Raw genomic sequence first — 57,671 nt, forward strand, 5'->3', positions numbered from 1 at the left:
ATTTTGTTCGGCTCAATGAATACTGAACATTCCTTTCGCTAATAAATAGCAGAAGTAATGTTTGAATTGACTGTGCTCTTATTGGTTTTTACTTTTGAAAAAGTAAAACAAAACAGCTCAAGGCTGCTTCCCAATTCGAATGGTCACTTCGTTTCATTGAAACCTAATTTGATACCGAAGTATCGAATTGGATTATCATCAACGAGTGCCCACACAGATTGATAGGTCTATATTGTTAAAGAGCTTGCTTTGCGAGAAGTTTTTCTCTCAAAGCGGAGGTGCATTCTAGCGATTTAGTTGTTAGTGTCAAACACTTTTTTAAACTAATTTTTTGTAGAAGCTTTTTACCTCTTCGACCCTGCTAAAGCCTTGTGGCGTCTGCCGTGTCGATGGATGCGCATTATAGGGAGAAGATTTTCTTTGGCAATACTAAAAATGCATTTTTTCTAAAAAAACATGCCAAATGGATACTTTCCATCCAACCCTAAAATTACCCAGAAATAACACTCAGGATTTATACAATTTACCCACAAAAAGCTGTGGATAACTACTCATCACTATCAAAGAAATAAGAAATACGCGAACGCGGATTTAGATACTCTTTTACTTTATCCGGTAATTTTGACGGATGAATCGCGTTAACTATCTTTATATCTTTTGAGGCAAGATCAATGATTGGCGCTTGCGTCCTTGGTACTGATGGATCGTAAACCAAGACATTCGGGAATAATAAATGCGATGCATTCACTGAGATAACCAGGCCGACCATATTATTAGAAAGCTGAACTACGGTACCCGGAGGAAACACGCCCATAAACTTAATTAGGATGTTCAGGTTCTCTTCTTTATATAGGTGTTTACAGTTCTTATATAAATGAGAGAGTGCGGTATAAGGAATCTTTTGATCTGAGACTATCGGTGTATGACACAAGTTATCAAACGCATTGGCTACAGCAATAATTTGAGCAAACTCGTTGATCTCATCTCCTTTCAGGCCTTTAGGATAACCAGACCCATCTCTTAGCTCATGGTGCTGCGCGATCACAATTCTCGCGACTTCGGGAAAAGCCTCGATTTGACTCGCAAGATCGACGCCATATTTAGTGTGCAACTTTAAGTAGTTGGTTTCTGGCTCTGTTAGAGGTAGTTGCTTTCTTAATATTGCAGTCGGGATTTTTATTTTCCCGATATCATGGAATAGTGCGGAGAAGGAAAGCTCTTTCAACTGTGCTGCTGAGTACCCTTTAGCACGGCCAATCATCATCGAGATAACAGCCACGTTCAATGAGTGGAAATAAATATCTTCAAACTCATTTTTTCCGTTCATCAGATGTAACGTAACATTATCATCGCACATTAACTTCTCGACGATATCTTCAATAAGAAGCTTTGCTTCATCAACTGCTGCTGTCGGACGGTTACGGATTTTAGTCATGACTGAACGCATACGTGCCAGAGAGCGCTCAAACTCTTTTTCACACTGAATCACGCGTCGACGGTATGCACTTAACTTTTCTATGCGGTTCTGTTTTTCTTGCCACATTTTTTGAGTTTCATGATCTAACGACGCTTCATTTGTTACTCTGTCAGCTTGTCTTTGATCAACAGGGAGTGGAACGGCATCGCTTTGCTCTGGATTAAAGTAAACGAACTTTACGCCGAGGTGGCGGATCATCTCGACTTGCTCTTGGTCTTTAATCTTAAAGCTATTGAGTAGAAAGGGGTGATCGTTCCACTTTAGCGGAAGACGGATATGTAATCCGGGTTGAATACGATCGACCGTTAGTTTAATGGCTGCCACTTATTCACTACTGATTTATATTTCTTAAGAGAGTTAGAATACTAGTAAATTTTGTGAATAAATTCATCAGTAACTATCAAAACATCAAACCGTTATTTCTAAGCGACTCACTTAATTAGATAGAAGTAAGCTACTTTAAGGAGCGATCTGCTTTGCGTATTTTAAGCTTGGCCTCGAACACTGGCTTGTCTATTACTTCTTGATCTTTGACTAGCCCCATTAACGTTTGTACCGCTACACGGGCCATGTCACTGATAGGAAAGTGCACTGCTGATACTGTAGGGTAAAGACTTTCACAAAGATCAACACTGTCAAAGCTAGTTAATGAGATTTGCTCTGGTACAGAAATACTGTGCTCGTGTAAGTACTGCATTGCGCCAACCGTCATTTCTTCACTGCACGAAAAGACAGCCGTCACATCAGGGTGTCGTTGTAAAATTGCAGCCATTGCATCATAACCACTTTGCCGACCATAATTCCCTTCTTCACACCAGCTTTCATCAATATCTATACCAGCATCCTTCATTGCATCAATATACCCAAGCTTTCTCAATACACTGTTATGACGTTGGGATGGACCGGCAATACAAGCAATCTTTCGATGACCACCAGCTAAAAGGTGCTCAACGGCAATACGGCTTGCATGATGATGGTTAAAGGTAACACAACGCTCTTCTATTCCTTCCACGTAGCGATCCAGAAGAACGAAAGGTGTTGGCTGTTTAGCTAATTCACGTAAGTCATCATCTGACAAATAACGACTATGAAGTACATAGCCGTCACAACGTAAATCATTAAAACGCTGAATTGCCTCTTTTTCACCTTGTGCAGAATGATGGCCTTGAGCTGTAATCAAAAACTTCTTATGAATATCCAGCTCGGTCTGAACCTGCTCCATCATCTCGCCAAAGAAGCCCCCCGTATAGTAAGTCACCAATAACCCAACCATATTACTGGATGAGGTTGCGAGTGAACGAGCAATTGCACTAGGACGATAATTCAATTGCGCCATAGCTTGCTCTACTTTTTTTCGAGTTTCCTCGCGAAATTTCCCCTCTCCATTAATAATTCGAGAAACGGTAGAGCGATTTACACCGGCGAGTTCGGCTACATCTTTAATCCTTGCCATAATGCTATTGGGTCCAACTGCAATTGTTATTAAATATTCGTTTGTGTAGAACGGCTGCCAGCAATTCGTAAGGTGCTATAGGGGGCGAAGCTGGCAGCCTTTAATCATACACCGACCATTTGATTGGTAGAAACAAGCTCAGAGTAATCCGTGACAGTTATGCCATGATGAGCTAACTGTTCTTTTAAAATGGGAGAGGTAAGAACTTGTAACTCTAGCTCTCGCTGAAGCGCATAGCCACTCTTTAAGATAAGCGCCTGATCGGCCTCTGCCGGGTGGCACATCACCTCAACCAAGTCATAGTCAGCTTTTAAGCTCAATAGATGTGCCATTAAGCCATCCAAGCTCACTTTTTGATCATAAAACTCATCAGTAAAGATATACCTGATTGTCATCGATTCTTGACACAAGCCAGTGCCCCGCAGTGGCACTCTGTATTCATTCGCTACTTCTTTAATAACGGGCAAAATTTGAGGGTGAGTATGCGCGTGATGATGGCTATCTAAGTGGCTTAGCTCTAACCCAAGCGATAAAAAATGTTCCACCTGAGCTTTTGCTTCATCATAAATGACCTGAGTTTCGAAGTCCTGCTTACTCCAAAGTTCGTCATAGTTGATAAAGTGCGCTCGGCCGTTGGTCAAGTTAGGATGCTTCGTTATAGGCACACCTGCTGTAAACCTAAGATGAACGCCAATTTTCAAGTCTGGATTATGGCGAGCTAGTTCTAAGGCATGTTGCTCAGCATCCATACCCACCATCATGGTGGTTGAATGAACCACACCTTGCTGATGAGCTTTAACGATGCCGCTATTTACACCTCTCGTTAAACCAAAATCATCAGCATTAAAAATGACTTTCATCGGCGCCCTTCCTTAGTCTTACAACGTCGTTAGTTTAAATTGAGGTAAATACGGAGCGTTCACCGCTAGGATATCATCCAGGATTGACTTGGCGCGGCCAATGTCAGGCACCAATGGGTTATTGGTTAATGCCATAAGCGCCTTGTCATAATTACCTTCGACAGCAGCTTCTATTGTTAGCTGCTCATACGCTTTAACTTGATGGAGTAATCCTTTGATATTGTTTGACAACTCGCCAACCGCAAGAGGTTTCGCCCCCCAGCTACCAATCACGGCACTACATTCAATCACAGCATCGTCAGGTAGGCCGTTGATCGCTCCATTATTTAAAACGTTAACAACATGAATACTATTACGATTGTTATAAATTGAATCAACTAGGTTCAGTGATGCATCAGAATAATAAGCACCACCCCGCTCCTCTAACTCTTTCGGCTTATGATCGAGGGTAGGATCTTGATAGAGCTTAAATAGCGCATTTTCTGTTTCCATTACCTGCTCAGCACGAGTGCCTTTTTCATCGGCACTTTGTTTCTCTTCAGCAAGCATGGCATCAGTTTGATAGAAGTAGCGATGATAAGGACATGGTATCGCCCCCAGTGCTTTTAGAAATGCCGGATCCCACGGTTCTTCCCAGATATTCTTCATACTGAAGTTGGCACCATCACCGACTTTCTCTAATACCGTTTGAGTAATATCTTCCCCATTGAGCCATGCTTTGTGTACCCACACGAGATGGTTTAACCCAGCAAACTCAAGTTGTAGCTCTTTTGGCTCGCACTCCATCATTTCTGCAATCATCATTTCCATTGAAACGGGCACATTGCATAAACCAATACTCTTTACTTTGGTGTACTTACTGACCGCTTCGGAAACTAAACCCGCTGGGTTGGTGAAATTGAGCATCCATGCGTTTGGAGCCAACTCTTCAATGTCTTTACAGATATCAAGAATGACCGGAATGGTTCGCAGTGCTTTAGCAAAACCACCAGGGCCCGTTGTTTCTTGGCCGATGACGTCGTACTTGATTGGGATTCGCTCATCGTTAGCGCGTGCAGCAAGGCCACCAACACGAAACTGCGTCATCACAAAATCTGCATCTTTTATCGCAGCACGGCGATCGAAACCGGCTTTTATCTCAATTTTTGCGCCGGCTTTATCGACCATTCGCTGAGCCAATCCTTTGATGATCTCAAGCTTCTCAGCTCCTGACTCAATGTCCACAAAATGAATCTTCTTAACGGGTAAATATTCTAAGCGCTTAATAACCCCTTCAACCAATTCCGGGGTATAGCTACTACCACCGCCAATAATGGCAAGTTTGATCGCCTCTCTAGACATTTTCATCCCCCTTTATTTGTTCGAGATTTTTTTGTTCAGTGCGACGATTTCTACAGCCATCTCTTGAGCCAAAATCGTAGTCATTAGGTGATCTTGAGCATGCACCATCACTAACGTCATCGGGACTTTCCCTTCTCCCTGATCTTCTTCAATAAGCTGAGTCTGTATTAAGTGGGCTTTATTAATGCACTCTCTTGCTTGAGAGAGCTTCTCATCAGCCGCTTCAAAATCTTGTTCTCGAGATAAACGCAATGCCTCGTAGCTTAAACTTCTGGCTTCACCAGCATTGCAAATGATCTCCATTACAACCAATTCTTGTTCCATCATTTTCTCTCCGAAAATCGGGCCGCGGTAATTGCGGCCCATTAAGCACAGTTAAGCAGTAACGCCTTCGCCTGACGGCTGCGTGTCACCTTTAGCTTCCTTCGTCGTTGGTAGTTCTTGCTCCAACATTTGCTTCTCAAACATTTTGAAGAATGGGAAGTAGATGATTAGATCAAGAATTAATAAACCAATGACGAGCAATACTGGCGCAAAGGTCCAACCGCTACCCCACGAAGCACCTATCAGTGCCGGTGTTGTCCAAGGTGTTGTAGCGACACCCATACCCACAAAGCCGACATGCACAGCAAAATACGCAATCGTAGCGTTGATGACTGGAGCGAAGACGAACGGGATAAACAAGGTCGGGTTCATCACAACTGGGCTACCGAAGATCACTGGTTCGTTGATTTGGAAAAAGCCAGGCACCGCACTCATTCGACCAATGCTCTTAAGGTGAACAGAACGGCTAAACGACATCAGCATAACAAGAGCAAGTGTTGCACCAGAGCCGCCAATAAAGATGTAAAAATCCCAGAACGGTTGAGTAAATACATTTGGAATCGGTTCACCTGCAACAAAGGCTTCAATGTTGGCACCAATGTTGGTCAAAAAGATTGGAGAAAGCAGTCCAACAACAATTGCAGCACCATGAATACCCGCAAACCAAAGCAGCTGGCAAAGCAATAAAGCGCCAATAATGGCAGGCAATGAGTTAGACGCACTAATTAGCGGTTTAAAGATAGCCATAACAGCATCTGGAATCAGCATGTCGTACTGGGTTTGTACGAAAAGGCTAAGTGGATATAAGGTAATGAATATCGCTAAGACTGGTAGCAATACTTCAAATGATCGCGCAATCGCCGGTGGCACCTGCTCTGGCATGCGAATCGTAATATTGTGCTTTTTCATAAAACGGTAGAGCTCCACCGAGAAAAATGCACACATCACTGCGGTGAAGATCCCGGTTCCGCCCATGTGAGACATAGACAACGCGCCATCTTTAGCTGGGGCCGCAATGAGTAAAAAAGACATTAGTGACAATACAGCACTCGTGATCCCATCCATCTTGTAAGCCTTCGCTAAACTATAAGCAACGCCCAGCGAAACAAAAATGGTCATGATCCCCATCGACATGTTGTAGGGCATCATTATGGTATCAAAATGTGTAGTGGCGAAATCGAGCCAAATTCGACCAAAAGTAAAGGTTGTATCTTCGGCAAATGGGGGGAATGCAAAAATCAAAATGAAACTACCGACAATAATAAACGGCATTGCGACAATAAAACCGTCTCTCATTGCGCGAACATGGGGCTGATTCCCCACTTTAGCTGCTATAGGGGCTATATGCTTTTCGACTGCGCCTATAATTGCGTCATAAAGCTTCATAGAATCCATCCTTATTTTAGGCAAAAGAATCCCGCATCAAATATTTATATTTGATGTACAGTTATCTTTTTAATTTAAAACTATAGTTTAGTTAATTAATTCTAATGCTTGCTCTAGTACTTCTTCTCCCTTCATCATTCCATAATGCTGAGGAGAAATAGCATCAATGTTTTTACCATGCTCTTGCGCCGTTTTTCTTAGCTCTTCTAGCTGAAAACGTACTTGAGGCCCGAGAAGACAAACATCGTACTCTTTAATTACATCTTCAAACGCATTCACTGACATTGCATCAATCTTGCACTCAATTCCTTTATTTTCAGCAGCTTGCTCCATTTTCTTAACAAGCATACTGGTTGACATCCCTGCGCTACAGCATAAAAGGATCTTTTTCATAGCCTTACTCCCGTTGTGTAAATTTCAACCTGTAAAAACTGTAGCAAAAACAACCAAGACAAAAAAGCGCAACCGGTTGCATTATTCGTGAACACAATCCCAATTTAGAAAATACCACCTATTTTTTTGTAATTATTTAGGTCTAGGATAAAAGTCATAAAATAATTTAAGACATCACATTAAGTTTCAAATTATCAATATTTTACTACTGACAACGTCGTTATTAATTTCTTAAAAGGAATAGAGAATGAAATTTAATAAATTGGCTATTGCAGCGCTTGTAAGTGCCGCACTATCACAGCACTCATTTGCTCAAACCGACTCTAAAGGCACCATTTATCTAACGTTTGATGATGGACCAATCAATGCATCTATTGACGTTATTCAAGTACTTAACCAGGAAGATATCAAAGCGACGTTTTACTTTAATGCTTGGCATTTAGATGGAATTGGTGATGAGAATGAAGACCGTTCGCTAGAAGCCTTAAAGCTCGCATTAGACACTGGTCATATTGTCGCGAACCATAGTTACGATCATATGGTTCATAATTGCGTTGATGAGTTTGGACCGAACAGTGCTGCGGAGTGTAATGCGACCGGGGACCACCAGCTTAACTCGTATCAAGACCCTGTTTACGATGCCTCAATGTTTACGGAAAACTTATCTGTGTTAGCAAAGTATTTGCCGAACATTACAAGCTACCCGAACTACAAGGCAACAGAGTTTGCTAGACTGCCCTACACCAACGGTTGGCGCGTGACGAGAGACTTCAAAGCAGATGGGTTATGTGCCACGTCTGATGACCTGAAACCTTGGGAACCAGGATATGTATGCGATACATCCAACCCATCCAACAGTGTAAAAGCAGCTATCGAGGTTCAAAATATCCTAGCGAATAACGGCTATCAAACTCACGGTTGGGATGTGGACTGGGCACCTGAAAATTGGGGCATTGAAATGCCAGCAAACAGCCTTACAGAAGCAGAAGCATTTCTTGGATATGTGGATTCCGCGTTAAACACTTGTGCACCAACAACGATTAACCCGATCAACTCCAAAGCTCAAGAGTTCCCATGTGGTACACCTTTACACGCCGATAAAGTTATCGTTTTAACTCACGAGTTCCTATTTGAAGATGGTAAGCGTGGCATGGGGGCAACGCAAAACCTACCTAAGCTCGCTAAGTTTATACAGTTAGCAAAACAAGCGGGTTATGACTTCGACACAATGGATAACTACACACCGAACTGGCAAGTTGGTCATAACTACGACGCTGGCGATTACGTCTTACACCTAGGTACTGTATACCAGGCTGTAACAAACCATACTGCACAACAAGATTGGGCACCGTCTCCAACCTCTAGCCTCTGGACAAATGCAGACCCAGCCACTAACTGGACTCAGAATGTTTCCTATAAACAAGGTGATGTGGTGACTTATCAAGGTTTGCGTTATCTAGTTGATGTACCGCACGTGTCCCAAGCAGACTGGACTCCGAACACTCAAAATACCTTGTTCACAGCTCTATAGGCTGTTCCTACTATCACCATGTAGTAGTTTGCGCGAGGCATACCCCTCGCGCTTTTTTTGTTTTGAAGATCCAGATACAGCAAAGCCCCGACTTTCATCGAGGCTCTGTCTTAAAATATGGTACCTGCGAGTGACTTGACTGGCAGGCACTCCTGACGCCACCGCGAAGGCAACGCTAACTTTCTTTTGATATTTACGAGCACCTAAAACGACGAAAGGCCGCTATAAAAGCGACCTTTCTATGTATGGTACCGGTGGGCGGACTTGAACCGCCACGCCCGAAGGCAACGGATTTTGAATCCGTCGTGTATACCAATTTCACCACACCGGCATCTTTGGGCTATTGCCCTTTGATGGTTGGCATTATACGTAAGCTTTTGACCTGCGCAAGCAGAAATACCTTAAATAACTATCGTTTGCTGATAATTTCGCCACAAAGTGTGACAAAGCTGTACTCATAAGAAACGTACGCTCCATTTTCTACTACTCTTCCAGATGAAAATGAGTATACGAAACTCTTTTTAAGTTCTATTCACTGTAATATCAGAAACATAACCATTCCCAATGCTCGACAACGCATTATGGAGCATCTCTGCGGTATCTTCTGCTTGCATGAAGTGACTCGTGTCCATCGTATTGCCGCTTGTTTTCCAGAATTCCGTATCCATTCCACCAGGATAAACTGCGATAATTTTCATAGGTTTTCCTTTTAGCTCCAAACGAACCGACTCAATTAATCCTTTGACGGCCCATTTCACTGCACAATACGTAGACTCTTGCGCTTTAGGTTGTTGCGCGGCTGTGGACATGATCATGACCACTTTTATTGGATGATCTTTGTAACGCTTTACTAACTCTCTTAACACATGAATCGCAGAATTCAGGTTGTTATCAATCAACTTTTGAATCTCTTCCGGCTCCTGCTCTTCCAGTAAGCCAAAATAACCACTTCCCGCACTATGAATGACCATTTCAGGGGACTGTTTCACCCCATCAAAGAGCTGTTTCACATTTTGGTGCGATGAGAGGTTGCAAGCTTGATAACCAACGTTATGAGAGAGTTGTTTTGCTAGTGCGGATAGTTTTTCTGTATTTCTTCCTATTACATACGTCTCTTTGCCTTCCGCATCATAACGCTTTGCTAGTTCCGCCCCTAAACCGCTACTTGCACCTGTAATTACAATCATGCGCTACCTCTTTTCAACCACATACTTTTAATTCATCTATCAATTAAGGTAACAGAATCGTGGTAATTCACACCTCAAGAGCACCATTCTTTGAAGCAAGCAGCTTTCTTACTTTCGTGATGCATGAAATATCAAGCAGAACGACGGGCATTTAACCTATGCTTAAGCAAGAATAACTTTCTGAATTTTCTATCGACTTTCTAGTGAGAACTGAATAGGAGCAAAGAATGACTGGGTCAAAATGGCAGTGGTTACTGAAACAGATGACGCGAAAACTGTGGGTCCGGACGTCACTCTACGCATTACTTGCTGTTGCTACCGCCTTAATGTCGATTGTTTTAAACCAGTTCATTACTCTGCCCCCTGCCATCAACGTCAGCAAGGATTTGTTGAACAACATATTAAATATCCTCGCAACCTCCATGCTTGCAGTGACTACATTCTCTCTCAATATTATGGTCTCAGCGTACAGTGCCGCTAGTGCAGGGGTAACGCCGCGAGCGACAAAACTGTTGATGGAAGACAGCACAACACAAAATGCCTTAGCAACCTTTCTTGGCTCTTTTCTATTTAGTTTGGTAGGAATTATCGCGCTAGGTATTGGGGCCTATCATCAACAAGCACAAATTTATCTGTTCATCGTAACTATCGCCGTAATCGTGATGATCATACTCACTCTGCTACGTTGGATTCAGCACCTTTCCGTACTAGGAAGGGTCAGTGAAACCACTTCATACGTGGAGCAAGCCTTGTTAGATGCGATAAGAAAACGGGGCAAAGAGCGTTGGCTAGGTGCTCACCCGTGGAGCCACCCAGAACATAAACCCAGAGGAAGTAAACCTATTTTGAGCCAAGAAATTGGCTACTTACAGCATGTTGATATGCATCATCTCGATAGTATTGCTGAAGCAAACCAATGCACCATCTACCTTGAGCGACAACCGGGAAGTTTTGTTTACGTAGGTCAACCATTGGCTTGTGTTTGTGGAGAATTGCCAGACGAAAGCGAAGTAACGGCAGCCTTCACGATTCGAACAGAGCGTTCATATGATCAGGACCCTCGCTTTGGTTTAGTCGTTATGGCGGAAATCGCCTCACGAGCACTATCTCCGGCTGTAAATGATAATGGCACCGCAATTGACGTTCTTGGGCGTTCTGTACGAGCACTTTCATTATGGGGAGACCTACTCAGTGAGCCGCCTACCAAAACTCGATATCCTAGACTATTTGTGCCCGCATTGAGCTGCCAGGATTTGTTTGATGATGTCTTTTTGCCGATAGCACACGATGGTGCAGCGCAACTCCAAATACAGATTCGCCTACAAAAGGCCTTGCTAGCTCTCTCTAGTATGCACCCTAAGTTATTTTTGTCACCAGCAATCAAGCTGTCAGAAAAAGCTTTAGAGCTTTCATTAAGCCAACATTATACCGAAGATGAGAAACACCAACTCTCTCAGCTATCTAATCTGGTCACAGACCAAAGAGCCAATGGTTAAGAGAATCGAATTCAGTTGAAACATATTGCTGCACGGCCTCGTGTATCATGACATGTGCTGATAACGTAGGGCAGAAAAGTCACTTAGTTTATACACAATTAAAGACTCTGTGCGTTAGGTCTCTTTTCTCTTGGTGAGGGAATCTATATTCTGACGCACAATTTTTAAGGTAAGTGATGGAATAATGACAACGTCTACAACTCTTCCACCTGCTGGTCTCTTTCGTCGACTTGCAGCGTTGATTTACGACACATTGATTATTATCGCAATTGAAATGATGGCCGCAGGTATTGTTATGGCCGTTGTGTTTGCACTAAATGCAGCAGGATTGTTGAGCTATGGCGAGTACGCAGATGCCGCAGATATGCTCGGAAAGCACCCTGTATTGAGCCCTCTATTTACACTTTATCTTGCGGGTGTGTGGATATATTTCTTTGTGTTCTTCTGGACGCGAGCAGGACAAACTCTTGGGATGCGCGCTTGGAAGCTTCGAGTTCGCAATGCCAAAGACGGAGCACCAATTACGGTAACTCAAGCTCTGATTCGTATTTCGACATCTGGCTTTGGCTTGGCAAATTTGACTGTACCGATTGATCCGAAGAAACGTGGTTTCCACGACATTTGGGCCAAAACAGAGGTTGTTGTATTACCTAAGGCAAATTAACTTGTCTAGGAACACAAAAAAGGAAGGCGTAATGCCTTCCTTTTACATTTGGTTCGGTAAAACTTGGTTTATTCGATGATGCTTCAGTTATAGCTTTCTTCGTAGCAGTGCAATCGCAATAGCTAAGAACACCAAACTCGGGGCCAAAGCACCAAACACTGGGGATATGCCATACACCAAGCTTAATGGACCAAAGAACTCACTGGATATGTAAAAAGTAAACCCGGCAACCACGCCCGACAATACCCTTGCCCCCATGGTCACGCTTCTGAGTGGACCGAAAACAAAAGATAGCGCCATTAACATCATCACAGCAATTGAAAGCGGCTGAGTCAACTTACGCCAAAACGCCAACTCATAGCGAGATGCATCTTGTTCCGATGCTTTCAGGTAAGTCACATAATCATACAAACCGCTCAGTGACAATTCTTCTGGCTTCACGGTCACCACAGCTAGCTTATCTGGTGCCAAAGAGGTGTGCCACTCCATCTGTTCGATGTCTTGCTTTGAAATTACGTTTTCATTTTCCATGTCCGTAATTTGTACGTAGCGCATCAGCCAGTTGTTATCTTGTTGGTAGTCGACTTCTTCGGCGAAAATAACTTTTTGTAGATTCTTATCATCATCAAAACGCCACATATTTAAAGCATAAAGCTTGTCGTCTTCGACTTTACCGATAAAGATAAAGTCGTTTGCGTCACGAGCCCACACACCTGAGCGCACAGACACAATGCTACCACCTGATATCGCAAACGCACGTAAGTCACGGGCCATCTTCTGGGCCTCAGGAGCGCCCCATTGGCCTAACGCCATAACGACAATCATGAGTGGGACGGCCGTTTTTAGTACCGATAACCCGATATCCAGCTTAGAGAAACCAGCAGCTTGCATCACCACCAGCTCAGAGCTTGAAGCCAACATACCTAAGCCGATCAGGGCACCGAGTAATGCCGCCATTGGAAAGAACATTTCGATATCACGCGGCACACTGAGTAACACAAAGTACAACGCATGAGTGAGGTCGTACACACCTCGCCCTACTTTACGTAGCTGTTCTACATATTTGATGATACCCGATAAGCCAACAAACGTCGCTAAAACCAAGGCAGTGGTAGAGATGATGGTTCTACCGATGTAAAGGTCTAAGATTTTGAACACAGCTTACGCGAGCCTCTTCTTGCGGAATTTGTCTTTTATTCGTCTAGCAGCAACGCTGTCCATCATATTCGCCATGATAGCAACAATCAGCAACATCGCATTGATTGGCCACATACCAATAGCAGCCGGGATGTCACCATCTTCTAATGCAGATTTGGTTGCACTGATCGCCAAGAAATACGCTAGATAGATCAGAATCGCAGGCCCCATTTTGGCAAACCGTCCCTGACGCGGATTCACCGCAGACAAAGGAATAACGAGCATTGTTAAGAGTGGAATACACACAAATAACGAAATTCGCCATTGTAGCTCCGCTTGCGCCTCTGGATCTGGGTGACCTATCAAGTCAACCGTTGGGTATGCTTCCCAGTCTCGCCCTTTCTTTTTGACCTCACGTTGGCCGATAACACCTTCGTATTCATCGAATTTCGTGATCATATATTCAACGCGAGTAGGCACACCTTCATAACGCGTACCTTCTTTCATAGTGATGATCTGACGACCGTCCGAAAGCTCTTTTACTTCACCAGAAGATGAGAACATCACACTCGGTAACACTGAATCTCGAGGGCGCATCTGCGCAACAAAAACGTTGCTCAAGGTATTGTCTTTAATGTCATCGATGAACACAACCGATGAACCGTCTGGTGTACCTTGGAACTGACCTTTTTTAAGTAGGTCAACGCTGTTTTCTGACGCTACCTGCTCATAAAGCTGCTCAACGCGGTCTTGAGACCACGGCGATAGCCACAACGCATTGAAAGCCGCCACCGCTGAAGTAATCAACGCTAGGTATAAGGCCGCTTGAACCAAGAATTTATTACCAATACCTGTCGCGTTCATTACGACAATTTCGCTCTCTGCATACAGACGACCAAATGTGATCAATATGCCGATATACAGACTTAAAGGCAGCATTAACAGACCCATTGCTGGCATGTTCAAACCAACAATCGAGAAAATCAATCCAGCAGGAATATCCCCATCAGAAGCATCAGCAAGAACACTTATGAATTTCTGGCTTACAAACACCAAAAAAAGTACGAAAAAAATCGCAAATTGGCTCTTGAGTGTTTCGCGGATCAAATATCTAACAATAATCACGCTGAAATTACCTATACAAAACTTGTTTTTTTGGTCGAATCACTATAGTTTCCCGTTGAACCATTTATTTTTTTAAAAATTATAAACTAGATGTTAGTCGCTTAATCAGCTCTGCATGTAAGCCTGGAGCTAAAATTCAACAAGTAAGCGATCATTATCTAACATTTAGAGCAATTTGTCTTCAGGATGTAGGAGTACGCATGGAGTTCAGTGTAAAAAGTGGCAGTCCAGAGAAACAACGTAGCGCATGTATCGTTGTTGGTGTGTTTGAACCACGTCGCCTTTCTCCAGTAGCCGAACAACTTGATAAAATCAGTGACGGTTACATCAGTTCACTACTTCGCCGTGGTGATCTAGAGGGTAAACCTGGTCAGATGCTGCTACTGCATCAAGTACCAGGTGTTTTGTCAGAGCGCGTTTTACTTGTCGGTTGCGGCAAAGAGCGTGAACTTGGCGAGCGCCAGTACAAGGAAATCATTCAAAAGACGATCAGCACACTTAACGAGACAGGCTCAATGGAAGCGGTATGTTTCCTAACTGAACTGCATGTTAAGGGTCGTGATACATACTGGAAAGTGCGCCAGGCTGTAGAAGCGACTAAAGATGGTCTATACACATTTAATCAATTCAAGAGCGTGAAACCTGAGACTCGCCGCCCACTGCGCAAGCTTGTTTTCAACGTACCAACGCGTCGTGAATTGAACTTGGGTGAAAAAGCAATCACTCATGGTCTTGCTATCGCATCAGGTGTCAAAGCCTCAAAAGACCTTGGCAACATGCCGCCAAACGTAGCTAATCCAGCTTACCTTGCTTCTCAAGCTCGTCGTCTAGCGGACGATTACGAAACCGTAACCACCAAAATTATTGGTGAGCAAGAGATGGAAAAACTGGGTATGACCTCTTACCTAGCAGTAGGCCGTGGTTCTAAAAACGAATCTATGATGTCTATCATCGAGTACAAAGGTAACCCTGACTCAGATGCAAAACCGATTGTGCTCGTAGGTAAAGGTCTAACCTTCGACTCAGGCGGTATCTCTCTAAAGCCGGGCGAAGGTATGGATGAGATGAAGTACGACATGTGTGGTGCGGCATCGGTATTCGGTACAATGAAAGCGCTAGCGAAGCTAAACCTACCAATCAACGTTATTGGTGTTCTAGCGGGCTGTGAAAACATGCCTGGCAGCAACGCTTACCGTCCAGGTGACATCCTAACGACCATGTCTGGTCAAACTGTAGAAGTTCTGAACACGGATGCTGAAGGCCGTCTTGTTCTTTGTGACGCACTGACTTACGTAGAGCGTTTCGAACCAGACTGCGTGGTTGACGTTGCAACGCTAACTGGTGCTTGTGTTATCGCACTAGGCCACCATATCAGCGGTGTAATCTCTAACCACAACCCTCTTTCTCATGAGCTAGTAAACGCTTCTGAGCAAGCGAGTGACCGTGCATGGCGTCTACCAATGGCAGACGAGTACCACGAACAGTTGAAGAGCCCGTTTGCGGATATGGCAAACATTGGTGGTCGCCCTGGTGGCACAATTACTGCGGGTTGCTTCTTATCTAAGTTCGCGAAGAAGTATAACTGGGCACACGTCGATATCGCAGGTACCGCGTGGAAATCAGGCGCAGCGAAAGGCTCAACGGGCCGTCCTGTCTCAATGCTTGTCCAATTCCTTTTGAACCGCAGCGGCCAAGAGACAGAAGAGTAATTTCTGAACAGAATCTAAAAGGGCCGCAAGGCCCTTTTTTATTATCCTAATTTTCTAAAATGAAAGTGGGACTTAAGATGGTCTTAGGAAGAGACCCAAGGCAAGTGAGAGAATGATGCAAACTGCAACCTTCTACATCATTAACGAAGAGAGCCCGCAAGCAACGGTGGCTGGCTTTGAAGAATACATCGTGTTTTTGGCTCAGCACTTTGCTCGCCAAGGCGCTAAAGTGTATTTAAACTGCCAAGACAAACCACACGCCGAGCAGCTCGCTGAAGCCTTTTGGCAAGTTGATGCAGACAAGTTCATGGCACATAACCTCGTAGGCGAGGGACCGAAATACGCCACCAATATTGAAATCGGCCATGAAGGTGTAAAACCTAATTGGAACCGTCAGCTGGTAATTAATTTGGCGGAAAATGAGACAACCTTTGCGAACAAGTTTGCTCAAGTGGTAGACTTCGTGCCCTGCGAAGAAAAAGCTAAACAACTCGCAAGAGAAAGATATAAAATTTACCGTCAAGCAGGTTACCAGCTGCAAACGATCGAAATTCAATATCCTTAACGGTCAATCCTTATAGTTAAGGCGATCTTGTTAAGATCCCTCACTTATAAAGATTGACTAAGATTCAACCATCAACGTATCCATTAAAAGAGCGCTATGGAAAAGACATACAACCCAACTTCAATCGAACAAGCTCTGTATCAGACTTGGGAAGAGAAAGGCTACTTTAAGCCACACGGTGACACTACTAAAGAATCATACAGCATCATGATCCCGCCACCGAACGTCACTGGTAGCCTACACATGGGCCACGCGTTCCAAGATACGATCATGGATACGCTTATCCGTTGTGAACGTATGAAGGGTAAAAACACCCTTTGGCAAGTAGGTACTGACCACGCTGGTATCGCAACTCAGATGGTTGTTGAGCGTAAGATCGCTGCAGAAGAAGGCAAAACAAAACACGATTACGGTCGTGAAGCTTTCATCGACAAAATCTGGGAATGGAAAGGCGAATCTGGCGGCACTATCACTAAGCAGCTTCGTCGTCTTGGCGCATCTGTAGACTGGGATCGTGAACGCTTTACGATGGACGATGGTCTATCTAACGCCGTTCAAGAAGTCTTCGTACGTCTATACGAAGACGATCTAATCTACCGCGGTAAGCGTCTGGTTAACTGGGATCCAAAGCTACACACAGCGATTTCAGATCTAGAAGTAGAGAACAAAGACACTAAAGGCCACATGTGGCACTTCCGCTACCCACTAGCAGATGGCGCTAGAACAGCCGATGGCAAAGACTACATCGTTGTTGCAACGACTCGTCCAGAGACCGTGCTAGGCGATACGGGTGTTGCAGTTAACCCAGAAGATCCACGTTACAAAGATCTTATCGGTAAAGAAATCATCCTTCCTATCGTTGATCGTCGCATCCCAATCGTGGGCGATGAGCACGCAGATATGGAAAAAGGTACTGGCTGTGTGAAAATCACACCTGCGCACGACTTCAACGACTACGAAGTAGGTAAGCGCCACCAGCTACCAATGATCAACATTCTGACTTTCGACGCAAACATCCGTGATGCTTCTGAAGTATTCAACACCAACGGCGAAGCAAGCGACGCTTACAGCACTGAGCTACCAGCTAAATACCACGGTATGGAGCGTTTTGCCGCTCGTAAAGCTATCGTTGCTGAATTCGACGAGCTAGGCCTACTTGAAGAAGTGAAAGATCACGATCTACAAGTTCCTTACGGCGACCGTGGTGGCGTGGTTATCGAACCAATGCTAACTGACCAATGGTACGTACGTACTGCGCCTCTAGCGAAAACTGCAGTTGAAGCAGTAGAAAACGGCGACATCCAATTTGTTCCTAAGCAGTACGAAAACATGTACTTCTCTTGGATGCGTGACGTTCAAGACTGGTGTATCTCTCGTCAGCTATGGTGGGGTCACCGCATCCCAGCTTGGTACGACAACCAAGGTAATGTTTACGTAGGTCGCACTGAAGAAGAAGTTCGTAAGAACAACAACCTAGAGTCAGTCATTGAACTGCACCAAGACGAAGACGTACTGGATACGTGGTTCTCTTCTGCACTATGGACATTCGGTACTCAAGGTTGGCCAGAGCAAACTGACGACCTGAAAGTATTCCACCCTTCAGACGTTCTAGTAACTGGTTTCGACATCATCTTCTTCTGGGTTGCGCGCATGATCATGATGACCATGCACTTCGTGAAAGACGAAAACGGCAAGCCACAAGTACCATTTAAGACGGTTTACGTTACTGGTCTAATCCGTGACGAAAACGGCGACAAGATGTCTAAGTCGAAAGGTAACGTCCTTGATCCAATCGACATGATCGATGGTATCGACCTAGAGTCTCTCGTAGAGAAGCGTTGTGGCAACATGATGCAGCCTCAACTAGCGAAGAAGATCGAGAAGAACACTCGTAAGACGTTTGAAAACGGTATCGAAGCATACGGTACAGACGCACTGCGTTTCACTCTTGCAGCAATGGCATCAACAGGTCGCGACATCAACTGGGATATGAAGCGTCTTGAGGGTTACCGTAACTTCTGTAACAAACTATGGAACGCAAGCCGTTACGTAATGATGAACACAGAAGAGCAAGATTGTGGCTTCAACGGTGGTGAGATTGAATACTCACTAGCAGACAAGTGGATCGAGTCTCAGTTTGAACTCGCAGCGAAAGCGTTTAACAACCATATCGACAACTTCCGTCTAGATATGGCTGCGAACACGCTTTACGAATTCATCTGGAACCAATTCTGTGACTGGTACCTAGAGCTTACTAAGCCAGTTCTATGGAAAGGTACTGAAGCACAACAGCGTGGTACTCGTCGTACATTAATCACGGTTCTTGAGAAGACTCTACGTCTAGCTCACCCAGTGATTCCTTACATCACTGAAACTATCTGGCAAAGCATCAAGCCATTAGTTGAAGGTGTAGAAGGCGAGACAATCATGCTGCAAGCACTGCCTCAATTCGACGAAGCAAACTTCAACCAAGAAGCGCTAGACGACATTGAATGGGTGAAAGCGTTCATTACCAGCATCCGTAACCTACGTGCTGAATACGACATCAACCCTGGTAAGCCGCTTGACGTTATGCTGAAAGCAGCAAATGCAGAAGATGCCTCTCGTCTAGAAGCAAGCAAGCAAGTACTGATGTCACTAGCGAAGCTAGAAGCAGTACGCGTGCTTGAAGCTGGCGAACAAACTCCAGCGTGTGCAACGGCACTGGTTGGCAAGTCTGAGCTGATGATCCCAATGGCAGGTCTGATCGACAAAGATGCTGAGCTTGCTCGTCTAGATGGCGAAATCAAGAAGACTCACGGCGAAATCAAGCGTATCGAAGGCAAACTAGGTAACGAAGGCTTCGTAGCGAAAGCACCTGAAGCAGTTGTTGCTAAAGAGCGTGAGAAGCTTGAAGGCTACAAAGAAACGCTAGCTAAGCTAGAAGAGCAGAAGACAACGATCGCTGCGCTTTAAGCCTCAGTGAAAGAGAAGAATTAGCACTTCTCACTTTTTGGTTCAAAAGGTTGGTCATCATGGCCAACCTTTTTTGTATACATTTCACCAAAACCATCATCAATAGCTTCCCCCTATCACAACAATACTCATTACCCATTAGCATTAATGAGAATTATTATCGATAATAAGCTCATCGAAACAAACACGATTGAGTAATTATCATGAAAAAGACACTAACTTTCGCAGCACTGCATTTTACTATCGCATTTAGTGTCGCTTACGTACTCACAGGCGACATTCTAATTGGTAGTTTAATTGCCATGATTGAGCCTTCAGTGAACACCGTAGCCTTCTACTTTCATGAAAAGGCATGGGCAAAAGTCCCAGCACTTAAAGCTCGTCAGTGGATGACCAAATTAAAAACCGCAAGCTTTGCGACCGTGCACTTCAGCGTCGCTTTTACCGTGGTTTACTTACTAACAGGTGATGCATTCGTCGGCGGCGTAATGGCGATGCTAGAGCCGAGTTTGAACACGGTGGCTTACTACTTCCACGAGAAAGTATGGATGCGTAAATCATCAGAAAAAGCTCCAGCACCGCAGTTTTGTTTACATCACCACGCTTAAATATGGAGGCTCACTACGTCTCCTAACGAGAAAAATGACATTTACCATTGACAAGGTTGCGCACCGCAATTAATTTAATTGCGGTGCGCAACTTTATTTTTAGAGGTAAGTGATAATGAACGCTCGTCAACTTCGACACTACTCCCGTCAAGCCGTCCGATTGCTTGGTATGCTTGATAAACAATGCGGCGATGTCGCTCTCACTCCAGTGCAAGCGCACGCATTGGGTGAAATCCAATTGCAGCCATTGACCATCAATCAGCTGGCACAGCAGCTTAATGTCGACAAGTCCAACGCGAGCCGAACCGTTACTGGTTTGATTAAATTAGGTTTGGTCGAGAGCATCGAAAACCCAAAAGACAAACGTAGTCAACTCGTAGCGATTACAGAGCAAGGCCAACAGGCGTTATCACAACTGGACCAACAGCAAAACCACTTCTTTGAACAACTGCTTACCCAACTCGATGACAGCGAGCAAGAGCAACTCAAACTTGGTCTAGAGACTTACCTAAAAGGGCTAACAAAAGTGTGTCAGGCTGAGGAATACGTTCTTCGACCTCTTACTAAAGCAGACAACCCGCAAGTCGCAGATGTGATTCGTAAAGTCTCTGCAGAATACGGCTTAACCGCAGACAAAGGTTATGGTGTGGCCGATCCAACGCTTGATGATATGTATTCGGTGTACAATCAAAACAGGGCCGCCTATTGGGTCATTGAACATCGCGGAGAGATCGTTGGTGGCGGTGGCTTTGCCCCTTTAGCTGGCGAGCCAAATGTGTGTGAACTACAAAAGATGTACTTCTTACCTCAAACACGAGGACACGGTTTAGCCAAACGCATCGTCGCATTGAGCTTACAATTGGCGAAACAATTTGGGTATCAGCAGTGCTATTTAGAGACAACTGAATGTCTGAGAGAAGCGGTAAGCTTGTATGAAAAGCTAGGCTTTGAGCATCTCGATGCCCCGCTTGGACAAACAGGGCATGATGCATGTGAAGTCGTAATGCTTAAGATGCTGTAATAGATAATATTATTAGACGTTAAAGCACAACATGGGTAACACAAAGCTCCTGGCTCAAGGCAACAGTGAAGTTTTGGTGCTGCCCATCCAACTCAACAGACAACTGGTAGAGATCACTTGGATCAGGATCAGTAAGATCGGCATACTTTGGCGCTTCGATCTGGAATAAAGCGCTCGCATGCTCCGCTCGGACATCAATAGGAATATGGTAAGTCATGCCATTGAACTTAACCGATGCCGATACTAAACCCGGCGCAAAAGTTTGGTAGTACAAATCCACCTTAAACTCACAACCACCACCGTGGTGCCAAATCTGTTCAGTAGCCACGCGGTCTAAACGCACATTGCGAATGAACTGCAGATACGGTTCTTGCCATACCCCTAAGCGCTCATCACTTTTTTTATATTCATGATCTGCAAGTAAACACAACTCCGGTTTATCCTCATCCAACAGAAGATCTTCTTCTTCCTCAAGGAATAGGATCTCAAAACGGTTGCGCCCCATCTGCATGAACGGGCGAATGTCTTTCTTGTAGACATTTTGAGAACCGTCACAGTCAAACAATGCTACTCCGTTCAAACGCACTTCTGCATGGTAATCCACACCACCCAACACCATTTCTACCACTGGGAATGCCATCATGGATTCGTCCACTTCAATGTCATGCATCAGGTGCCACTCTTGCTGACGAATTGCTTCTTCTGTCAGTTCAGCTGGCAATACCTGACTCAAAGGAGCAGGGAAAGTAATGTCATCCTGTGGGATAGAAAGGTCCGTCAGTGGAGAGACTTGCCATAAACCGGCGAGTGAGAGTTGCATATACACCTTGAGCTAGATCAATTTTCACGCATTATAGGGAGAAATCCCCTATAAACTCAATGTGAATTATTTATCGCCTCCACATTCGTCAGTTTTTCAAGGAATAAAAAAACCAGCGTTAAACGCTGGTTTTTCCAAAAGTAGTGAGCTTTGATTACTCGTCGTCTTCATCTTCTTCAGGGTAAAGCGCATCTTCGCCTTCGTAGTACGTACCCCAACCGTCATAGATGATGTCGTATTTTTCTGCCAAGTGAATCAATTTTTCAACTTGCGCATCAATCGCTTCTGCGTCTAGTGCGGACTCCATCGTCGCATCACAGCAAAGCAACTTGTTACCATCTTCATCTTCAGTTTCTTCTGCTTCAAGAACTTCAAAGCCCATCTTGAATGCTTCAACTACCGCTTTTTCTAGCGTGTCAAAATCTTCGGCAAACAGGTGGTGCTCAATTTCGTATAGCGAATCTGGATCGCTGCCATCTTCTAGCAATGCTGCAATGATATCGCGAGTCTCTTCCTTTTGAATCTCAATTAATTCTTCTACTGATAGATATTCATCTTCGTGAGACATGTTTTGGCTCCAGATTAGTTACTTGATGGAAACACAATACCCGATACTGAGTATGCTGATCCGGTGAAATATGGCATGGATTGCGATGAAAAGCCACAAACAAACATCATACCACTGCGATTCTTATCGGTTATTTGAATCTAAATATTAAACCGACCACACAAAGAAACAAAAAATTAACAAAGAATGGCATTTTTTAATATTCAGAACATCCTAATTGACACTTAATGTGGTTATTTTCTCTTTCTATGCGTGTTTATGATGCTTTTTTGAATACACTCACGTGTAAAACGAAGAAGCATAACGAATAAATTCACTTTAATAATGCATAATTTAGAATAAAAATGCACGTTTTATGCACTGTGCGTGTATTCTTTCTCAACGGGAAAATTAGAATAAAAACGCACGCACTCTAATTTTAGTAAAATAGCATTTATATCTAATAATAAATTTCATAAGAATCAAAATAAAAATAAAAAACTCACAAAACCAGAAACACCAGAATATAAACAAAGCTTGATAACTTGCATCTTTCTAGGAAGCTTGTCATAACTAATGGCTGGAAAATTTGTAAGGATACAAAATGAGCAAGCTGTACGTTGGATCAGAAGTTGGTCAACTTCGACGAGTTCTATTAAATCGCCCTGAACGCGCCCTAACCCACTTAACTCCGTCAAACTGTCATGAGTTGCTATTTGATGACGTTCTTGCTGTAGAAGCGGCAGGTGAAGAGCACGATGCATTCGCACGTACGCTGCGCGAGCAAGACGTTGAAGTGCTTCTCCTCCACGATTTACTGGTCGAAACCCTCGCCGTTCCAGAAGCAAAACAATGGCTGCTGAACACTCAGATTTCTGACTTTCGCTACGGGCCAACATTTGCGCGAGACCTACGCCAATACTTTTCAGAAATGGATGATGAACATCTTGCCTGCATCTTTTTAGGTGGCTTAGCTTACTCAGAGCTACCGATCTCCTCATCTTCTATGCTGCCAAAAATGAAGCGTCCTCTCGACTTTGTTATTGAGCCACTGCCTAATCACCTCTTCACTCGTGATACCTCGTGTTGGGTTTATGGCGGCGTTTCTCTTAACCCGATGATGATGCCTGCACGTCAACGTGAAACAAACCACCTACGTGCGATTTATCGTTGGCACCCAATTTTTGCTGGCCAAGATTTTATCAAATACTTCGGTGACGATGATCTGCATTATGATAATGCGAATGTCGAAGGCGGTGATGTGTTGGTTATTGGTAAAGGTGCAGTTCTTATCGGTATGTCTGAGCGTACGACTGCGCAAGGTGTAGAGAACCTTGCAGCGAGCCTATTTAAAGCAGGCCAAGCTACCGAGGTGATTGCAATTGATCTGCCTAAACACCGCTCATGTATGCATTTAGACACTGTGATGACCCATATGGATGTAGATACTTTCTCTGTCTACCCAGAGATCATGCGCAAAGATCTCGACACATGGCGCTTAACACCAAAAGGCAACGGTGAAATGCATGTTGAAGCCTCACATAACTATCTGCACGCGATTGAGTCCGCTCTTGGCTTAGATCAGCTGAAAATCATCACCACTGGTGGCGACAGCTATGAAGCGGAACGCGAACAATGGAATGATGCCAATAACGTTCTAACTGTAAAACCGGGCGTAGTAATTGGTTACGAACGCAACGTATACACCAACGAAAAATACGATAAAGCTGGCATCAAAGTACTGACAGTACCTGGTAACGAGCTTGGTCGTGGTCGCGGTGGCGCTCGCTGTATGAGCTGTCCAATAGAACGAGACGATATATAACTTACTCGTCCCTTTACATTAGGTGAATCAAAACTAAGGTTGATGTGAATACATCAACCTTTTTTTACTTTATTTAAAAATAATTATTCACAATAAAAGCATTTATATGTTTTAATGAATTCTATTAATCTAATCACATGTACTAAGGGACGAGCTATGGCTTTCAATTTACGTAACCGCAACTTTTTGAAGCTATTGGACTTCTCAACCAAAGAAATCCAGTTTTTGCTCGAACTGTCTGCAGAGCTGAAAAAAGCTAAATATGCAGGAACAGAGCAGAAGACACTTCAAGGTAAAAACATCGCACTAATCTTTGAGAAATCTTCGACTCGTACCCGATGTGCGTTTGAAGTCGCTGCCTTTGACCAAGGTGCTCAAGTCTCTTACATCGGCCCTTCTGGCTCGCAGATCGGTCATAAGGAATCGATGAAAGACACCGCTCGTGTTCTTGGTCGTATGTACGACGGGATTGAATACCGAGGCTTTGGCCAATCCATTGTTGAAGAGCTTGGTACTTATGCTGGTGTTCCAGTGTGGAATGGTTTAACGGATGAGTTCCACCCAACCCAGATCCTTGCTGACTTCCTGACCATGCAAGAGCACGGCCGTGGTAAACAGCTACATGAAATAACCTTCGCTTACCTAGGTGATGCACGCAACAACATGGGTAACTCACTTATGGTGGGCGCAGCGAAAATGGGCATGGATATTCGCCTTGTCGCGCCAAAAGCGTTCTGGCCTGAAGAACAGCTCGTGGCAACTTGTCAAACTATCGCGCAACAAACCGGAGCAAAAATCACGTTAACAGAAAGCGTTGAGGAAGGTGTGAAAGGTTGTGACTTCCTATACACCGACGTTTGGGTGTCTATGGGTGAGTCTGCCGAGGCATGGGATGAACGTGTAGCGTTAATGACACCTTATCAAATCAATATGGACGTGATTAAGCAAACGGGTAATCCACATGTGAAATTCATGCACTGCCTTCCAGCTTTCCACAATGATGAAACCACCGTCGGCAAAGAAGTCGCTGAAAAATACGGTATGAAAGGCCTTGAAGTAACAGAAGAGGTATTTGAATCGGAATACTCCATCGTATTCGACGAAGCAGAAAACCGTATGCATACCATCAAAGCCGTGATGGTTGCGACGCTAGGAAGCTAAACCAGTGCGCAAAAACAGCCGATAAAAACCATGATGTAATCGCTTGCGCTCACGAAAGTTAAGCGTATAATGCTCGGCAATTTGTCTGAGGATTAAGAAATGACCACGCTGATTGCTGACGTAAAAACGCGATTTGCTCTCGCTAAGCGACTACGCTTACGTGGTGTTATTTTCGTTAATTCTATTGAATTTTAAAACCTCCCCATTGGGGAGGTTTTTTTATGTCCAAAATTCCTTTCGGTTATTTGGATGTAGTCATCAATGTTATAGGGAAGAAGATCATGGCGAACTCGCTTTACCAGAAGCACATCATCTCTATTCCAGAGCTTTCACGCGAAGAACTGGAACTTATCGTAGAAACAGCAGGTAGCCTTAAAAAAGCACCTCGACCAGAACTGATTAAAAACAAAGTCGTTGCAAGTTGTTTCTTTGAACCATCAACACGTACACGTTTATCGTTTGAAACAGCGATTCAGCGCATTGGTGGTGACGTGATTGGCTTTGATAATGATGGTAATACCTCTCTGGCGAAAAAAGGCGAAACACTCGCAGATTCAGTACAAGTCATCTCTTCTTACGTCGATGCCTTTGTGATGCGTCATCCACAAGAAGGCGCCGCTCGCTTGGCATCTGAATTTTCAAATGGCGTGCCAGTGATCAACGCGGGCGACGGTGCAAACCAACACCCAACTCAAACGCTACTCGACCTATACACCATCGCGGAAACACAAGGGCGTCTAGACAACCTGAACGTCGCATTCGTAGGTGACCTAAAATATGGCCGCACAGTGCACTCACTGACTCAAGCCTTAGCAAAGTTTAACAACATCCGCTTCTTCTTTGTTGCACCAGATGCGCTGGCAATGCCAGATTACATCTGCGAAGAACTAGACGAAGCTGGCATTCAATATAGCCTACACACAGACATGGAAAGTGTGATTCCTGAACTGGATATTCTGTACATGACTCGCGTACAGAAAGAACGCTTTGACGAATCGGAATACGCACATATTAAGTCGGCTTACATCCTAACGGCGGCACTACTAGAAGGCGCGCGTGAGAACTTGAAAGTACTGCACCCACTACCACGTGTGGATGAAATCACAACTGATGTTGATAAAACGCCTCATGCTTACTTCTTCCAGCAAGCTCAAAATGGCGTGTATGCTCGCCAAGCACTGCTGGCGCTTGTTCTAAACGAAACACTGTAATCGAGGGGAAAAATCATGGCTAAAGAGACTCAATTGCAGGTAGAAGCAATCAAAAATGGTACGGTCATCGACCACATCCCTGCGCAAATCGGCATCAAAGTATTAAGACTGTTCGATATGCACAATTCATCACAACGCGTAACGATTGGACTGAACTTGCCATCATCAGCACTCGGTCATAAAGATCTACTCAAAATCGAAAATGTGTTTATCAATGAAGAGCAAGCGAGCAAGCTAGCGTTGTATGCTCCTCACGCGACCGTGAATCAAATCGAGAATTATGAAGTGGTGAAAAAGCTCGCGTTAGAGCTTCCTGAGCGTATCAATGATGTATTTGAATGCCCGAATTCAAACTGTATTTCTCATAATGAACCAGTAGAAAGCAGCTTTAGCGTGTTCGAGAAGAAACAAGAAATCCGCCTAAAGTGTAAATACTGCGAGAAAGTGTTCTCACGCGAGATCGTAACCGAGCGATAAACACGCCGCACGACTAGGCTGTGATACGTTTAAAATACCCTGCAATGTCAGGGTATTTTGCTCTTTACCTACCGAGGGTTTAGAGGCAAACTGAGAATCTTTATTCCCTACAACTGATGGAAAAAATCAAATGACGAAAGTACTTCACACTGAGTCTGCACCAGCAGCAATCGGTCCTTACGTTCAAGGCGTAGATCTAGGTAACATGGTTCTTACTTCAGGCCAAATCCCAGTAAACCCAGCGACAGGTGAAGTGTCTGCTGATATCGCAGAACAAGCTCGTCAGTCTCTAGAAAACGTAAAGGCTGTAGTTGAATCTTCAGGTCTTAAAGTATCTGATATTGTAAAGCTAACGGTTTTTGTTAAAGACCTAAATGACTTTGGCACAGTGAACGAAGTTTACGGCAAGTTCTTTGATGAGCACAGCGTAGCAAACTACCCTGCACGCTCTTGTGTAGAAGTGGCTCGCCTACCAAAAGATGTTGGCATCGAGATTGAAGCAATCGCTGTTCGCAAATAATTGCACTTGCTGACAAACATAAAAAAACGGGTAGCTCAGGCTACCCGCTTTTTATTGTCTTTTCGTGATGATATCGCAGTAAAACTTAAGCAGCGTTGCGCTGTTTGACTTCTTCATCTAACGATTCAAGCTTCTCTTTCATCTGTTCACGACAGGTATTCGCTAACTCGCGAATGCCCTCTTTACCATAGCCTTCAGTGCTGATTGGAGGTAGCATTTCAACAATCACATGACCATTGTTCCAACGGTTCAGCTTAATTTTATTCGTCGAGCTACATACGATAGGAATGATTGGCACACCTGCACCAATTGCCGCATGAAAAGCACCTGTTTTGAATGGAAGCAAACCACGCCCACGAGAACGCGTGCCTTCTGGGAACATCCACACCGAAACATCACTTTCTTTCATGCTGCTCACGACCTGATCGATAGTACCTTTTGCTTTAGAACGATTCGCTCGGTCAATCAGAATGTTACCCGTAAGCCAGTAAAGCTGACCAAACAGTGGCATCCAAGCCAAGCTCTTTTTACCTACTGTCACAACTTTCGGAGTCACAGCCGCAGAAACAGTAAACATGTCCCAGTTGTTCTGGTGGTTAGCAATGTAAACATGTTGGCCGCGTGAATACGCATCTTCAGGGATACGCAACTCTAACTTAATCCCAAACACACGAGACATCTTGGCAAACAAACGGCCAAAAGTGAAAACGTGCTTAGGGTTTCTAGGGCTTAATAGGCAGTAACCACAACCACCAATAAACATAACAATCGCAAAGATAGCGACAGCAAATACACGTAACAGTGCAATCATTCTTGTTCTCCAGGAACCGGCTTTTGCCAGATACAGCTATTAATATCTCTCTTTCCATAAAGGGAAAATATGGTCATGAGAGTGATATAAAAAAGCCGAAACTCAGGTTTCGGCTCTCTTGATATCCAAGTTACCTGCGGTGCAGTTTAACTTGCCTAGCTCACTCGCTCAATATTTGCGCCAAGTGCAGCCAGTTTATTTTCGATTTTGTCGTAACCACGGTCGATATGGTAAATACGATCAACGACGGTTTCGCCTTTAGCAATGCAACCTGCAATAACCAAACTAGCCGAAGCTCGTAGATCGGTTGCCATCACTTGCGCACCGCTGAGTGACTCAACATCACCACAGATAACCGTATTGCCTTCGATCTCAGCTTTAGCGCCCATACGCATGAGTTCTGGTACGTGCATAAAGCGGTTTTCAAAGATAGTCTCAGTGATTACGCCGCCACCTTTCGCCATCATGTTCAGTAGCGTAAATTGAGCTTGCATATCCGTCGGGAAACCAGGATGTGGCGCAGTACGTACACTTACCGCTTTTAGCTCGCGGTCGGTCATATCAACGGAGATCCAATCTTCACCCGTTTCGACAAGCGCGCCAGCTTCTTCCAGCTTGGCGAGAACCGCTTCAAGCAAATGAGCATTAGTGTTGCGACATACCACTTTACCGCCAGATACTGCTGCTGCGACAAGGAATGTTCCCGTCTCAATACGGTCAGCAACCACGTTGTGTTTACAACCGCCTAAGCGCTCAACACCTTCAATCGTAATGGTATCTGTGCCAGCGCCAGAGATTTTTGCGCCAAGCTTATTTAGGAAATCAGCGGTATCGACGATTTCAGGCTCACGCGCAGCGTTATCTAGTGTTGTTGTGCCTTCCGCCAGCGCTGCGGCACACATGATGGTGATCGTCGCGCCTACGCTGACTTTATCCATCACGATGTGCGCGCCTTTTAGACGACCATCCACTTCTGCTTTCACATAACCATCTTCTAATGTAATGGTTGCGCCAAGCTGCTCTAAACCAGAAATATGCAGATCCACAGGACGGGCACCGATGGCACAACCGCCTGGTAAAGAAACCTGACCTTGACCAAAGCGCGCCACCAAAGGACCTAAAGCCCAAATAGAAGCACGCATGGTTTTCACTAAATCATAAGGCGCGCAGTATTCTGTAATACTGCTTGGATCAACATGAACAGAGCCATTGCGGCTTACTTTCGCGCCTAAACGCTTAAGCAATTCCATGGTTGTGTCGATATCACGAAGGTGTGGTACGTTTGCCACTTCTACTGGCTCTTCCGCCAAGATAGACGCAAATAAAATCGGCAGTGCTGCGTTTTTTGCACCTGAAATGGTCACTTCACCAACTAGTGGTTTATCTGACCCAATAACTCGAAACTTTTCCATCAATAAACCTTAAAGCGACATCAATTTCTTATCACGAGCCCACTCTTCTGGTGTGAACGCTTTGATTGATAATGCGTGAATGTCGTTACGCTGGATGTATTCCATCAGAGGAGCATAAATTAGCTGCTGCTTCTTAACGCGGCTCATTCCATCGAAACAAGCATCAACAGCAACCACTTCATAGTGGCTACCTTCACCTTTCACATGCACTTCTTGAAGGTTTAGTGCTTCTTCTAATAACTGTTGTACTTTTGCGCTATCCACAATTTACCCCTGATAATTCTGTATGTGTTTGGCCACTAAAGATTCAACATTGCTCAGTTGAAACAAAGTGCGCAGTTGCGCCGGCACGAAACTGAGCATTATATGACAGTTTTGCTTTTTTGCATGCTCTAATAAGTGGATTAACATCACCATTCCTGCAGAGTCGACGCGCTCTATCTCTTTTAGCGAGCATTCCAGCTCCGATTGAGCAGGTTGCCATTGCTGTGCATACGCCCACAATGAAGGCACTGTATCTCTATCAAGTGCCCCTGTTAGCTTAAGAATGTTTTGATCCAATTGCCACTGAGCGGGAGTCTGGGCCATTATTTCTTCGCCTCGAAGCGGATCGGTTCTGCGGCCAATTTTTCTAGGTCTTTAGCAACAGATAGAATACCTTCTTGACGAATTTTACTGTTCCATTCGGATTGTTTACTAGAAAGCAAACTAATGCCCTCTGCAATCATATCGAATGCTTCCCACTCACCAGACTGGTTGTCTTTACGCAGTTTAAACTCAAGTTTGATGTTTGGACGCGGAGTATCGATGATATCAACTTTAATGCTTGTAATACGCTTAGAGTCATCAATGCTAGGCTCAGGACCAAACTCAATTTTTTGGTCAGAGTATTGCGTCAACACTTGTGCATAAGACGCAATCAGGTACACACGAAATGCATCGATAAACTCAAGTACATCTTCACGCTTAGCACCTTTTAAGTTTGGACCAAGAAGTTTTAACCCTGCATAGCGGTAGTTGACGTAAGGCATTAGCTCTTCTTCAACGATCACTTTAAGTAAATTTGGATCTTGTTTGATTTTCGGCTGTTCGGCTTTCAATCTTTCGAACGTGACTTCAGCTACCTGCTTCATCATCTTATAAGGTTCAGTTTTATCCACCTCTGCTGCTGTTGCTCCAAAGACGCTAAACACAGCACAAACTGAAAGTAGTAATCTCGCTAACATAGTTATTCCTTACTTGAGTCGTCTGAACCACCTACGCTGTATAGTACTTGACCAATTAAGTCTTCAAGCACAAGCGCCGATTTGGTGTCTTCGATGGTATCACCATCCACCAGCATGACTTCATCATCAAAAACGAAGCCAGGTACTAAACCAATGTATTGCTCACCAATCAGGCCAGATGTCAAAATTTGTACGCTCGACGTTTCTGGGAACTGATTGTATTTACTATTGATAGATAGTGTTACAACTGGCAATAAGTTGTCTGGGTTAAGCGAAATACTACTTACTCGACCAATCACAACGCCCCCCACTTTTACGGGCGAACGAACTTTTAAACTGCCAATATTATCGAACTCGGCTTTGAGGGTATAAGTATCACCAGAGCCAATGCTTTTTACGTCAGCAACTTGAAAAATCATCACAAGAATCGCGCAAATTCCCGCTAATACAAAGCTGCCAACCCATAATTCAGTTTTACGTGTTTGTTGCATGATTAATTCCCAAACATCAATGCGGTCAGTACAAAGTCTAATCCTAGTACTGCTAAAGAAGAATGCACAACAGTGCGCGTAGTTGCTCGGCTGATCCCTTCCGATGTTGGAATAGCATCATAACCGTTAAATAGAGCGACCCAAGTAACCGTAATTGCAAACGCAAAACATTTGATCATACTGTTACCAATGTCTTGTCCTAGCTCAACAGAGGACTGCATCGCTGACCAAAAACTGCCGTGATCAACGCCTTTCCAGTCAACACCAACAAGCTGAGCGCCCCAAATTCCCACAGCCATGAAAATCATAGCCAGTAAAGGCATTGAGATAACCCCAGCCCAAAACCGTGGTGCAATCACTCGTTTCAATGGGTCTACCGCCATCATTTCAAGGCTAGACAGTTGTTCCGTTGCTTTCATTAGACCTATCTCTGCGGTTAACGCAGAACCGGCACGACCAGCAAACAAAAGTGCAGTAACAACAGGTCCTAATTCACGGAGTAACGAAAGCGCTACCATTTGCCCCAAACTGCCTTCTGCGCCGTAATCCACCAACACAACATAGCCTTGTAGACTCAAAACCATTCCAATAAACAGACCAGATACGACGATGATCGCTAGCGACTGAACACCTACAGAATAAAGTTGCTTAACAAGCAGAGGAAAGCTTTTGATCGGTTGTGGCTTAGAAAATAGCGCCCCAATCAACATGAAAGTCGCACGACCAAATGCTCCGCAAATAGAAAGCGTGCGTCGACCCAGCGAGGCGACAAAGTGAATGAAGTTATCGACCATCAAATAAGTCCTTTTCGATACTTTGAGAAGGGAAACGAAACGGTACAGGACCGTCGGCATCACCTTGTAAGAACTGCTGGACACGAGGATCAGAGTTTTGAGTCAGCTCTTCTGGCGTACCATAGGCGATGATTTTTCCATCGGCCATCAGGTATACCCAGTCAGCAATACTCATGACTTCAGGTACGTCGTGAGAAACCACAATAGAGGTCAAACCTAACGCTTGGTTTAGATTGCTAATTAGCTCAACCAAAACGCCCATAGTGATTGGGTCTTGCCCCACAAACGGCTCATCGTACATGATCAGGTCAGGATCAAGTGCGATTGCACGAGCCAAAGCAGCGCGTCTTGCCATACCACCTGAAAGCTCACTCGGCATTAATTGCGCCGCGCCGCGCAGACCGACAGCTTCGAGCTTGAGTAACACCATGGTGCGAATCAAATCTTCCGATAAATCGGTATGCTCTCTCAATGGAAAGGCGACATTATCAAAAACATTCAAATCAGTGAATAAAGCCCCTGACTGGAACAACATGCTCATTTTCTTTCGAGCATGGTAGAGTTTTTTACGCGAGAGAGAGGGAATATTGTCGCCATCAAACCAGATCTCTCCTTGCTCGGGATACAACTGACCACCAATCAAACGCAGCAGTGTTGTTTTACCAATTCCCGATGGTCCCATAATGGCCGTCACTTTGCCCTCAGGAACATGCAGATCAATATCATCAAAGATCATGCGTTCTCCCCGTGAAAAAGTGAGGTTGTTCACGGTGACTAAATCGTTGTTCGACATATCATCTCTTCTACTGTAGGAGCGTTGCAACTCACGGAATCATCAAGCAGATACTCATCGGAGTTGAATTCTACGTTTAATAAAGTAACGTCGGTACATTTATTAGGCTGCAATCATAAGCACATTGGCGTTGAATTTAAAGCACTGTTCAATTAAATAAAGTCGAGTATATCCCTGCAATTTCTCATGGTTTATGACCGAATTAGCACGAAGTGTTTAAATCCTAGACCAGAATTGCTCATTTAAATGAGTGAGATTTACATACATTTTCGTTACTAACCTTTAATTTATTCTTCGTTTATCTTCCATTTTAGGCCGCAAAAGGTCAAAATTAGCGGTTATTCATTTTACTTATTTAATACTTAGGAATTCTCATGCTCGAAGCCGTTGCGTTGCTTATAGTCGGTCTTGTTTTGCTTGTTTGGAGTGCAGATAAACTTGTTTTTGGCTCTGCAGCGATAGCCCGCAACGTCGGTATTTCCCCGCTTGTCATCGGCATGACAATCCTCGCGATGGGCTCATCCGCCCCTGAGATGATGGTATCTGCAACCGCTGCTTGGGATGGCAAAACAGATACAGCGGTGGGTAACGTATTAGGCTCAAACATAGCGAACATTGCGTTAATCCTAGGTATTACAGCGCTGATCAAGCCTTTGTCGATTAGCTCCGCCGTCATCCGCCGAGAACTTCCACTCATGATAGCCGTAACCGTACTCGCTGGTATTCTGCTTTGGAATAGCCATCTCGGTTTTTATGAGGGTGTCTTATTGTTTGTACTCTTTGGGGCATTTTTATTTGCTATGTTGCAAATCAGCCGCAAAGAGCAAAAATCAGGTGATGTTTTTCTTGATGACCAAGAGTCAGAGATCCCAGAAGGCGTCAGTAACCCTAAAGCAATCATGTGGGTGGTTATTGGCTTGATACTGCTTCCTTTGGCAGCCAGCATGCTGGTTGATAACGCGGTAATTATTGCTAAACACTTTGGTATGAGCGACCTTGTTATCGGTCTAACTATTATCGCCATTGGCACTAGCCTGCCAGAACTAGCCGCATCACTTGCGGGAGTTTTAAAGGGTGAAGACGACATGGCTGTCGGTAACATTATCGGTTCGAATGTGTTTAACATTCTGGCGGTAATGGGGATTCCTGGCATCATTAATCCATCGGTGCTCAGTGAGTACGCGATGGGACGTGACTTCTGGGTCATGTTAGGCGTTTCATTGTTACTTGTCGCGATGTGTTTGGGTAAATCACGCAGTATTAACCGTATTGAAGGTGCCATCTTGTTTGTGTGCTTCTTAGGTTACCAAGTGTACTTATTCGCAAACATGACCGCTTAATTACCACGATCAATAAGTAGAGATCTGATATGTCCAATCAATTTGATTTTCGCGCTGCTGCTAAACAAGTTCTTGATATCGAAGTTGCTGCTCTGCAAGAGCTAGATACCTACTTTGATGATCAATTTGAAAAAGCGTGTGAACTTATCCTTTCCAACAACGGCAAAGTTGTCGTTATGGGTATTGGCAAGTCAGGCCATATTGGTAACAAGATTGCCGCCACTCTGGCAAGCACTGGGACTTCGGCGTTTTTCGTTCATCCAGGCGAAGCCGCACATGGTGACTTGGGTATGATTAGCCCTGGTGACATTGTGCTGGCAATTTCTAACTCTGGTGAATCAAACGAAATTCTGTCTCTATTTCCAGTATTAAAGCGCCTGAATATTAAGATCATCAGCATGACAGGTAAGCCAGAATCAAATATGGCCAAGCTGTCTGACTTACACCTGCAAATTACGGTACCTCAAGAAGCTTGTCCGTTAGGCCTGGCGCCAACTAGCAGTACGACTGCCACATTAGTGATGGGAGATGCATTAGCCGTAGCTCTGCTTCAAGCTCGTGGTTTTTCTGCCGAAGATTTTGCCCTATCTCACCCAGGTGGTGCACTGGGGAGAAAACTGCTACTTAAGTTGTCTGATATTATGCACTTTGGAGAAGCGTTACCTAAAGTTTCTCCTGACGCATTAATTCGTGATGCCCTGCTTGAAATTTCAGAAAAGGGGTTAGGCATGACAGCCATCGTCGATGAGCACGATGCTATGCTTGGTATATTCACCGATGGTGATTTACGTCGTACCTTAGACAAGCGTATCGATATTCATACGACGGCAATTGGCGAGGTCATGACGACAAACCCAACCACAGCACACCCTGATATGCTGGCGGTTGAAGGTTTGAACTTGATGCAGAATAAAAACATTAACGCTCTGATTTTATGTAAAGACGAAAAAATTGTGGGTGCACTGAACATGCACGATTTACTAAAAGCTGGCGTGATGTAATATCAGCACAAACATTTAAATCATTTATTAGACGAATAAAGGCAATGGTCAGGGAAGTACTGAGCTAAACGATAGGCCTTCATTATATGAGTTTTACTCGCCTTATTTATTTGCTCTTGATCTTCGTTGTAGCGTGGTGCGGTTATTACCTACTAACCCCTAAAGGCAACGACGCAATTCAAGTAGCACCAGATTCTGAACTGCCCATGTTCAGTGGTTCTGGATTAGAAAACATCACCTACGGTGAAGATGGTGTCCGCAGTTACATCATTCGCTCCACTAACTTAGACCATTATGCTAAGAGTGGAGATACTATTTTTAATAACCCGACTTTGATGGTTTACCGTGAAGGTAGCGTCATTGAATGGAAGGTGACTGCCACAAGAGCAGTGTTAGATGAAGACCAAGTTTTGACTTTATATGACAAAGTCTTAATGCAAAACCTTCTGCCTGGTGCGAGTTTTGATACCATGGCAACAGACAAATTGGTCATTAATCTAACCAATCGTGATTTTAAAGCTGACCAACAAGTGATGTTGGTTGGACCACAATTTGAAACTACTGGAGGCGCAATGCAAGGCAACTTAAAACAGCATACTGCGACTCTGACAGATGAAGTTCAAGGTCGATATGAAACCGTTACACCTTAGCCTACTGGCACTGGTATTGGCGGCGCCTCAAGCGCTGGCACTCAAGTCGGATACTCAACAGCCGGTTTACATAAACTCTGACACCCAACAGGTGGACATGAAGAGTAACCAGGTTGTTTTTGAAGGCGATGTATCTCTTAAGCAAGGGAGCATCAATATCGATGCTGATAGAATCGTGGTAACTCGCGATCCTAAAACCGAAGCAATTAAACAGATTCAAGCATTTGGTAAACCTGCGAAGTTTTCTCAGCTGATGGACGATGGTAAAACACTTAGCGGTCAAGCTACGGAGTTGGATTACCGTATTTCTACAGACGAACTGACCATGAAAGGTCAAGCGCAGCTGGCGCAAGACAACAACACCATTAAAGGTTCTTCGATTCGTTACCAAATTGGTAAACAAAAGCTAGTCGCAGATAGCTCTAAGGAAGAGCGCGTTACGACCATTTTGCAACCCAATCAGATAGAGAACTAATATGGCAGTACTGAGTGCGAAAAACTTGGCGAAAAGCTACAAAAAACGCAAAGTCGTCACTGATGTTAGCTTAGAAGTTGAATCTGGTCAGATTGTTGGGCTGCTCGGTCCAAACGGTGCGGGTAAAACCACCTCGTTTTACATGATTGTCGGCTTAGTACCTCGCGATGAAGGCACCATTACCATTGACGACAATGACATCAGTATTTTGCCAATGCATAGCCGTTCACGACTTGGCATTGGCTATCTTCCGCAAGAAGCGTCGATTTTCCGTAAGCTTTCAGTAGAAGATAACATCATGGCCGTACTTGAAACTCGTCAAGAAATGACGAGGGAAGAGCGCCAAGATAAACTGGAAGATTTGTTGGAAGAATTCCACATCCAGCACATCAGAACCAGTGCTGGTATGGCACTATCAGGGGGTGAGCGACGCAGGGTGGAAATCGCTCGAGCTTTAGCGGCCAACCCTCAGTTCATTTTATTGGATGAACCTTTCGCTGGTGTTGACCCAATTTCGGTTAATGACATCAAGAAAATCATTGAGCATCTGCGCGATCGTGGTCTCGGAGTGTTAATCACTGACCATAATGTACGTGAAACACTGGACGTATGTGAAAAAGCCTATATCGTGAGCCAAGGGCACCTAATTGCATCGGGAACTCCGGCAGAAGTTCTCAATAATGAACAGGTGAAACAAGTTTATCTCGGCGAACAATTCCGTCTATGATTATATTAGGAACGGTAAGATTCTGAGCATTACAAGGTAAGTAACACTGAATGAAACCTTCATTACAACTCAAGCTAGGTCAGCAGTTAGCCATGACGCCACAGTTGCAGCAAGCGATTCGCTTATTGCAATTGTCGACACTCGATCTTCAACAAGAAATCCAAGAAGCGTTGGACTCAAACCCATTATTGGAAGTTGAAGAAGGCCAAGACGAGCCTCTAGCAAACGGTGAAGATAAGTCAGCGGTCGAGGCTGCTGATAGCAACAGTGCTAGCGAACCAACAGAAATTGACGTTCCAGATAGCTCCGATGTGATAGAGAAATCAGAAATTAGCTCTGAACTTGAAATCGACACGACTTGGGATGACGTCTACAGCGCGAATACTGGTAGCACCGGCTTAGCTCTTGATGATGATATGCCCGTCTACCAGGGCGAAACCACTGAATCATTGCATGATTACCTCATGTGGCAGCTTGACCTAACACCATTCAGTGAAACCGACCGCACGATTGCATTAGCGATTATTGACGCTGTTGACGACTACGGCTATTTAACTTTGTCGCCTGAAGAGATTCATGAGAGCTTCGATAATGAAGAGATAGAGTTAGACGAAGTAGAAGCCGTTCGTAAACGCATTCAACAATTCGATCCTCTTGGCGTTGCATCGCGTAACTTACAAGAATGTTTGTTACTGCAACTGACGACCTTCCCAGAAGACACGCCGTGGCTTGCTGAAGCCAAAATGATACTTGCGGATCATATTGATCACCTAGGCAACCGAGACTACAAGCTCGTCATCAAAGAGACTAAGCTGAAAGAAGCCGATCTTCGTGAAGTCTTAAAGCTTATCCAACAGTTAGATCCTCGTCCAGGTAGTCGCATCACTCCTGATGATACCGAGTACGTAATTCCAGACGTATCCGTTTTTAAAGACAATGGCAAATGGACCGTTTCTATAAACCCGGATAGCGTGCCAAAATTAAAAGTAAATCAACAATATGCTCAATTAGGCAAAGGTAATAGCGCGGATAGCCAGTACATCCGCAGCAATTTGCAAGAGGCAAAATGGTTAATTAAGAGCTTAGAGAGTAGAAACGAGACGCTACTCAAAGTTGCAAGATGTATTGTTGAACATCAACAAGATTTCTTCGAGTATGGTGAGGAAGCCATGAAGCCAATGGTACTCAATGATGTCGCTTTGGCTGTGGACATGCATGAATCCACGATTTCTCGTGTAACAACGCAAAAGTTTATGCATACACCACGTGGTATTTTTGAATTGAAGTACTTCTTCTCTAGCCATGTTAGTACTGACAACGGCGGAGAATGTTCGTCAACAGCAATTCGTGCACTCATTAAAAAACTGGTCGCAGCAGAGAATACTGCCAAACCACTGAGTGATAGCAAGATTGCTGCTCTTCTGGCTGACCAAGGGATTCAGGTCGCAAGACGTACGATAGCCAAATATCGCGAATCCTTGGGAATTGCCCCTTCAAGTCAGCGTAAACGCCTATTATAAGGCACTAACTGAAAAGGAAAGTCTATGCAAATCAATATTCAAGGCCATCACGTTGATCTTACCGATTCAATGCAAGACTATGTAAATTCTAAGTTTCAGAAGCTCGAAAGGTTCTTCGACCATATCAATCAAGTGCATGTTGTACTAAAAGTTGAAAAAATCACTCAAATCGCGGAAGCTACGCTTCACATAAATCAAGGCGAAATCCACGCATCAGCCGATGACGAAAATATGTATGCCGCGATCGATTCGCTGGTAGATAAATTGGTTCGCCAACTTAATAAGCACAAAGAAAAACTAAACAGTCATTAATCATGCAACTGAGCGAAATACTGTCATTGGACTGCACCAAAAGTGCGGTCCACTGCACGAGTAAAAAACGCGCCCTTGAAATGATCAGCCGTATCGTGGCTGATCAAACGGGCCAAGATTCTACCGAGCTGTTCGAATGCATGCTCAATAGAGAAAAAATGGGCAGTACCGGTATCGGAAACGGTATTGCGATCCCTCACGCGAGAATGCAATCAAGCGACAAGGCCATTGCTGTCTTACTGCAATGTGATGAAGCAATCGAATTTGATGCGATTGACAATCGACCTGTCGATCTTCTTTTTGCGCTCCTTGTACCAGAAGAACAGTGCAAAGAGCACCTCAAGACTCTATCCTCTATGGCAGAACGTCTGAGCGATAAGCAAGTATTAAAACTACTGCGTAATGCTCAGAGTGATGAAGAACTTTACGACATCATGATTCACCAATAAGCAGGACTAACTCCATGCGACTAATCGTTGTTAGCGGGCACTCAGGTGCCGGTAAAAGTATTGCGCTTCGTGTACTGGAAGACTTAGGTTACTACTGTGTTGATAACCTGCCAGTTAACTTGCTGGACGCATTTGTTCATTCTGTTGCTGACAGCAAACAGAATGTTGCAGTCAGCATTGATATTCGTAATATTCCTAAAAAGCTAAAAGAACTGACGAGTACACTAGAACAGTTAAAAACTGAGCTTGATGTGACCGTGCTTTTCTTGGACGCTAATAAAGAAACGCTACTCAAACGCTACAGCGAAACACGCCGAATTCACCCGTTATCTTTAGGTGGCACCTCCCTCTCGCTCGATCAAGCCATCGAGCGTGAGAAGCAAATTTTGACGCCACTCAAAGCGCATGCAGATCTGGTCCTAAATAGTAGTGGGCAGTCTTTGCATGAATTGAGTGAAACTGTGCGTATGCGCGTTGAAGGCAGAGATCGCAAAGGGCTCGTTATGGTATTTGAGTCTTTTGGTTTTAAATACGGCCTGCCTTCCGATGCCGATTACGTATTTGACGTTCGCTTCTTACCTAACCCACATTGGGAACCAGCACTACGCCCGCTTACAGGTCTGGATGCTCCTATCGCCGCATTTTTAGAGCAACACCAATCGGTGTTAAGTTTGAAATATCAAATTGAAAGCTTTATAGAGAATTGGTTACCTCTGCTTGAGAAAAACAACCGCAGCTACCTGACCGTTGCAATCGGTTGTACTGGTGGTAAGCACCGCTCGGTGTACTTAACTCAGCAAATCGGTGAATACTTCGCCAACAAAGGACACCAAGTACAAATTCGCCATACCTCACTAGAGAAAAACGCTAAGGAGTAGCCGTGGAGTTAAGTCGTAAAGTATTGATTCAAAACCGCCTTGGCTTACATGCTCGTGCAGCAGTCAAACTGGTCGAACTGGCACAGAGCTTTGAAGCGGTCATCACCATCGACAATGAAGAAGACAAAACCGCCACAGCAGACAGCGTAATGGGCCTGTTAATGCTAGAGTCCGCTCAAGGACAATACGTCACGATCCACGCAACGGGTGGGCAAGCGGAAGAAGCACTGGATGCCGTTTGCCACTTGATCGAAGATAAATTTGATGAAGGCGAGTAGTTTACTCGCTTTTTTCTTACCTCCCATTATCTTTCTCTTCCCTGACCTAATAAATAAATTTGCTTAGTATCATAAGTTGTTATTAAAAGGCGCCTAGAATTAAGTTATTATTCAACGCATTGTAAATATCAGGAATTGGGAGGAATGAATGGCAGAGCAAATTGAATTCGACCAAGCTCACCAAGCCCTCCAAGAAGTCACAGAAGCGCTAGAAAATGGTCGCTTCGTCCATGTTCGTCGTCAATTACAGGACATGGAACCTGAGGATATCGCTCACCTTTTAGAAGCCTCCCCACGGAAGAGCCGTGAAGTTCTTTGGCAACTCACCGACCCTGAAGATTATGGTGAAATCCTTGACGAGCTGAACGAAGACGTCAAAGACAGCCTCGTATCCAAAATGGCACCAGAAGCGCTTGCAGAAGCGACAGAAGGCATGGATACCGATGACGTGGCTTACGTACTGCGTAGCTTGCCTGACAACCTGTCACGCGAAGTCCTGTCGCAAATGGACTCCTCTGACCGTCTACGGGTCGAAACCGCCCTATCCTACCCAGAAGACACTGCGGGTGGACTAATGAACACCGACGTCATCACAATTCGTGGTGACGTCGATGTGGACGTAGTTTTGCGTTATCTACGTATGAAAGGCGAGCTTCCAGAAGCTACGGATGCCCTGTATGTGATCGATGAAGAGAGTAAGCTCATCGGTGAACTGCCGATCACGACGCTTATTACCACTCAGCCAGACGTAAAAATCATTGATGTAATGGAAGACGCGGACGAGGCCATCACCGTCGATACTAGCGACTCAGATGTTGCGAGTCTGTTCGAACGCCGTAATTGGGTATCTGCACCTGTTGTTGATGAAAACTTGCATTTGGTCGGTCGTATCACCATCGATGACGTGGTTGACGTTATTCGTGAAGACGCGGAACACTCGATGATGAGTATGGCGGGTATGGACGATGACGAAGATACTTTCGCGCCTGTTGTAAAATCAGCTCGCAAACGCAGTATCTGGCTTGGCGCTAACGTATTAGCCGCCCTTGCTGCTGCTTCCGTTTCTAATATGTTTGAGGCCACATTAGATCAAATGGCGGCCATTGCAGTATTGATGACGATTGTTCCGTCCATGGGTGGTGTCGCTGGTAACCAAACCGTCGCACTAGTGATTCGTGGTCTTGCTCTTGGTCATATCGGTGACTCAAACAAACGCGAACTGTTAATGAAAGAAGCTTCGATCGGCTTACTCAACGGTATCATGTGGGCGCTGATTATTGGTGGTATTGTTGTTGCTTGGAAAGGTAACTGGATGCTCGGAGGAATCATTTCCGCCGCCATGCTGACCAACTTATTGGTCGCAGGTATTGCCGGAGTAACGATTCCAATCCTATTGAAAAAAATGAACATCGATCCCGCTTTAGCTGGTGGTATGGCATTAACAACAGTGACGGATGTGATTGGTTTATCTGTCTTCTTAGGGCTTGCCACAATACTGATTACCTAACAGAAAAAACGAAAAAGCCTGATGAACACATCAGGCTTTTTTGATTCTGAATTGCTAGAAAAGCTTATTCACCCGCCACTTTCATGCTATCCAGTAGGATAGAGCCCGTTTGGATTTGTGAGCGCGTTTCAATATCACTACCAACCGCCACAATCTTGGTGAACATGTCTTTTAGATTACCTGCGATGGTAATTTCTGATACTGGGTATTGGATTTCGCCATTCTCAACCCAGAAGCCTGCGGCACCGCGAGAGTAATCACCCGTTACCACGTTCACACCTTGTCCCATGACTTCTGTCACTAGAAGACCAGTACCGAGCTCTTTAAGCATTTGCTCGAAGTTTTGGCCTGTCGACTTCACGTACCAGTTATGAATCCCACCAGCGTGACCTGTCGGCGTCATCTTCATTTTACGTGCGGCATAACTGGTTAACAGATAAGTTGCTAGCACACCGTCGGTAATGATCTCACGGTCTTGAGTGTACACACCTTCACTATCGAATGGACTTGATGCCAAACCACGCAATACATGCGGACGTTCTGAGATATTGAACCATTCAGGAAGCACTTGTTTGCCTAGATGGTCAAGTAAGAAAGAAGATTTTCGGTACAGGTTACCACCGCTGATCGCCATAACGAGATGGCCAATCAAGCCTGTCGCAACATCAGCCGCAAACATGATTGGGTATTGACCTGTTTTTAGACGCTGCGCATCTAGGCGGTTAACCGTATTCTCTGCCGCCTTACGACCCACCGTTTCTGGGGTCCATAAGTCATCACGATGACGTGCCACGGTGTAGCTGTAATCACGTTCCATCTCGCCGTTTTGACCAACGCCAATTACACAACAGCTAGTACTATGTCGGCTAGACGCATAACTAGCTAATAAGCCATGGCTATTGCCATACACTTTCACGCCGTAATGACTATCATAACTCGCGCCATCACTTTGTTTGATTGCACTATTATAATTTAGCGCCTCTTTTTCTGCTGCAATCGCCACATTGGCAGCATAGTCTGGATCGGGTGCGTCAGGGTGGAAAAGATCAAGCTCAGGGATCTCTTGCACCATGTATTCTTTCGCTGCAGGGCCTGCAAATGGGTCTTCAGATGTGTAATGTGCAATATCTAGCGCCGCTATAACGGTTTGCTCGATTGCAGCTTCACTTAAATCAGACGTGGAAGCACTGCCTTTGCGTTGACCTCGGTAAACGGTAATGCCCAGCGCACCATCGCTGTTGAACTCGACATTTTCTACTTCACCCATACGAGTTGAAACACTTAAACCAGTGCTTTTAGTAATTGCGACTTCGGCGGCGTCAGATTTTGCCGATGCAAGCTTTAAGGCTCTTGCGACGGCTTGCTCTAGCTCGGTACGTTGCTCAGCAACCTGCTGTTTAATATCCATTGTCTTTCACATCTTGTCTTTGATGAACAATAGGATAACAAGAATTTCGCTTTCTCCCCATGATTCTTGTTAAAATAGTCATAATATTAATCAAAACACAGGCAACTGAAATGGCACGTAAGAATCAAAAAGCGCCATGGGAACCAGAAGAAGAGATCATCTGGGTAAGTAAATCCGAGATGAAGCGAGACATGGAAGAACTGCAAAAGCTAGGTGAGGAGCTTGTCGGCCTCAAACCTTCAGTTCTAGAAAAGTTTCCATTGAGCGAAGATTTGCGAGAAGCAATTGCTGACGCGCAACGCTTTAAAAATGAAGCGCGTCGTCGCCAATTGCAACGTATCGGTAAATTGATGCGTTACGAAGATCCAGAGCCAATCCAAGCCGCACTGGATAAAATTCGTAATAAGCACTCTCAATTAACGGCTGTATTCCACAAACTTGAAGCGTTGCGTGATCGCGTAGTGGAAGAAGGTGACAAAGCCATTGATGACGTAATGGAAATGTACCCAGAAGCGGATCGTCAGCGTCTACGCCAACTTGCTCGCCAAGCAGCGAAAGAGAAAAAAGCTGGGAAACCAGCAAAAGCGTACCGCGAAATCTTTCAGATCCTTAAAGGTCTAAACGAAGAAGAGTTTTAATTCGAGGGCTCACGCAATGAGCATTCGATTTAAACGCAAAAAGCAGACGTCAATGTCTGCTTTTTTTATCTTTGGTTTTACAGTCAGCGTTACACTAAGCGATTAACGCGGTCTCCGCGCTCGAAAGCGTTAATGTTCTCAATCAGGATTTCCGCTAAACGTTGGATAGATGAGTCGCTGCCCCATGCAACATGCGGTGTCAGTAACAAATTAGGTAAACTCATATTGGCAATCAGCGGATTGCTCTCATCAGCCGGTTCTTGTGTAAAAACATCAAAACCAGCCGCTGCAATTTCTTGCTGTTTTAAGGCATCCACCAGCGCGCTCTCATCCACCAAACCTCCACGCCCTGTATTAATCAAAATGGCGTTGGACTTCATTTGTTGCAACTCTGCTTGACCAATTAAATTCTGAGTATGATCGTTGAGCGGGCAATGCAAAGTCAGCGCATCGGAGCGTTTTAATACTTCCTCAAACGGCACATAACCTGGTCTACATTCTGCCGCCCCTTTACGCTCAGAAAACAACACGGTCATTCCTAACGCTTGAGCCAGATTCGCCGTCGCTTGCCCTAGAGCCCCACTACCAACAACACCTAACGTGCTACCACCAATATCCCCGATTGGGTGCGTAAAAAAACAAAACTGCTGGTTACGCTGCCACTCACCTGCGGCAATATCTTGGTGGTACCCAAATAAATTCCGTCTTAAAGCGAATAACATTGCCATCACGTGCTCGGGCACCGAACGCGTCGCGTAACCACGTACATTAGCAACCGCAATATCATGATTAGCACAGTAGTTCACATCGACGTTGTTAAAACCAGTTGCGGCAACGGCGATCATCCGTAATTTTGGTAGTTGCTCTAATACATGTTGGTCAAGCAGGACTTTATTGCTAATCACGATATCGGCATCTGCTAACCTTTCTATTACCTGCTCAGGCGCAGTTAGGTCGTACTCACGCCAGTGGTGCGGAAAGCCAGGTCGTGGGACCTCAATATGTTCTGGGATGGTCGCTCGGTCTAAAAATACGATGCTTGGCAAAGACATAACAACTCCTTGTTCACGGCTGAAAGACAGGATACATCAACCACAGTAACGAAATAGCCAAAAATAGCGAACTAGAAAGAACCGCTGTTGAGTGCAATTGGCATTAAGGGTGTGGCAACGTTTTATAATCAGGCAATGTACGCTCTGGCGAAAAATAGTTAAAGATCATCGCCTCGGCTTCAGGATAAAAGTCACAGGGTACAAAAATACTTCTCAACTGATCCGTAGCTGGGTGATAAAAACTTAGCTCCGCAGCGTGCAACTCTAAACGCTCTGAAAACTGATACGCCTGTTCAGTTGCATAAAACTCATCACCAATAATCGCATGACCAATCGCCATCAAATGCACGCGTAACTGATGCGATCGACCAGTAATGGGCAGTAGTCGCACAACGGTCGTATGAGTGCCATCAGGGTGCACTTCACGCTTCACTACTTGGAATAAAGTTTGAGATGGTTTGCCGTCGTCAAAACATACTTTTTGTCGTGGACGATTTGGCCAATCACAAATTAATGGAAGATCAATATTCCCTTCTTGCGGCTCAACATGCCCCCAAACACGTGCGTAATACACCTTGTGAGTGAGGCGATATTGGAACTGCTTTTTTAATGCTCGCTCCGCGGGTTTGTTTTTCGCCAGCAACATCAACCCTGATGTCGACATATCCAAGCGATGCACAACTTGAATTTCTGGATACAACTCTTTGAGGCGGCTCCACATGCTGTCGTAATGCTCTGCAAGGCGACCAGGGACAGACAGCAGCCCTGATGGCTTATTCACTGCCAGAATGTCGTCATCCTCAAAAACGATATCAACCCAAGGGTCGGTGGGAGGGGTATATTCAAGCATTGCCATGGGAGATCTCTACAAAATAAAAACGCCGCGATTATATACCCAAATAGCACCCGATGCAGGATTCTGAAGAAAAGTTCAACCCAATAAAACAAAGTCAATCCTTTAGCATAAAAACTAAAAATAGCACGTTGTAAATTTAGTTTGACAACAAGACGCATAACTGAATAGAGTGCTAGATGCACACAGCATGATATTCGCAAAGAATACTTAAAATAAATACATCAAAACACAGCATTTAAAAGACATTACCGTTGCGCAGTATAGGGCGATCGCTCAGCTTGTCATGTACTGCGGTATGTATCTCTTTAGAAAGATACATAAGATAAAAAGGACAATAAGCAATGGACTCCGCCGTTATAGATAAACCCCAATCCAAACTTTCCTTATTTTTTCGTTCGCTAGGCCCCGGCATATTAATGGCATCTGCTGCGGTCGGTGGCTCTCACCTCGTGGCATCAACCAAGGCTGGTGCGATTTATGGTTGGCAATTGGCTGCACTGATTCTGCTCGTAAACCTGTTTAAATACCCTTTTTTCCGAGCGGGCGTACAGTACACCATGGGGACAGGGCTCACCTTGGTTGAGGGCTACGCGAAATTAGGTCGGCCTTATCTATGGCTATTTCTATTTCTTAGCGTGGTATCGGCCGTCATCAATACCGCCGCTTTGTTGATGTTTAGCGCTAGCTTGCTGGGCTACTTCATTCCGTTTTCACTATCAATGGCATCACTCAGCATCATTGTGATTGTCACCTGCCTGATCATATTATTTGCTGGCCATTACAAAGCGCTCGATACGCTATCTAAGGTGATCATGTCGGTGTTAACCATCGCGACTTTACTCGCTGTTTCTATCGCCTTTGGTAACCCTGTTGAGCAAGTAGCCAACTTCGAGCCGCCGTCACCTTGGTCTATTGCGGCTATTGGTTTTATCGTCGTGACAATGGGGTGGATGCCTGCACCGATAGAGATCTCCTGTTTAACCTCAGCGTGGCTAAAACGCCAATCAAGCCAGCAAGAAGTAACATACCGCTCTGCTCTATTTGACTTTAATGTCGGTTATATTGGCACGGCGTTTCTTGCCATTATCTTTGTATCGCTAGGCTCTTTGATGCTTTATGGTTCTGGCGTTGCGCTTGAAAGCTCTGGCGTTGGCTTCTCCCACCAATTGGTTGGCTTATATGCGGCAACGATTGGCGAATGGTCTCGTTACTTGATCGCGGTAATTGCGTTTTTCTGTATCTTTGGCAGCACGATTACCGTTATTGATGGCTATTCGCGCGTTATTTCGGATTCTCAACGCTTACTGCGCTCGCAACCAGACACTAACCCTAAAACCACTTCAGCGATCATGCTGGTAGTCTCCTTACTTGCATTGGGTATTGTGGTTTTCTGGGCTTCTGCGTTATTGCCTATGCTGAACTTTGCGATGATCCTCGCCTTTATGACCACGCCATTCTTTGCTCTGCTAAATTACACATTAGTGAGCAAAACTGAGTTACCTGAGCCTTTGGCTGTTGGACCTAAACTAAAGTGGTTGTCGATTGCAGGCCTGATTTACTTGTTTGGCTTCTTGGCTGTATTTATCTGGTGGAAGTGGTTGATGTAAATGAGATAGCTATCAGTGATTAATGCATTCCGCTTAAAGAAACTAAACCGTAAATAAAGAAAAAGGTCTTCAACTGAAGACCTTTTTTAATGAGCAATAAATACTTACTTAGTTGTGGCTCACCACAATCAAACGCAGCGAGTCGAGCTGAACCTGAGCTTGGTTGATGTAACCAGTGAGCTCTTTAATTTGTGCGTCGATAGCTTCAATTTCTTCGTCACGAATATTTGGGTTCACCGCTTTCAGTGCTTGCAAACGCTCAAGCTCTGCATTCAAACTGTGCTGCATATCTTGATGAGCTTGTTTGCGTACTTCTTCGACCTTCTCTTCAATAAGAACATCACCGGCTTCAATTAAGCGGTGTACGTCTTTCTGTACCGACGTAACCAACTTGCTACCTAAGTGACGGTTTACAGGGCTGAGCTGGCGGTTAAAGCTTTCAAACTCCACTTGAGCAGACAAATCATTACCACGCGAGTCCATCATTAAACGGATTGGCGTTTTCGGTAAGAAGCGCGCGATACCACTGCGTTTTGGCGCTTGCGCATCTACCGCGTAAATCAACTCAAGAAGAATAGTCCCGACTGGTAACGCTTTGTTTTTCAATAGAGATACCGCAGACGTCCCCACCCCTTCACTCATTAGAAGATCGATACCACCCTGGATCATTGGGTGTTCCCAACTGATAAAGTGCATATCTTCACGAGATAAAGCCGTATCACGATCAAACGTGATCGTCGCTCCTTCGTATGGCAGACCTGGGTAGCTTGGCACCATCATGTGCTCAGATGGGGTCACAATCAGGGCGTTTTCACCTTTATCGTCTTGATTCAAGCCAATCGTGTCAAAAAGAGAAAGTGCGAAGGTGACCAGATTGGTATCGCCGTCAGTTGATTCAATTTTCTCAACGATTTGTTGTGCTTTTTCCCCGCCATTTGAATGCATTTCTAATAGGCGATCACGGCCTTGCTCCAATTGGGATTTCAGCTCTTTATTCATTTTTGCTGACGCTTCAATGATCTCATCTAGCGTGCTGGTATCACCAGAGGCAAGAATTTCAATCAGATCATCGGAGTACTTATCGTAAACAGCACGGCCTGTTGGGCAGGTTTCCGCAAAAGCGTTCAGGCCTTCATCGAACCAACGTGCTAGGATCGCTTGCGATGTGCCTTTCAGGTAAGGAACATGAATGTCGATATCGCGATTTTGACCGATACGGTCCAAACGACCAATACGTTGCTCAAGCAAGTCTGGGTTAAATGGCAAGTCGAACATGACAAGTTGGTTGGCAAACTGGAAGTTACGACCTTCAGAGCCGATTTCGCTACAGATAAGAACTTGTGCTCCACCTTCTTCTTGCGCAAAGTAAGCCGCCGCTTTGTCACGTTCAAGAATCGACATACCTTCGTGGAAAACGGTGGCGCGGATACCTTCACGCTCACGCAGTGCTTGCTCCAATTGCAGTGCGGTACTCGCACGAGAAGCAATCACGAGGATTTTCTCGCTGCGCTTCTCTTTTACTTTTTCAAGCAACCAATTCACACGCGAGTCAAACTGCCACCAGCTCGCGTCATCGCCTTCAAATTCTTGGAAAATTTCTTCCGGGTAAAGGTTCTTCATCGCACGTGCTTCAGAACTCATCTTACCGCCAATCATTCCAGCAACACGCATTGATGTAGTGTATTGCGGTGGAATATCCATTGGCATCAGATGCACGTTACGCGTAGGGAAGCCTTTGATGGCCGCGCGCGTGTTACGGAACAAAACACGCCCTGTACCATGACGATCCATCAAGTTATCGATCAGCTCTTGGCGTGCCGACGCTTTAGCTTCTTCGTCCGCTTCACTTTCAATAATACGGAAAAGTGGTTCTACGTCTTGTTCAGACAACAACTCAGTGATCTGGTTTTTTGCTTCATTAGGTAGCTTTTCACCGGAAAAGAGTGAAGTAATCGCATCTGCTACGGGCGCGTATTGCTCTTCTTCCTCAACGAATGCTTCGTAATCATAGAAGCGGTCTGGATCCAACAAACGCAGACGAGCAAAGTGACTCTCACGACCAAGCTGCTCTGGCGTTGCAGTCAGTAGCAACACACCTGGAGTACGTTCAGCCAAGCCTTCTACCACTTGGTATTCACGGCTCGGTTTATCTTGGCTCCATTCAAGGTGATGCGCTTCATCGACAACCAGTAGGTCCCATTCACCTTCCAGTGCTTGTTCAAAACGCTTGCGGCTCTTGCGTAGGAAATCCAAAGAACACAGCACATATTGCTGAGTATCAAATGGGTTTTCTGCATCCGCAAAAGCTTCGATACAGCGCTCTTCGTCAAAGATAGAGAAATGCAGATTGAAACGACGCATCATCTCAACCAGCCATTGATGCTGCAGTGTTTCAGGCACCACAATCAAAATGCGTTCGGCACGACCAGACAGAACTTGTTGGTGGATGATCATACCCGCTTCAATGGTTTTACCCAAACCTACCTCATCCGCCAACAAGACGCGTGGCGCGTGACGACGGCCAACTTCGTGCGCGATGTAAAGCTGATGAGGGATCAAACCTGCACGCATACCGCATAGGCCACGCATTGGGCTCTTATGCTGCTCAAACTGGTTGGTTAGCGCACGGTAACGCAGAACAAAGTTGTCCATACGGTCGATTTGACCGGCGTACAACTTATCTTGAGGTTTGTTAAAACGAATTTGGTTGCTAAGGAAAATCTCACGCAGAACAACAGCGGTTTCTTGCGTGTCTTCACGAGTACCGAAATAGGTGTAAAGACCTTCATCTTCCAGTACTTCTTCTACTTTTAGAGACCAACCTTCTTGGCAATCGATGACATCCCCAACATTAAAGGTGACTCGGGTAACAGGTGCATCGTTACGTGCGTAAACTCGGTTTTCCTCTGACGCTGCAAACATCAATGTCACAGTACGAGCATCCATTGCTACAACGGTACCTAAACCTAAATCGCTTTCCGTATCGCTAATCCAGCGCTGCCCCAAAGCAAATGTCATGAATTGACTACCTCGTTATTAGTTCTTGATTCGTATTTCTTGTTGGTCTACTCATGCCCGTGGGCATGGATAATAGTTTAGATCTGATTCTGGCTTCTGCTATGCCGATAGCATTCGTCATTTCAGTATGAACTGAGTATTTTTTAAGCCAGCTCAACATGATAAATCGGACGTAGCCTATACGCAGAAAAAGGTCGCTAATCTTACTTGAAGCTGTGATTTAGGTCACGCCGAAACCGCACCAAGCAGAAACTTTTTTTCCCAAACTCTAAATGCAATCAAATTGTAAAATACTCATGCCAATTATTAAGTTGTAGAACGTAAATATTACGTATACTTCTAATGAGGGGCGTTTAAAACCATTGCATATGATTTAAGCGCGTTAGTACACGATTAGGATCAACACGGGTTTGCAGTAAGTTGTCTTGCTACTCGGTTGCACACTAGCCGACATCAGCCCGACAACCTCTATTGCAAGCAATCAGAGTTAGGTCACTTCACACCTATTTGGAAACGACCTAACAACTCGCATGCAGAGCCGTACTACGGCAAGGAGACGCTATGGGCGATACCGATCGGAAACTGTTTGTACTCGATACCAACATTCTTCTTCATGAACCCTTTGCCATCTTCTCTTTCCAAGAACACGATGTCGTTATCCCCATGACCGTGTTGGAAGAACTCGACCGAATCAAAGACAGCAAGCGCGACGTTGCAAGAGATGCGCGCGTGGCTATTCGCACCTTGGAAGATTTGTTTAAAGAAGCAACGCCAGATGAAATCTCTGAAGGCATTCCTGTTTCTAAAGACAACCCCGACCAAGGTACTATTTCCATTTTGGCGGATTTTGAACTGCAGGAAACCGTCAAAGCCTTCGCCGACAAAGCCGGTGACAACCGTATTCTCAACGCGGTGCTTTATCTGCAAAATAAACGTGCACCACGTGAAGTGGTACTGATCACGAAAGACATCAACATGCGTCTGCGAGCCAAAGGGGCTGGTGTACGCTTTGTTGAGGACTATAGAACCGACCAACTGATTGACGACATTCAATACCTAACCAAAGGCTTTCAATTGCGTGAAGGTGATTTCTGGAGCGGTATTGAGGAAGTAGAAAGCTATGCACTGGGCGGAAAAACTTACCACAAACTCAGTCGCGAACCCTTCGACCCAACCTTTATCAACCAATACGTTATTGATGAAGACAGTGACTTTGCTGGTCGCGTAGAAACCATCAATGAAGACAAGCTAACGCTTCTCGACCTGAGCCGCGAACGTCTAATGCATCGTAAGGCTTGGGACATCACACCTAAAAATATCTACCAGGGAATGGCGTTAGATGCCTTACTCGATCCAGAAATTGACTTGGTGATTCTAACGGGTGCGGCGGGTAGTGGTAAGACATTACTGGCAATGGCAGCAGCATTGGAGCAAACCATTGAAAAAAGCATGTTCGATAAAATTATCGTAACACGTAACACGCCAGATATCGGTGAATCCATCGGCTTCTTACCCGGCTCCGAAGAGGAGAAAATGATGCCGTGGTTAGCGGCGGTGACCGATACCTTGGAAGCGCTACATAAACACGATCACTGCACTGAAGGCTCATTGAAGTACATCTGCGATAAAGCCAACATTCAATTTAAATCGATCAACTTTATGCGTGGCCGTTCAATTCAAAATGCGTTTGTACTGCTTGATGAGTGTCAAAACCTCACTGCATCACAAATCAAAACCATCATTACCCGCTGTGGTGAAGGAACCAAAATCGTCTGCTCCGGTAACTTGGCGCAGATTGACTCCCATTACCTCACCCCAGTGACCTCTGGTTTGACCTACATGGTTGAACGCTTCAAGAACTTTGAAGGCAGCGCGAATATTCACCTCAACGGCGTGGTTCGTAGCCGCTTGGCGGAATTTGCTGAAGAAAACCTGTAATTGACACCGACTCACAAAGCAAAAGAGCGCTCTAATGAGCGCTCTTTTTATAACGATTCAACTGAGTTACTCAGTGCCACCTACTGTCAGTGAGTCCAGTTTCAAGGTCGGCTGACCAACCCCAACTGGCACACTTTGACCTGCTTTACCACATACGCCAACGCCCTTGTCGATACTTAGGTCGTTACCGACCATAGAGACTTGCTGCATTGCTTCGATACCTGATCCAATCAACGTCGCACCTTTAACAGGGCGCGTAATTTTACCGTTTTCAATCAAGTATGCTTCGGATGCAGAGAACACAAACTTACCCGAAGTAATGTCCACCTGACCGCCACCAAAGTTTGGCGCATACAACCCTTTCTCGACCGTCGAGATTATTTCTTCTGGCGTATGTTCACCTGGTAGCATGTAGGTGTTGGTCATACGCGGCATTGGTAAATGTGCATAAGACTCACGACGACCGTTACCTGTTGGGTTCACACCCATTAACCGCGCGTTTAGCTTGTCTTGCATGTAACCTTTCAGCACACCATTTTCGATAAGCGTGTTGTACTGGCCGTTTACCCCTTCATCATCCACATTCAGTGAACCACGAAGGTCTTTTAACGTGCCATCATCGACGATGGTACACAGCGAAGACGTCACTTGTTGACCCATTTTGCCAGAGAAAACCGAAGATTCCTTCCGGTTAAAATCACCTTCTAGGCCATGACCTACCGCTTCGTGTAGCAACACGCCAGGCCAGCCAGAACCCAATACCACTGGCATCATGCCAGCTGGTGCTGCTTCTGCTTCAAGGTTGATTAACGCCATGCGAATCGCTTCGTCTGCGTAATGAAAAGCTTGTTTCACACCATTGCTTTCCGTTAAAAAGAAATCGTAACCGAAACGGCCGCCGCCACCAGCGCTACCGCGTTCACGTCGTTCACCTTTTTGTGCGAGCACGCTAATAGACAAACGCACCAAAGGACGAATATCGCCTGCATAAGTACCGTCTGTTGCCGCAACGAGCATCTGCTCATGCACACCGCTGATGCTGATCGAGACCTCTTTAATCAATGGTTCTTTAGTGCGGATGTAAGCATCTAGAGATTTGAGCAATTCTGTTTTTTGCTGCTTTTCCCATTCAGCTAGTGGATTCACAGCGGCGTAGTACGCTTGGTTTTCGGTGCGTTTAAACGCTTGGACTTTACCATTCTGCCCTTGCTGAGCAATACCGCGCGCCGCCATTGCACTCTGCTTCAGGCCTTCAGGCTGGATTTGATCAGAGTAGGCAAAGCCGGTTTTCTCGCCAGTTACTGCACGGACACCAACACCACAATCAATGTTAAAAGAGCCATCTTTGATGATGCTGTCTTCTAGAACCAGAGACTCATGCCAGCTGGACTGAAAGTAAATGTCCGCATAATCGATCTGGCGCGTCGCAATGCTGGCAAGCGTGTCAGCAATGTCTTGTTCTGTCAGACCATTTGGGGCAAGGAGTGCCTGTTCTATTTGGTTTGTGCTCATAGTTAGCTCTTTTATTTCCGTCTCAATTCATTTTGAAAGCGACTGTGTTGAGTCAGCGGCATATTCTGCCTTACTTGTTGGCTTTGTGACAAATCTATCTCAGTCACCAATAAACCTACTTCATCCTGAAGCTGTTTATGGATACGTCCCCAAGGGTCAACGACCATTGAGTGTCCCCATGTTTTTCGTCCACATGGATGCGTTCCAGTTTGTCCGCTTGCCAAAATCCAACATTGTGTCTCAATCGCTCTAGCTCGCAATAATACTTCCCAGTGAGCTTGCCCCGTCACAGCGGTAAACGCAGCGGGCACCACAATGATATCCGCCCCTTCTTGACGCAATACTTTATAAAGTTCTGGGAAACGTAAATCATAACAAATACTCAATCCAACACTGCCGATATCAGTTTCCGCAACGACTATTTGATTACCCGCCATAAACGTATCCGACTCACGATAACTACCATAACCATCGGCTACGTCGACATCAAACATATGCAGTTTGTCATAGTGAGCAATGCATTTACCGTGCGGCGGAAATACAAGTGTTGTGGTGGTGACACCTTTTGCGGTTTGAATGGGCATGCTTCCGACAATTAGCGTTAACTGGTTCTTTCTAGCGATTTCACAGAGCCGCTGTTGAATCATGCCACTGCCAAGTGGCTCTGCATGTTGATGATAAGCTTCGCGACTGGAAAATAGCACTGTATTTTCAGGAGTAAGAACAAGTTTGGCACCTTGCTTGCTCGCTAAAGCACACTGTTTTTCAATGAAGTCCAAATTCGCGTTAATATCCGGACCCGAAGTCATTTGAATAATGCCAACACGCTCCATGTGTTTCCTCCCTATTCCATTATATTCGGTGAGTTATTTGGCCTGTTCACGCAGTTTTTCTGGCAGCTTGTATTCACCTTTACTTCGCGAAATTTCTTTCACCGTTGGTGAATCTAGTGGGCCTTTCACTTCATAATTGACTTGAGTGAAGACCTCAACCACCGGAGATATCACCGTAGAGATGGCCAAGACATACAAAGCAGTTTGAGGCGCAACGGCAAACGCGGTCAGCATTGGTAGGCCTGATGTGATGTCTGGTGTGAATTTCACTTCCGCATCAACCATTCTGCTGTTCATATTAGCGATGCCGCGGATTTGCATTTCCCCTGCTAACGCATCCATTACGATATCATTGGTGATAAACACACCGTCTTGGATTTTGCCCGTTCCCGTGATCGAGTTGAATGCCATGCCTTTATCGAATACGTCGGTAAAGTCGAGCTGCATCTTACGGATGATAGAATCCAAGCTAAACAAGCCTAACAAGCGTGCCGCACCACTAACTTCACTGATCACGCCTTTACCAAATTCCGTTGAGACGTTTCCTTGCAAGGTTTGTGTCTTCATTGACCAAGGTGCGCCGTCCCATTCCATATTGGCATTGATCTCAAATGGTGCTTGTTGAATGCCTGATGTAATACCAAAGCGCTCCATAAGATCGGTGTTGTTATCACCTTTCATTTTCATGGTTAAGTTGGAATGGCTACTCTCTTTCGTCAGGTCCCACCAACCACTCATATCAATGCGGTTTTTGCCGCTACTAAAGGTGATATTTTTCCACTCCAAACGGTTCTGGCGACGCTGCAAATCAACATTCACTTTGCCCACTTTGTAGCCTTGCAGCCAAAAATCATCAATGTTCAAAGTTAAGTTTGGCATCTCTGCGTGAAACTTGCGGTCAAAATTGGTAATCAAAGGTGCGTTTTGATCTTCACTCGCAAAGATTGAGCTGCGCTCTTTGGTCATCTCTTCAAACCCTGGAATGTACAGATGCAAGTGCTCTAAAGAGACCGATAGATCATAGGGTTTCAGATAGTTAGCTTTCCCTTTAACCTCTTGACTGTCCACATCGAGTTGCCAACTCAAATTTTTCTTGCTTGCTGAAAAATCCACATCATGAAACTCAATCCCACCGAGCTGTAAGTTTGGCGTTTCAACTTCAATGCGTGTCGGCAATGGAATGGTCGGCGTTTTCATGCTTGCCAAAACAGACGATGACGGCTTGCTCTCAGAGACCTGCGCAAGCTCCGCCCATTGGTCTAAATTCAGTTCTTCGACACGCACCGAAGCATCGTGCCCGACAATAGGACTAATCCGGAAGCCACCTTTGCCAACCATTAAATGAGTCGCAGTCAGAACCGGGACATCGCCAGCGATATCTATCTCAGTTTGATACTTCACATTTGGGATCTGTAGTCTTGCTGAAATACTCTCTTGGTTACCGGATGCTTGCAGTTTCGCTTGCCCAGACTCACCAATTTTTTTCGCTAAAGGATAAGGATATTGACTAGCCAGACGATTTAGCTGCGCCAGCACTTCAAGCTGATAAGTGAAACCAACATCATTGAGTTGCAAGTCAATGTCCATTTGCCACGGCGCATGGCCAGAAACAAGGTTTAACCAACGCTCACCGACATAGGGTTTGAGAGGCTCGACATCCCAATCTCCTAGTGTATTAATTGTCACGTTGTAGCCTTGCTCCGCACTCTCCCCATGGAAATCAAGAGAGATAGGCTGTTGTAATAATTCGGCCGACAAACCCGATGTGGTAACCACATCATTGTCGAAGGTGATACGCCCTGTGGCGTTTTCAAGCGTCATTGGCGGCACTTCAATATCAACACGATTTTCTGTTAAATCGGCATAACCCCAAGCGCGAGACTCTTTCTCAAAATCAAACGGTATATTGAGTTGAAACTCAGAGTAAACGGGACCACTCACTTGCAGCGCTGTCAATGCGGCACCGACTGAATCCACTAATGGCGTCGCCATCATGTAGTCACGGACTTCATTACCCGGTGCGCTTGCTTTCGCTTCAATCTCGATGTGTCCACCTTCTGCCAACTCAGGGATTCGCCCAGTGATACGCTTGGCATGAACGCCATTTAGTGTGGCTGATTTTGAATCCAAATACATGGCATCATTTTCAAACAGCAAGTCTAGCTGCAAATCCGTGATGGTTGGCCATGCCGTATCAAAGCTAAATTTCGCGTCTTTTAATCCAACCCAAGCTTGGAACATGCCATTATGTTCTTTGTAAGGAAAATCACCTAACTCGCCATACCACAACAATTTCGCTGTATTCACTTTTCCGCCCTGAATCGCGGTCGAAAGATAGTCGGTCAAGTCTTG

The 57,671-nt window shown here is 44.9% G+C and carries 55 protein-coding genes and 1 tRNA gene (1 of these 56 running past the window's edge); 28 read left to right on the forward strand and 28 right to left on the reverse strand.

From position 1 onward, the window contains the following. Positions 1–547 precede the first annotated feature (547 nt). From R7093_RS19495 to R7093_RS19525, 7 genes are all read right to left on the reverse strand, one after another. Positions 548–1,801 carry an HD-GYP domain-containing protein gene (locus R7093_RS19495; RefSeq protein ID WP_005381029.1) on the reverse strand — a complete coding sequence of 418 codons (1,254 nt, stop codon included), beginning with the start codon at positions 1,799–1,801 and terminating at the stop codon, positions 548–550. Positions 1,802–1,931: 130 nt separating this feature from the next. Then, positions 1,932–2,930 carry a LacI family DNA-binding transcriptional regulator gene (locus R7093_RS19500; RefSeq protein ID WP_005381031.1) on the reverse strand — a complete coding sequence of 333 codons (999 nt, stop codon included), beginning with the start codon at positions 2,928–2,930 and terminating at the stop codon, positions 1,932–1,934. A gap of 104 nt (positions 2,931–3,034) precedes the next feature. After that, positions 3,035–3,790: a chitin disaccharide deacetylase gene (gene chbG / locus R7093_RS19505; RefSeq protein ID WP_054579416.1), complete on the reverse strand. Its 756-nt coding sequence runs from the start codon at positions 3,788–3,790 to the stop codon at positions 3,035–3,037. 18 nt (positions 3,791–3,808) lie between these two features. Then, positions 3,809–5,131, reverse strand: coding sequence for a 6-phospho-beta-glucosidase (locus tag R7093_RS19510; protein WP_005381048.1), 1,323 nt, complete (start codon positions 5,129–5,131; stop codon positions 3,809–3,811). A gap of 12 nt (positions 5,132–5,143) precedes the next feature. Further along, positions 5,144–5,455, reverse strand: a complete 312-nt coding sequence (locus R7093_RS19515; RefSeq protein WP_031777269.1) for a PTS lactose/cellobiose transporter subunit IIA — start codon at positions 5,453–5,455, stop codon at positions 5,144–5,146. A 51-nt stretch (positions 5,456–5,506) separates the two neighbouring features. Beyond that, complete coding sequence (locus R7093_RS19520; RefSeq protein ID WP_215810443.1) at positions 5,507–6,841, reverse strand: PTS sugar transporter subunit IIC; 1,335 nt, start codon at positions 6,839–6,841, stop codon at positions 5,507–5,509. A gap of 87 nt (positions 6,842–6,928) precedes the next feature. After that, entirely contained in the window at positions 6,929–7,234 is a 306-nt protein-coding gene (locus R7093_RS19525) for a PTS sugar transporter subunit IIB (RefSeq protein ID WP_020480920.1), read from the reverse strand. 247 nt (positions 7,235–7,481) lie between these two features. On the opposite strand from R7093_RS19525, the gene R7093_RS19530 reads away from it, so the two are divergent. Then, positions 7,482–8,765 carry a carbohydrate-binding protein gene (locus R7093_RS19530; protein ID WP_215810444.1) on the forward strand — a complete coding sequence of 428 codons (1,284 nt, stop codon included), beginning with the start codon at positions 7,482–7,484 and terminating at the stop codon, positions 8,763–8,765. A gap of 246 nt (positions 8,766–9,011) precedes the next feature. Here R7093_RS19530 and R7093_RS19535 read toward each other — a convergent pair. Both R7093_RS19535 and R7093_RS19540 read right to left on the reverse strand, forming a co-directional pair. Continuing rightward, positions 9,012–9,096 (reverse strand) — tRNA-Leu (locus R7093_RS19535). Between the two features lie 190 nt (positions 9,097–9,286). Then, positions 9,287–9,952 carry an SDR family NAD(P)-dependent oxidoreductase gene (locus tag R7093_RS19540; RefSeq protein ID WP_262660509.1) on the reverse strand — a complete coding sequence of 222 codons (666 nt, stop codon included), beginning with the start codon at positions 9,950–9,952 and terminating at the stop codon, positions 9,287–9,289. A gap of 227 nt (positions 9,953–10,179) precedes the next feature. Here R7093_RS19540 and R7093_RS19545 point away from each other — a divergent pair, with 227 nt between their 5' ends. After that, positions 10,180–11,448, forward strand: a complete 1,269-nt coding sequence (locus tag R7093_RS19545) for a DUF2254 domain-containing protein (protein WP_005381069.1) — start codon at positions 10,180–10,182, stop codon at positions 11,446–11,448. Positions 11,449–11,632: 184 nt separating this feature from the next. Beyond that, positions 11,633–12,112 carry an RDD family protein gene (locus tag R7093_RS19550; RefSeq protein WP_005381070.1) on the forward strand — a complete coding sequence of 160 codons (480 nt, stop codon included), beginning with the start codon at positions 11,633–11,635 and terminating at the stop codon, positions 12,110–12,112. Between the two features lie 87 nt (positions 12,113–12,199). Here R7093_RS19550 and lptG read toward each other — a convergent pair whose 3' ends face one another. Together lptG and lptF are read right to left on the reverse strand one after the other, a co-directional pair. Then, positions 12,200–13,270, reverse strand: coding sequence for an LPS export ABC transporter permease LptG (gene lptG, locus R7093_RS19555; RefSeq protein WP_005381071.1), 1,071 nt, complete (start codon positions 13,268–13,270; stop codon positions 12,200–12,202). Positions 13,271–13,273: 3 nt separating this feature from the next. Beyond that, positions 13,274–14,374, reverse strand: coding sequence for an LPS export ABC transporter permease LptF (lptF, locus tag R7093_RS19560; RefSeq protein ID WP_005381072.1), 1,101 nt, complete (start codon positions 14,372–14,374; stop codon positions 13,274–13,276). Between the two features lie 200 nt (positions 14,375–14,574). Between lptF and pepA the strand changes: the two genes are divergently transcribed. The 5 genes from pepA (at position 14,575) to R7093_RS19585 (ending at position 21,232) form a co-directional block, all read left to right on the forward strand. After that, entirely contained in the window at positions 14,575–16,083 is a 1,509-nt protein-coding gene (pepA, locus tag R7093_RS19565; RefSeq protein WP_005381073.1) for a leucyl aminopeptidase, read from the forward strand. A gap of 115 nt (positions 16,084–16,198) precedes the next feature. After that, entirely contained in the window at positions 16,199–16,648 is a 450-nt protein-coding gene (locus R7093_RS19570; protein WP_031777270.1) for a DNA polymerase III subunit chi, read from the forward strand. 96 nt (positions 16,649–16,744) lie between these two features. Then, complete coding sequence (locus R7093_RS19575) at positions 16,745–19,603, forward strand: valine--tRNA ligase (RefSeq protein WP_047103615.1); 2,859 nt, start codon at positions 16,745–16,747, stop codon at positions 19,601–19,603. A gap of 203 nt (positions 19,604–19,806) precedes the next feature. Next, positions 19,807–20,211, forward strand: a complete 405-nt coding sequence (locus tag R7093_RS19580; RefSeq protein ID WP_005381078.1) for a DUF2061 domain-containing protein — start codon at positions 19,807–19,809, stop codon at positions 20,209–20,211. A 115-nt stretch (positions 20,212–20,326) separates the two neighbouring features. Then, the gene (locus R7093_RS19585; protein WP_017636182.1) at positions 20,327–21,232 is read left to right on the forward strand and encodes a bifunctional helix-turn-helix transcriptional regulator/GNAT family N-acetyltransferase; all 906 of its coding nucleotides are present in this window, start codon (positions 20,327–20,329) and stop codon (positions 21,230–21,232) included. Between the two features lie 19 nt (positions 21,233–21,251). Here the strand turns inward: R7093_RS19585 and R7093_RS19590 are convergent, their stop codons facing one another. Together R7093_RS19590 and rraB are read right to left on the reverse strand one after the other, a co-directional pair. Continuing rightward, the gene (locus R7093_RS19590; protein WP_206958304.1) at positions 21,252–22,052 is read right to left on the reverse strand and encodes a glycosyl hydrolase 2 galactose-binding domain-containing protein; all 801 of its coding nucleotides are present in this window, start codon (positions 22,050–22,052) and stop codon (positions 21,252–21,254) included. 154 nt (positions 22,053–22,206) lie between these two features. Beyond that, positions 22,207–22,620, reverse strand: coding sequence for a ribonuclease E inhibitor RraB (rraB, locus tag R7093_RS19595; protein ID WP_005381081.1), 414 nt, complete (start codon positions 22,618–22,620; stop codon positions 22,207–22,209). Positions 22,621–23,203: 583 nt separating this feature from the next. On the opposite strand from rraB, the gene arcA reads away from it, so the two are divergent. From arcA to R7093_RS19625, 6 genes are all read left to right on the forward strand, one after another. After that, on the forward strand, positions 23,204–24,424 hold the full coding sequence (arcA, locus tag R7093_RS19600; protein WP_005381082.1) for an arginine deiminase: 1,221 nt from the start codon (positions 23,204–23,206) through the stop codon (positions 24,422–24,424). Positions 24,425–24,580: 156 nt separating this feature from the next. Continuing rightward, entirely contained in the window at positions 24,581–25,585 is a 1,005-nt protein-coding gene (locus R7093_RS19605; protein ID WP_064354319.1) for an ornithine carbamoyltransferase, read from the forward strand. A 99-nt stretch (positions 25,586–25,684) separates the two neighbouring features. Continuing rightward, positions 25,685–25,780, forward strand: a complete 96-nt coding sequence (locus R7093_RS19610; protein ID WP_005381084.1) for a hypothetical protein — start codon at positions 25,685–25,687, stop codon at positions 25,778–25,780. 86 nt (positions 25,781–25,866) lie between these two features. Next, positions 25,867–26,796, forward strand: coding sequence for an aspartate carbamoyltransferase (gene pyrB / locus R7093_RS19615; RefSeq protein WP_005381085.1), 930 nt, complete (start codon positions 25,867–25,869; stop codon positions 26,794–26,796). A gap of 15 nt (positions 26,797–26,811) precedes the next feature. Further along, positions 26,812–27,273 carry an aspartate carbamoyltransferase regulatory subunit gene (gene pyrI / locus R7093_RS19620; RefSeq protein ID WP_005381086.1) on the forward strand — a complete coding sequence of 154 codons (462 nt, stop codon included), beginning with the start codon at positions 26,812–26,814 and terminating at the stop codon, positions 27,271–27,273. Positions 27,274–27,403: 130 nt separating this feature from the next. Further along, positions 27,404–27,793: a RidA family protein gene (locus R7093_RS19625; protein ID WP_318146785.1), complete on the forward strand. Its 390-nt coding sequence runs from the start codon at positions 27,404–27,406 to the stop codon at positions 27,791–27,793. A gap of 85 nt (positions 27,794–27,878) precedes the next feature. On the opposite strand, the gene R7093_RS19630 is transcribed toward R7093_RS19625, so the two are convergent. The 8 genes from R7093_RS19630 to mlaF all read right to left on the reverse strand — a co-directional run bounded on the left by R7093_RS19630 (position 27,879) and on the right by mlaF (position 33,320). After that, positions 27,879–28,604 carry a 1-acylglycerol-3-phosphate O-acyltransferase gene (locus R7093_RS19630; protein ID WP_171343292.1) on the reverse strand — a complete coding sequence of 242 codons (726 nt, stop codon included), beginning with the start codon at positions 28,602–28,604 and terminating at the stop codon, positions 27,879–27,881. 155 nt (positions 28,605–28,759) lie between these two features. Next, on the reverse strand, positions 28,760–30,016 hold the full coding sequence (gene murA, locus R7093_RS19635) for a UDP-N-acetylglucosamine 1-carboxyvinyltransferase (protein WP_005388419.1): 1,257 nt from the start codon (positions 30,014–30,016) through the stop codon (positions 28,760–28,762). 9 nt (positions 30,017–30,025) lie between these two features. Next, complete coding sequence (gene ibaG / locus R7093_RS19640; RefSeq protein ID WP_005381092.1) at positions 30,026–30,280, reverse strand: BolA family iron metabolism protein IbaG; 255 nt, start codon at positions 30,278–30,280, stop codon at positions 30,026–30,028. 3 nt (positions 30,281–30,283) lie between these two features. After that, a complete protein-coding gene (locus tag R7093_RS19645) occupies positions 30,284–30,604 on the reverse strand; it encodes a lipid asymmetry maintenance protein MlaB (protein WP_005381093.1) in 321 nt (106 codons plus the stop codon). Beyond that, positions 30,604–31,242 carry a phospholipid-binding protein MlaC gene (gene mlaC, locus R7093_RS19650; RefSeq protein ID WP_318081488.1) on the reverse strand — a complete coding sequence of 213 codons (639 nt, stop codon included), beginning with the start codon at positions 31,240–31,242 and terminating at the stop codon, positions 30,604–30,606. The genes R7093_RS19645 and mlaC overlap by 1 nt, the downstream gene beginning before the upstream one ends. A 2-nt stretch (positions 31,243–31,244) precedes the next feature. Next, positions 31,245–31,733, reverse strand: a complete 489-nt coding sequence (gene mlaD, locus R7093_RS19655; RefSeq protein ID WP_005381099.1) for an outer membrane lipid asymmetry maintenance protein MlaD — start codon at positions 31,731–31,733, stop codon at positions 31,245–31,247. A 2-nt stretch (positions 31,734–31,735) separates the two neighbouring features. Beyond that, positions 31,736–32,527, reverse strand: a complete 792-nt coding sequence (mlaE, locus tag R7093_RS19660; protein ID WP_025767616.1) for a lipid asymmetry maintenance ABC transporter permease subunit MlaE — start codon at positions 32,525–32,527, stop codon at positions 31,736–31,738. Then, positions 32,517–33,320, reverse strand: a complete 804-nt coding sequence (mlaF, locus tag R7093_RS19665; RefSeq protein ID WP_005388422.1) for a phospholipid ABC transporter ATP-binding protein MlaF — start codon at positions 33,318–33,320, stop codon at positions 32,517–32,519. Before mlaF ends, mlaE begins: the two co-directional genes overlap by 11 nt. Positions 33,321–33,694: 374 nt before the next feature. Here mlaF and R7093_RS19670 point away from each other — a divergent pair, with 374 nt between their 5' ends. From R7093_RS19670 to mgtE, 11 genes are all read left to right on the forward strand, one after another. Beyond that, positions 33,695–34,660, forward strand: coding sequence for a calcium/sodium antiporter (locus R7093_RS19670; RefSeq protein WP_005381102.1), 966 nt, complete (start codon positions 33,695–33,697; stop codon positions 34,658–34,660). A 29-nt stretch (positions 34,661–34,689) separates the two neighbouring features. Then, positions 34,690–35,661 (forward strand): arabinose-5-phosphate isomerase KdsD, encoded by a 972-nt coding sequence (kdsD, locus tag R7093_RS19675; RefSeq protein WP_005381104.1) that lies wholly within the window; start codon positions 34,690–34,692, stop codon positions 35,659–35,661. An 86-nt stretch (positions 35,662–35,747) separates the two neighbouring features. Further along, entirely contained in the window at positions 35,748–36,311 is a 564-nt protein-coding gene (lptC, locus tag R7093_RS19680; protein ID WP_005381106.1) for an LPS export ABC transporter periplasmic protein LptC, read from the forward strand. After that, entirely contained in the window at positions 36,292–36,786 is a 495-nt protein-coding gene (gene lptA / locus R7093_RS19685) for a lipopolysaccharide transport periplasmic protein LptA (protein WP_005381109.1), read from the forward strand. The genes lptC and lptA overlap by 20 nt, the downstream gene beginning before the upstream one ends. Position 36,787: 1 nt before the next feature. Further along, the gene (gene lptB / locus R7093_RS19690) at positions 36,788–37,513 is read left to right on the forward strand and encodes an LPS export ABC transporter ATP-binding protein (protein ID WP_005381111.1); all 726 of its coding nucleotides are present in this window, start codon (positions 36,788–36,790) and stop codon (positions 37,511–37,513) included. Positions 37,514–37,563: 50 nt separating this feature from the next. After that, positions 37,564–39,033, forward strand: coding sequence for an RNA polymerase factor sigma-54 (locus R7093_RS19695; RefSeq protein ID WP_005381112.1), 1,470 nt, complete (start codon positions 37,564–37,566; stop codon positions 39,031–39,033). 24 nt (positions 39,034–39,057) lie between these two features. Further along, on the forward strand, positions 39,058–39,345 hold the full coding sequence (gene hpf / locus R7093_RS19700; RefSeq protein WP_005381114.1) for a ribosome hibernation promoting factor: 288 nt from the start codon (positions 39,058–39,060) through the stop codon (positions 39,343–39,345). Between the two features lie 2 nt (positions 39,346–39,347). Beyond that, complete coding sequence (gene ptsN, locus R7093_RS19705) at positions 39,348–39,794, forward strand: PTS IIA-like nitrogen regulatory protein PtsN (RefSeq protein ID WP_005381116.1); 447 nt, start codon at positions 39,348–39,350, stop codon at positions 39,792–39,794. A gap of 14 nt (positions 39,795–39,808) precedes the next feature. Then, positions 39,809–40,672 carry an RNase adapter RapZ gene (rapZ, locus tag R7093_RS19710; protein ID WP_005381118.1) on the forward strand — a complete coding sequence of 288 codons (864 nt, stop codon included), beginning with the start codon at positions 39,809–39,811 and terminating at the stop codon, positions 40,670–40,672. Between the two features lie 2 nt (positions 40,673–40,674). Then, on the forward strand, positions 40,675–40,950 hold the full coding sequence (locus R7093_RS19715) for an HPr family phosphocarrier protein (RefSeq protein WP_005381120.1): 276 nt from the start codon (positions 40,675–40,677) through the stop codon (positions 40,948–40,950). 148 nt (positions 40,951–41,098) lie between these two features. Beyond that, complete coding sequence (mgtE, locus tag R7093_RS19720) at positions 41,099–42,457, forward strand: magnesium transporter (RefSeq protein WP_005381121.1); 1,359 nt, start codon at positions 41,099–41,101, stop codon at positions 42,455–42,457. Between the two features lie 64 nt (positions 42,458–42,521). Here the strand turns inward: mgtE and pmbA are convergent, their stop codons facing one another. After that, positions 42,522–43,865, reverse strand: a complete 1,344-nt coding sequence (gene pmbA / locus R7093_RS19725; protein ID WP_047103623.1) for a metalloprotease PmbA — start codon at positions 43,863–43,865, stop codon at positions 42,522–42,524. A gap of 110 nt (positions 43,866–43,975) precedes the next feature. Here pmbA and yjgA point away from each other — a divergent pair, with 110 nt between their 5' ends. Further along, positions 43,976–44,503 carry a ribosome biogenesis factor YjgA gene (yjgA, locus tag R7093_RS19730; RefSeq protein ID WP_005381124.1) on the forward strand — a complete coding sequence of 176 codons (528 nt, stop codon included), beginning with the start codon at positions 43,976–43,978 and terminating at the stop codon, positions 44,501–44,503. A gap of 89 nt (positions 44,504–44,592) precedes the next feature. On the opposite strand, the gene R7093_RS19735 is transcribed toward yjgA, so the two are convergent. Together R7093_RS19735 and rluA are read right to left on the reverse strand one after the other, a co-directional pair. Next, complete coding sequence (locus tag R7093_RS19735; protein ID WP_047103625.1) at positions 44,593–45,555, reverse strand: D-2-hydroxyacid dehydrogenase; 963 nt, start codon at positions 45,553–45,555, stop codon at positions 44,593–44,595. A 103-nt stretch (positions 45,556–45,658) separates the two neighbouring features. Further along, positions 45,659–46,411, reverse strand: coding sequence for a bifunctional tRNA pseudouridine(32) synthase/23S rRNA pseudouridine(746) synthase RluA (gene rluA / locus R7093_RS19740; protein ID WP_047103628.1), 753 nt, complete (start codon positions 46,409–46,411; stop codon positions 45,659–45,661). Between the two features lie 341 nt (positions 46,412–46,752). Here rluA and R7093_RS19745 point away from each other — a divergent pair, with 341 nt between their 5' ends. Further along, entirely contained in the window at positions 46,753–48,018 is a 1,266-nt protein-coding gene (locus tag R7093_RS19745; RefSeq protein ID WP_005381130.1) for an NRAMP family divalent metal transporter, read from the forward strand. Positions 48,019–48,126: 108 nt separating this feature from the next. Here R7093_RS19745 and rapA read toward each other — a convergent pair whose 3' ends face one another. Then, the gene (gene rapA, locus R7093_RS19750; RefSeq protein WP_005388434.1) at positions 48,127–51,036 is read right to left on the reverse strand and encodes an RNA polymerase-associated protein RapA; all 2,910 of its coding nucleotides are present in this window, start codon (positions 51,034–51,036) and stop codon (positions 48,127–48,129) included. A gap of 561 nt (positions 51,037–51,597) precedes the next feature. Between rapA and R7093_RS19755 the strand changes: the two genes are divergently transcribed. Further along, on the forward strand, positions 51,598–52,974 hold the full coding sequence (locus tag R7093_RS19755) for a PhoH family protein (protein ID WP_005381133.1): 1,377 nt from the start codon (positions 51,598–51,600) through the stop codon (positions 52,972–52,974). 66 nt (positions 52,975–53,040) lie between these two features. Here the strand turns inward: R7093_RS19755 and tldD are convergent, their stop codons facing one another. The 3 genes in view from tldD to R7093_RS19770 are tightly spaced (at most 33 nt apart) and all read right to left on the reverse strand, a layout consistent with a single transcriptional unit that may run on beyond the window. After that, positions 53,041–54,486, reverse strand: a complete 1,446-nt coding sequence (gene tldD, locus R7093_RS19760; RefSeq protein WP_005381134.1) for a metalloprotease TldD — start codon at positions 54,484–54,486, stop codon at positions 53,041–53,043. Positions 54,487–54,497: 11 nt separating this feature from the next. After that, on the reverse strand, positions 54,498–55,319 hold the full coding sequence (locus R7093_RS19765) for a carbon-nitrogen hydrolase family protein (RefSeq protein WP_005381136.1): 822 nt from the start codon (positions 55,317–55,319) through the stop codon (positions 54,498–54,500). 33 nt (positions 55,320–55,352) lie between these two features. Further along, positions 55,353–57,671, reverse strand: partial view of a YhdP family protein gene (locus R7093_RS19770; protein WP_047103631.1) — the 3' portion only. The gene runs 1,563 nt beyond the window's last position; 2,319 of the gene's 3,882 nt are visible here — the last part of the coding sequence; the start codon falls outside the window, past its right edge; the stop codon is at positions 55,353–55,355.

Source organism: Vibrio sp. 1580, from assembly GCF_033340055.1.

Excerpts from the sequence above, each read along its gene's own strand:
- R7093_RS19500 (WP_005381031.1), bottom strand. The coding sequence starts at position 2,930 with ATGGCAAGGATTAAAGATGTAGCCGAACTCGCCGGTGTAAATCGCTCT.
- chbG (WP_054579416.1), bottom strand. The coding sequence starts at position 3,790 with ATGAAAGTCATTTTTAATGCTGATGATTTTGGTTTAACGAGAGGTGTA.
- R7093_RS19510 (WP_005381048.1), bottom strand. The coding sequence starts at position 5,131 with ATGTCTAGAGAGGCGATCAAACTTGCCATTATTGGCGGTGGTAGTAGC.
- R7093_RS19515 (WP_031777269.1), bottom strand. The coding sequence starts at position 5,455 with ATGGAACAAGAATTGGTTGTAATGGAGATCATTTGCAATGCTGGTGAA.
- R7093_RS19520 (WP_215810443.1), bottom strand. The coding sequence starts at position 6,841 with ATGAAGCTTTATGACGCAATTATAGGCGCAGTCGAAAAGCATATAGCC.
- R7093_RS19525 (WP_020480920.1), bottom strand. The coding sequence starts at position 7,234 with ATGAAAAAGATCCTTTTATGCTGTAGCGCAGGGATGTCAACCAGTATG.
- R7093_RS19530 (WP_215810444.1), top strand. The coding sequence starts at position 7,482 with ATGAAATTTAATAAATTGGCTATTGCAGCGCTTGTAAGTGCCGCACTA.
- R7093_RS19540 (WP_262660509.1), bottom strand. The coding sequence starts at position 9,952 with ATGATTGTAATTACAGGTGCAAGTAGCGGTTTAGGGGCGGAACTAGCA.
- R7093_RS19545 (WP_005381069.1), top strand. The coding sequence starts at position 10,180 with ATGACTGGGTCAAAATGGCAGTGGTTACTGAAACAGATGACGCGAAAA.
- R7093_RS19550 (WP_005381070.1), top strand. The coding sequence starts at position 11,633 with ATGACAACGTCTACAACTCTTCCACCTGCTGGTCTCTTTCGTCGACTT.
- pepA (WP_005381073.1), top strand. The coding sequence starts at position 14,575 with ATGGAGTTCAGTGTAAAAAGTGGCAGTCCAGAGAAACAACGTAGCGCA.
- R7093_RS19570 (WP_031777270.1), top strand. The coding sequence starts at position 16,199 with ATGCAAACTGCAACCTTCTACATCATTAACGAAGAGAGCCCGCAAGCA.
- R7093_RS19575 (WP_047103615.1), top strand. The coding sequence starts at position 16,745 with ATGGAAAAGACATACAACCCAACTTCAATCGAACAAGCTCTGTATCAG.
- R7093_RS19580 (WP_005381078.1), top strand. The coding sequence starts at position 19,807 with ATGAAAAAGACACTAACTTTCGCAGCACTGCATTTTACTATCGCATTT.
- R7093_RS19585 (WP_017636182.1), top strand. The coding sequence starts at position 20,327 with ATGAACGCTCGTCAACTTCGACACTACTCCCGTCAAGCCGTCCGATTG.
- R7093_RS19590 (WP_206958304.1), bottom strand. The coding sequence starts at position 22,052 with ATGCAACTCTCACTCGCCGGTTTATGGCAAGTCTCTCCACTGACGGAC.
- rraB (WP_005381081.1), bottom strand. The coding sequence starts at position 22,620 with ATGTCTCACGAAGATGAATATCTATCAGTAGAAGAATTAATTGAGATT.
- arcA (WP_005381082.1), top strand. The coding sequence starts at position 23,204 with ATGAGCAAGCTGTACGTTGGATCAGAAGTTGGTCAACTTCGACGAGTT.
- R7093_RS19605 (WP_064354319.1), top strand. The coding sequence starts at position 24,581 with ATGGCTTTCAATTTACGTAACCGCAACTTTTTGAAGCTATTGGACTTC.
- R7093_RS19610 (WP_005381084.1), top strand. The coding sequence starts at position 25,685 with ATGACCACGCTGATTGCTGACGTAAAAACGCGATTTGCTCTCGCTAAG.
- pyrB (WP_005381085.1), top strand. The coding sequence starts at position 25,867 with ATGGCGAACTCGCTTTACCAGAAGCACATCATCTCTATTCCAGAGCTT.
- pyrI (WP_005381086.1), top strand. The coding sequence starts at position 26,812 with ATGGCTAAAGAGACTCAATTGCAGGTAGAAGCAATCAAAAATGGTACG.
- R7093_RS19625 (WP_318146785.1), top strand. The coding sequence starts at position 27,404 with ATGACGAAAGTACTTCACACTGAGTCTGCACCAGCAGCAATCGGTCCT.
- R7093_RS19630 (WP_171343292.1), bottom strand. The coding sequence starts at position 28,604 with ATGATTGCACTGTTACGTGTATTTGCTGTCGCTATCTTTGCGATTGTT.
- murA (WP_005388419.1), bottom strand. The coding sequence starts at position 30,016 with ATGGAAAAGTTTCGAGTTATTGGGTCAGATAAACCACTAGTTGGTGAA.
- R7093_RS19645 (WP_005381093.1), bottom strand. The coding sequence starts at position 30,604 with ATGGCCCAGACTCCCGCTCAGTGGCAATTGGATCAAAACATTCTTAAG.
- mlaC (WP_318081488.1), bottom strand. The coding sequence starts at position 31,242 with ATGTTAGCGAGATTACTACTTTCAGTTTGTGCTGTGTTTAGCGTCTTT.
- mlaD (WP_005381099.1), bottom strand. The coding sequence starts at position 31,733 with ATGCAACAAACACGTAAAACTGAATTATGGGTTGGCAGCTTTGTATTA.
- mlaE (WP_025767616.1), bottom strand. The coding sequence starts at position 32,527 with ATGGTCGATAACTTCATTCACTTTGTCGCCTCGCTGGGTCGACGCACG.
- mlaF (WP_005388422.1), bottom strand. The coding sequence starts at position 33,320 with ATGTCGAACAACGATTTAGTCACCGTGAACAACCTCACTTTTTCACGG.
- R7093_RS19670 (WP_005381102.1), top strand. The coding sequence starts at position 33,695 with ATGCTCGAAGCCGTTGCGTTGCTTATAGTCGGTCTTGTTTTGCTTGTT.
- kdsD (WP_005381104.1), top strand. The coding sequence starts at position 34,690 with ATGTCCAATCAATTTGATTTTCGCGCTGCTGCTAAACAAGTTCTTGAT.
- lptC (WP_005381106.1), top strand. The coding sequence starts at position 35,748 with ATGAGTTTTACTCGCCTTATTTATTTGCTCTTGATCTTCGTTGTAGCG.
- lptA (WP_005381109.1), top strand. The coding sequence starts at position 36,292 with ATGAAACCGTTACACCTTAGCCTACTGGCACTGGTATTGGCGGCGCCT.
- lptB (WP_005381111.1), top strand. The coding sequence starts at position 36,788 with ATGGCAGTACTGAGTGCGAAAAACTTGGCGAAAAGCTACAAAAAACGC.
- R7093_RS19695 (WP_005381112.1), top strand. The coding sequence starts at position 37,564 with ATGAAACCTTCATTACAACTCAAGCTAGGTCAGCAGTTAGCCATGACG.
- hpf (WP_005381114.1), top strand. The coding sequence starts at position 39,058 with ATGCAAATCAATATTCAAGGCCATCACGTTGATCTTACCGATTCAATG.
- ptsN (WP_005381116.1), top strand. The coding sequence starts at position 39,348 with ATGCAACTGAGCGAAATACTGTCATTGGACTGCACCAAAAGTGCGGTC.
- rapZ (WP_005381118.1), top strand. The coding sequence starts at position 39,809 with ATGCGACTAATCGTTGTTAGCGGGCACTCAGGTGCCGGTAAAAGTATT.
- mgtE (WP_005381121.1), top strand. The coding sequence starts at position 41,099 with ATGGCAGAGCAAATTGAATTCGACCAAGCTCACCAAGCCCTCCAAGAA.
- pmbA (WP_047103623.1), bottom strand. The coding sequence starts at position 43,865 with ATGGATATTAAACAGCAGGTTGCTGAGCAACGTACCGAGCTAGAGCAA.
- yjgA (WP_005381124.1), top strand. The coding sequence starts at position 43,976 with ATGGCACGTAAGAATCAAAAAGCGCCATGGGAACCAGAAGAAGAGATC.
- R7093_RS19735 (WP_047103625.1), bottom strand. The coding sequence starts at position 45,555 with ATGTCTTTGCCAAGCATCGTATTTTTAGACCGAGCGACCATCCCAGAA.
- rluA (WP_047103628.1), bottom strand. The coding sequence starts at position 46,411 with ATGGCAATGCTTGAATATACCCCTCCCACCGACCCTTGGGTTGATATC.
- R7093_RS19745 (WP_005381130.1), top strand. The coding sequence starts at position 46,753 with ATGGACTCCGCCGTTATAGATAAACCCCAATCCAAACTTTCCTTATTT.
- rapA (WP_005388434.1), bottom strand. The coding sequence starts at position 51,036 with ATGACATTTGCTTTGGGGCAGCGCTGGATTAGCGATACGGAAAGCGAT.
- R7093_RS19755 (WP_005381133.1), top strand. The coding sequence starts at position 51,598 with ATGGGCGATACCGATCGGAAACTGTTTGTACTCGATACCAACATTCTT.
- tldD (WP_005381134.1), bottom strand. The coding sequence starts at position 54,486 with ATGAGCACAAACCAAATAGAACAGGCACTCCTTGCCCCAAATGGTCTG.
- R7093_RS19765 (WP_005381136.1), bottom strand. The coding sequence starts at position 55,319 with ATGGAGCGTGTTGGCATTATTCAAATGACTTCGGGTCCGGATATTAAC.